General features: G+C 61.0%; 51 protein-coding genes, 1 tRNA gene and 1 riboswitch (2 of these 53 cut by a window edge). Of the genes, 29 read left to right on the top strand and 23 right to left on the bottom strand.

Annotation, left to right across the window (positions count from 1 at the left end; translation table 11 throughout):
* Positions 1-62, bottom strand: the beginning of a protein-coding gene (locus ACMGF7_RS10850) for a type II toxin-antitoxin system RelE/ParE family toxin (protein WP_048325546.1). 229 nt of this gene lie to the left of the window's left edge; the window shows 62 of its 291 coding nt (coding positions 1-62); its start codon is at positions 60-62; the stop codon falls past the left edge of the window.
* 230 nt (positions 63-292) lie between these two features.
* Between ACMGF7_RS10850 and rlmG the strand changes: the two genes are divergently transcribed.
* The gene (rlmG, locus tag ACMGF7_RS10855) at positions 293-1,432 is read left to right on the top strand and encodes a 23S rRNA (guanine(1835)-N(2))-methyltransferase RlmG (protein WP_015379148.1); all 1,140 of its coding nucleotides are present in this window, start codon (positions 293-295) and stop codon (positions 1,430-1,432) included.
* 194 nt (positions 1,433-1,626) lie between these two features.
* Here the strand turns inward: rlmG and ACMGF7_RS10860 are convergent, their stop codons facing one another.
* Positions 1,627-3,648, bottom strand: a complete 2,022-nt coding sequence (locus tag ACMGF7_RS10860) for an FAD-dependent oxidoreductase (RefSeq protein WP_049241483.1) — start codon at positions 3,646-3,648, stop codon at positions 1,627-1,629.
* A 307-nt stretch (positions 3,649-3,955) separates the two neighbouring features.
* On the opposite strand from ACMGF7_RS10860, the gene ACMGF7_RS10865 reads away from it, so the two are divergent.
* Positions 3,956-5,575, top strand: a complete 1,620-nt coding sequence (locus ACMGF7_RS10865; RefSeq protein WP_197763830.1) for an ABC-F family ATP-binding cassette domain-containing protein — start codon at positions 3,956-3,958, stop codon at positions 5,573-5,575.
* A 22-nt stretch (positions 5,576-5,597) separates the two neighbouring features.
* On the opposite strand, the gene ACMGF7_RS10870 is transcribed toward ACMGF7_RS10865, so the two are convergent.
* Positions 5,598-7,070, bottom strand: a complete 1,473-nt coding sequence (locus tag ACMGF7_RS10870) for a PLP-dependent aminotransferase family protein (RefSeq protein WP_197798902.1) — start codon at positions 7,068-7,070, stop codon at positions 5,598-5,600.
* A 121-nt stretch (positions 7,071-7,191) separates the two neighbouring features.
* Here ACMGF7_RS10870 and ACMGF7_RS10875 point away from each other — a divergent pair, with 121 nt between their 5' ends.
* From ACMGF7_RS10875 to ACMGF7_RS10885, 3 genes are read left to right on the top strand one after another with little or no spacing between them, the layout of a single operon-like run.
* Positions 7,192-8,457, top strand: coding sequence for a 4-aminobutyrate--2-oxoglutarate transaminase (locus tag ACMGF7_RS10875; RefSeq protein ID WP_004937164.1), 1,266 nt, complete (start codon positions 7,192-7,194; stop codon positions 8,455-8,457).
* Between the two features lie 12 nt (positions 8,458-8,469).
* Positions 8,470-9,924 carry an NAD-dependent succinate-semialdehyde dehydrogenase gene (locus tag ACMGF7_RS10880; protein WP_049241489.1) on the top strand — a complete coding sequence of 485 codons (1,455 nt, stop codon included), beginning with the start codon at positions 8,470-8,472 and terminating at the stop codon, positions 9,922-9,924.
* 58 nt (positions 9,925-9,982) lie between these two features.
* Complete coding sequence (locus ACMGF7_RS10885; RefSeq protein WP_164095397.1) at positions 9,983-11,224, top strand: aromatic amino acid transport family protein; 1,242 nt, start codon at positions 9,983-9,985, stop codon at positions 11,222-11,224.
* 73 nt (positions 11,225-11,297) lie between these two features.
* Here ACMGF7_RS10885 and yfcF read toward each other — a convergent pair whose 3' ends face one another.
* Entirely contained in the window at positions 11,298-11,933 is a 636-nt protein-coding gene (yfcF, locus tag ACMGF7_RS10890) for a glutathione transferase (RefSeq protein ID WP_004937171.1), read from the bottom strand.
* Between the two features lie 171 nt (positions 11,934-12,104).
* Between yfcF and ACMGF7_RS10895 the strand changes: the two genes are divergently transcribed.
* Positions 12,105-12,821 carry an HPP family protein gene (locus ACMGF7_RS10895; protein WP_016930165.1) on the top strand — a complete coding sequence of 239 codons (717 nt, stop codon included), beginning with the start codon at positions 12,105-12,107 and terminating at the stop codon, positions 12,819-12,821.
* Positions 12,822-12,834: 13 nt separating this feature from the next.
* On the opposite strand, the gene ACMGF7_RS10900 is transcribed toward ACMGF7_RS10895, so the two are convergent.
* From ACMGF7_RS10900 to aac(6'), 4 genes are all read right to left on the bottom strand, one after another.
* A complete protein-coding gene (locus tag ACMGF7_RS10900) occupies positions 12,835-13,251 on the bottom strand; it encodes a helix-turn-helix transcriptional regulator (protein WP_280597699.1) in 417 nt (138 codons plus the stop codon).
* Positions 13,248-13,583, bottom strand: coding sequence for a hypothetical protein (locus tag ACMGF7_RS10905; protein WP_420286434.1), 336 nt, complete (start codon positions 13,581-13,583; stop codon positions 13,248-13,250). The genes ACMGF7_RS10900 and ACMGF7_RS10905 overlap by 4 nt, the downstream gene beginning before the upstream one ends.
* A gap of 148 nt (positions 13,584-13,731) precedes the next feature.
* Positions 13,732-14,373, bottom strand: a complete 642-nt coding sequence (locus tag ACMGF7_RS10910; RefSeq protein ID WP_164095395.1) for a YbhB/YbcL family Raf kinase inhibitor-like protein — start codon at positions 14,371-14,373, stop codon at positions 13,732-13,734.
* Positions 14,374-14,672: 299 nt separating this feature from the next.
* A complete protein-coding gene (gene aac(6'), locus ACMGF7_RS10915; protein ID WP_049241494.1) occupies positions 14,673-15,113 on the bottom strand; it encodes an aminoglycoside 6'-N-acetyltransferase in 441 nt (146 codons plus the stop codon).
* A gap of 175 nt (positions 15,114-15,288) precedes the next feature.
* On the opposite strand from aac(6'), the gene ACMGF7_RS10920 reads away from it, so the two are divergent.
* Both ACMGF7_RS10920 and ACMGF7_RS10925 read left to right on the top strand, forming a co-directional pair.
* Entirely contained in the window at positions 15,289-15,924 is a 636-nt protein-coding gene (locus tag ACMGF7_RS10920; protein ID WP_049241496.1) for a hypothetical protein, read from the top strand.
* A 265-nt stretch (positions 15,925-16,189) separates the two neighbouring features.
* Positions 16,190-16,411 (top strand): hypothetical protein, encoded by a 222-nt coding sequence (locus ACMGF7_RS10925; protein WP_046687854.1) that lies wholly within the window; start codon positions 16,190-16,192, stop codon positions 16,409-16,411.
* Positions 16,412-16,517: 106 nt separating this feature from the next.
* Here ACMGF7_RS10925 and ACMGF7_RS10930 read toward each other — a convergent pair.
* Positions 16,518-16,593 (bottom strand) — tRNA-Ile (locus ACMGF7_RS10930).
* Between the two features lie 146 nt (positions 16,594-16,739).
* Between ACMGF7_RS10930 and mug the strand changes: the two genes are divergently transcribed.
* Together mug and ACMGF7_RS10940 are read left to right on the top strand one after the other, a co-directional pair.
* Entirely contained in the window at positions 16,740-17,228 is a 489-nt protein-coding gene (gene mug, locus ACMGF7_RS10935) for a G/U mismatch-specific DNA glycosylase (protein WP_164095348.1), read from the top strand.
* Positions 17,229-17,245: 17 nt separating this feature from the next.
* A complete protein-coding gene (locus ACMGF7_RS10940; RefSeq protein ID WP_164095347.1) occupies positions 17,246-17,698 on the top strand; it encodes an ester cyclase in 453 nt (150 codons plus the stop codon).
* A 55-nt stretch (positions 17,699-17,753) separates the two neighbouring features.
* Here ACMGF7_RS10940 and rpoD read toward each other — a convergent pair whose 3' ends face one another.
* The 3 genes from rpoD to rpsU form a co-directional block, all read right to left on the bottom strand.
* On the bottom strand, positions 17,754-19,595 hold the full coding sequence (rpoD, locus tag ACMGF7_RS10945) for an RNA polymerase sigma factor RpoD (protein ID WP_004937194.1): 1,842 nt from the start codon (positions 19,593-19,595) through the stop codon (positions 17,754-17,756).
* A 157-nt stretch (positions 19,596-19,752) separates the two neighbouring features.
* Complete coding sequence (gene dnaG, locus ACMGF7_RS10950; RefSeq protein ID WP_197763835.1) at positions 19,753-21,501, bottom strand: DNA primase; 1,749 nt, start codon at positions 21,499-21,501, stop codon at positions 19,753-19,755.
* Positions 21,502-21,637: 136 nt separating this feature from the next.
* The gene (rpsU, locus tag ACMGF7_RS10955; protein ID WP_001144069.1) at positions 21,638-21,853 is read right to left on the bottom strand and encodes a 30S ribosomal protein S21; all 216 of its coding nucleotides are present in this window, start codon (positions 21,851-21,853) and stop codon (positions 21,638-21,640) included.
* 325 nt (positions 21,854-22,178) lie between these two features.
* Here rpsU and tsaD point away from each other — a divergent pair, with 325 nt between their 5' ends.
* Positions 22,179-23,192: a tRNA (adenosine(37)-N6)-threonylcarbamoyltransferase complex transferase subunit TsaD gene (gene tsaD / locus ACMGF7_RS10960; RefSeq protein ID WP_004937199.1), complete on the top strand. Its 1,014-nt coding sequence runs from the start codon at positions 22,179-22,181 to the stop codon at positions 23,190-23,192.
* A 30-nt stretch (positions 23,193-23,222) separates the two neighbouring features.
* Here the strand turns inward: tsaD and plsY are convergent, their stop codons facing one another.
* A complete protein-coding gene (gene plsY / locus ACMGF7_RS10965; RefSeq protein WP_049241501.1) occupies positions 23,223-23,861 on the bottom strand; it encodes a glycerol-3-phosphate 1-O-acyltransferase PlsY in 639 nt (212 codons plus the stop codon).
* Positions 23,862-23,968: 107 nt separating this feature from the next.
* On the opposite strand from plsY, the gene folB reads away from it, so the two are divergent.
* Positions 23,969-24,328, top strand: a complete 360-nt coding sequence (gene folB / locus ACMGF7_RS10970; RefSeq protein WP_004937203.1) for a bifunctional dihydroneopterin aldolase/7,8-dihydroneopterin epimerase — start codon at positions 23,969-23,971, stop codon at positions 24,326-24,328.
* A gap of 133 nt (positions 24,329-24,461) precedes the next feature.
* Positions 24,462-25,286 carry an undecaprenyl-diphosphate phosphatase gene (bacA, locus tag ACMGF7_RS10975; protein WP_015379094.1) on the top strand — a complete coding sequence of 275 codons (825 nt, stop codon included), beginning with the start codon at positions 24,462-24,464 and terminating at the stop codon, positions 25,284-25,286.
* A 40-nt stretch (positions 25,287-25,326) separates the two neighbouring features.
* Here bacA and ACMGF7_RS10980 read toward each other — a convergent pair whose 3' ends face one another.
* Positions 25,327-26,571 (bottom strand): multifunctional CCA addition/repair protein, encoded by a 1,245-nt coding sequence (locus tag ACMGF7_RS10980; protein ID WP_004937206.1) that lies wholly within the window; start codon positions 26,569-26,571, stop codon positions 25,327-25,329.
* A gap of 122 nt (positions 26,572-26,693) precedes the next feature.
* Positions 26,694-27,314 carry a TIGR04211 family SH3 domain-containing protein gene (locus tag ACMGF7_RS10985; protein ID WP_004937209.1) on the bottom strand — a complete coding sequence of 207 codons (621 nt, stop codon included), beginning with the start codon at positions 27,312-27,314 and terminating at the stop codon, positions 26,694-26,696.
* 278 nt (positions 27,315-27,592) lie between these two features.
* Between ACMGF7_RS10985 and ACMGF7_RS10990 the strand changes: the two genes are divergently transcribed.
* From ACMGF7_RS10990 to hldE, 3 genes are all read left to right on the top strand, one after another.
* Complete coding sequence (locus tag ACMGF7_RS10990) at positions 27,593-28,900, top strand: inorganic triphosphatase (RefSeq protein WP_015379092.1); 1,308 nt, start codon at positions 27,593-27,595, stop codon at positions 28,898-28,900.
* 45 nt (positions 28,901-28,945) lie between these two features.
* On the top strand, positions 28,946-31,783 hold the full coding sequence (glnE, locus tag ACMGF7_RS10995; RefSeq protein ID WP_273874953.1) for a bifunctional [glutamate--ammonia ligase]-adenylyl-L-tyrosine phosphorylase/[glutamate--ammonia-ligase] adenylyltransferase: 2,838 nt from the start codon (positions 28,946-28,948) through the stop codon (positions 31,781-31,783).
* Positions 31,784-31,860: 77 nt separating this feature from the next.
* Positions 31,861-33,291 carry a bifunctional D-glycero-beta-D-manno-heptose-7-phosphate kinase/D-glycero-beta-D-manno-heptose 1-phosphate adenylyltransferase HldE gene (hldE, locus tag ACMGF7_RS11000; protein ID WP_004937214.1) on the top strand — a complete coding sequence of 477 codons (1,431 nt, stop codon included), beginning with the start codon at positions 31,861-31,863 and terminating at the stop codon, positions 33,289-33,291.
* A gap of 51 nt (positions 33,292-33,342) precedes the next feature.
* Here the strand turns inward: hldE and ubiK are convergent, their stop codons facing one another.
* Positions 33,343-33,618 (bottom strand): ubiquinone biosynthesis accessory factor UbiK, encoded by a 276-nt coding sequence (gene ubiK / locus ACMGF7_RS11005; protein ID WP_004937216.1) that lies wholly within the window; start codon positions 33,616-33,618, stop codon positions 33,343-33,345.
* A 145-nt stretch (positions 33,619-33,763) separates the two neighbouring features.
* A riboswitch (FMN riboswitch) is annotated at positions 33,764-33,924 on the top strand.
* 109 nt (positions 33,925-34,033) lie between these two features.
* On the opposite strand from ubiK, the gene ribB reads away from it, so the two are divergent.
* Positions 34,034-34,687, top strand: coding sequence for a 3,4-dihydroxy-2-butanone-4-phosphate synthase (gene ribB, locus ACMGF7_RS11010; protein WP_004937218.1), 654 nt, complete (start codon positions 34,034-34,036; stop codon positions 34,685-34,687).
* Between the two features lie 53 nt (positions 34,688-34,740).
* Here ribB and ACMGF7_RS11015 read toward each other — a convergent pair whose 3' ends face one another.
* Complete coding sequence (locus ACMGF7_RS11015) at positions 34,741-36,273, bottom strand: alkaline phosphatase (RefSeq protein ID WP_273874952.1); 1,533 nt, start codon at positions 36,271-36,273, stop codon at positions 34,741-34,743.
* 322 nt (positions 36,274-36,595) lie between these two features.
* On the opposite strand from ACMGF7_RS11015, the gene ygiD reads away from it, so the two are divergent.
* The gene (gene ygiD, locus ACMGF7_RS11020) at positions 36,596-37,378 is read left to right on the top strand and encodes a 4,5-DOPA dioxygenase extradiol (protein ID WP_049241506.1); all 783 of its coding nucleotides are present in this window, start codon (positions 36,596-36,598) and stop codon (positions 37,376-37,378) included.
* A gap of 48 nt (positions 37,379-37,426) precedes the next feature.
* On the opposite strand, the gene ACMGF7_RS11025 is transcribed toward ygiD, so the two are convergent.
* The gene (locus tag ACMGF7_RS11025) at positions 37,427-38,587 is read right to left on the bottom strand and encodes a glutathionylspermidine synthase family protein (protein ID WP_021505070.1); all 1,161 of its coding nucleotides are present in this window, start codon (positions 38,585-38,587) and stop codon (positions 37,427-37,429) included.
* Between the two features lie 3 nt (positions 38,588-38,590).
* Positions 38,591-39,253 (bottom strand): DUF1190 family protein, encoded by a 663-nt coding sequence (locus ACMGF7_RS11030; protein ID WP_015379087.1) that lies wholly within the window; start codon positions 39,251-39,253, stop codon positions 38,591-38,593.
* 353 nt (positions 39,254-39,606) lie between these two features.
* Between ACMGF7_RS11030 and ACMGF7_RS11035 the strand changes: the two genes are divergently transcribed.
* The 4 genes from ACMGF7_RS11035 to dhaM are packed head-to-tail and all read left to right on the top strand — an operon-like array spanning position 39,607 to position 43,913.
* The gene (locus ACMGF7_RS11035) at positions 39,607-40,707 is read left to right on the top strand and encodes a glycerol dehydrogenase (protein ID WP_004937227.1); all 1,101 of its coding nucleotides are present in this window, start codon (positions 39,607-39,609) and stop codon (positions 40,705-40,707) included.
* Positions 40,708-40,758: 51 nt separating this feature from the next.
* Positions 40,759-41,829, top strand: a complete 1,071-nt coding sequence (dhaK, locus tag ACMGF7_RS11040) for a dihydroxyacetone kinase subunit DhaK (RefSeq protein WP_015379086.1) — start codon at positions 40,759-40,761, stop codon at positions 41,827-41,829.
* A gap of 9 nt (positions 41,830-41,838) precedes the next feature.
* Entirely contained in the window at positions 41,839-42,471 is a 633-nt protein-coding gene (dhaL, locus tag ACMGF7_RS11045; protein ID WP_015379085.1) for a dihydroxyacetone kinase subunit DhaL, read from the top strand.
* Between the two features lie 11 nt (positions 42,472-42,482).
* Complete coding sequence (dhaM, locus tag ACMGF7_RS11050) at positions 42,483-43,913, top strand: dihydroxyacetone kinase phosphoryl donor subunit DhaM (RefSeq protein ID WP_164095344.1); 1,431 nt, start codon at positions 42,483-42,485, stop codon at positions 43,911-43,913.
* Here the strand turns inward: dhaM and dhaR are convergent.
* Positions 43,910-45,859, bottom strand: a complete 1,950-nt coding sequence (dhaR, locus tag ACMGF7_RS11055) for a dihydroxyacetone kinase operon transcriptional regulator DhaR (protein ID WP_049241511.1) — start codon at positions 45,857-45,859, stop codon at positions 43,910-43,912. The two genes, dhaM and dhaR, sit on opposite strands and share 4 nt — an antisense overlap.
* 150 nt (positions 45,860-46,009) lie before the next feature.
* A complete protein-coding gene (gene hasF, locus ACMGF7_RS11060) occupies positions 46,010-47,509 on the bottom strand; it encodes a multidrug efflux transporter outer membrane subunit HasF (protein ID WP_049241513.1) in 1,500 nt (499 codons plus the stop codon).
* 347 nt (positions 47,510-47,856) lie between these two features.
* Between hasF and nudF the strand changes: the two genes are divergently transcribed.
* The 6 genes from nudF to ACMGF7_RS11090 all read left to right on the top strand — a co-directional run bounded on the left by nudF (position 47,857) and on the right by ACMGF7_RS11090 (position 53,274).
* Positions 47,857-48,489 carry an ADP-ribose diphosphatase gene (gene nudF, locus ACMGF7_RS11065; RefSeq protein WP_004937242.1) on the top strand — a complete coding sequence of 211 codons (633 nt, stop codon included), beginning with the start codon at positions 47,857-47,859 and terminating at the stop codon, positions 48,487-48,489.
* Positions 48,489-48,914 (top strand): DUF1249 family protein, encoded by a 426-nt coding sequence (locus ACMGF7_RS11070; protein WP_004937244.1) that lies wholly within the window; start codon positions 48,489-48,491, stop codon positions 48,912-48,914. Before nudF ends, ACMGF7_RS11070 begins: the two co-directional genes overlap by 1 nt.
* Positions 48,915-48,941: 27 nt before the next feature.
* A complete protein-coding gene (gene cpdA / locus ACMGF7_RS11075; protein ID WP_004937250.1) occupies positions 48,942-49,769 on the top strand; it encodes a 3',5'-cyclic-AMP phosphodiesterase in 828 nt (275 codons plus the stop codon).
* Positions 49,769-50,353, top strand: a complete 585-nt coding sequence (yqiA, locus tag ACMGF7_RS11080) for an esterase YqiA (RefSeq protein WP_015379081.1) — start codon at positions 49,769-49,771, stop codon at positions 50,351-50,353. Before cpdA ends, yqiA begins: the two co-directional genes overlap by 1 nt.
* A 46-nt stretch (positions 50,354-50,399) precedes the next feature.
* Positions 50,400-52,295 carry a DNA topoisomerase IV subunit B gene (gene parE / locus ACMGF7_RS11085; RefSeq protein WP_004937254.1) on the top strand — a complete coding sequence of 632 codons (1,896 nt, stop codon included), beginning with the start codon at positions 50,400-50,402 and terminating at the stop codon, positions 52,293-52,295.
* Positions 52,296-52,377: 82 nt separating this feature from the next.
* Positions 52,378-53,274 carry a LysR substrate-binding domain-containing protein gene (locus ACMGF7_RS11090; protein ID WP_015379080.1) on the top strand — a complete coding sequence of 299 codons (897 nt, stop codon included), beginning with the start codon at positions 52,378-52,380 and terminating at the stop codon, positions 53,272-53,274.
* Positions 53,275-53,282: 8 nt separating this feature from the next.
* Here ACMGF7_RS11090 and ACMGF7_RS11095 read toward each other — a convergent pair whose 3' ends face one another.
* Both ACMGF7_RS11095 and ACMGF7_RS11100 read right to left on the bottom strand, forming a co-directional pair.
* Positions 53,283-53,591 (bottom strand): putative quinol monooxygenase, encoded by a 309-nt coding sequence (locus ACMGF7_RS11095; protein ID WP_420286435.1) that lies wholly within the window; start codon positions 53,589-53,591, stop codon positions 53,283-53,285.
* A gap of 33 nt (positions 53,592-53,624) precedes the next feature.
* Positions 53,625-54,206, bottom strand: a complete 582-nt coding sequence (locus ACMGF7_RS11100) for an NAD(P)H-dependent oxidoreductase (protein ID WP_049189070.1) — start codon at positions 54,204-54,206, stop codon at positions 53,625-53,627.
* Between the two features lie 325 nt (positions 54,207-54,531).
* Here ACMGF7_RS11100 and parC point away from each other — a divergent pair, with 325 nt between their 5' ends.
* Positions 54,532-56,500, top strand: the 5' portion of a protein-coding gene (parC, locus tag ACMGF7_RS11105; RefSeq protein WP_004937261.1) for a DNA topoisomerase IV subunit A. 305 nt of this gene lie beyond the right edge of the window; only the first 1,969 of its 2,274 coding nucleotides appear in the window; its start codon is at positions 54,532-54,534; its stop codon lies off the right edge, out of view.

Below are 56,500 nucleotides of genomic sequence, written 5' to 3' on the forward strand. Positions count from 1 at the left end.
CGGCTGCGTTTGCCTTCCAGATAGAACTGCTCCAGATAGCGATCGCGGAAAGATTTAATCATGCTTTCCCCCTTCCATAGGGACTGGCAGTGTAACATTTAAAGTTACACCTCGTCAGGTTAAAAAAACGTCGACATGGGTGCTTGGGAGGGAAAGGTTAATGTTGTTAAAGGAGAAAAGGGACGCGGGTTTTCAGATACGCGGCGCAATACGCAATTTATCCGAAAAAACATTTTACTGACGGGCGTTTTTAGGGGATAAACAGCCCAAATTTTATCAGTCAGGAGGGGCAATGAGCCAACTCGATCTGGGAACACAGCAACTTGAGCTGGAGCGTTATCCCCAACAGGAAGAATCCACCCAACTGCAGGCGTGGGAAGCGGCGGACGAATATCTGCTGCAACAGCTTGAAAACGTAGATATCGGCGGCCGCCCGGTGCTGATTTTCAACGATAACTTCGGCACCCTGGCCTGTGCGTTGCACGCGCATCGCCCTTACAGCGTCAGCGATTCGTACATGAGCCAGCTGGCGACGCGCCACAACCTCAAACTCAACGGTCTGGATCCTGAGCAGGTCACGCTGCTGGACAGCCTGGCCGAGCTGCCGGCGGCGCCGGCGGTGGTGCTGATTCGCGTGCCGAAAGCGCTGGCGCTGCTGGAACAGCAGCTGCGCGCGCTGCGCCACGTCGTGACCGAAGACACGCTGATCGTCGCCGGCGCCAAAGCGCGCGACGTGCACACTTCGACGATGCAGCTGTTTGAAAAAGTGCTGGGCCCGACGCGCACCAGCCTGGCGTGGAAGAAAGCGCGTCTGATCTTCTGCCAGGCGGCGGATATCGTCCCGCCGGCAGCGGCGGAAACCACCGACTGGACGCTGGACGGCACCGATTGGCTTATCCATAACCACGCCAACGTCTTCTCGCGCGGCAGCCTGGATATCGGCGCGCGCCTGTTTATGGAACATCTGCCGCGCGGCCTGAACGGCCACATCGTCGATCTGGGCTGCGGCAACGGCGTGATTGGCCTGACGGCGCTGGCGCAAAACCCGGAAGCGCAGGTGACCTTCGTCGATGAATCTTACATGGCGGTGGCTTCCAGCGAGCTGAACGTGGAGCACAACCTGCCGCAAGAGCTGGATCGCTGTCAGTTTGAGGTGAACAACGCGCTGGCGGGCATCGAGCGCGAAAGCGTGCAGGCGGTGCTGTGCAACCCGCCGTTCCACCAGCAACACGCCATTACCGATCACACCGCCTGGCAGATGTTCTGCGACGCCAAGCGCTGCCTGCAGGTGGGCGGTGAACTGCGCATCGTCGGCAACCGTCACCTCGACTACCATCAGAAGCTCAAGCGCCTGTTCGGCAACTGCACGCTGGTGGCCTCGAACAAGAAGTTCGTGATCTTGAGAGCGGTGAAATCCGGCGCGCGTCGCTGAGCGTGAATAACAAGGGGCGCCGGGCGCCCCTCAGGCTGTAGACAAAGGGGGAAAAAGCGTGGTTTTTCCCCCTTTGTGGATATCAGCCGAAAATCAATAAATTGATTTTCCTTGTTCTCTATTCGCTGCTCTCTGCCAACCCGGCATGGGGATGAGGTTTGTCATCAATATCAGGGGCGCCGGGCGCCCCTTTTTTACAGCGCCATCGCCAACCGCGTACCCTGATCGATCGCGCGGCGGGCGTCCAGCTCGGCGGCCACGTCGGCGCCGCCGATCAGGTGCACGGTTTTCCCCATCGCCAGCAGTGGTTGCTGCAGTTCGCGGCGCGGTTCCTGCCCGGCGCAAATGACCACCGTGTCCACCGGCAGGCAGCTGTCTTGCTCGGCGCGGGTGATGTGCAGCCCTTCGTCGTCGATCAGCCGATAGCTGACGCTATTGAGCATCTTCACGCCGCGCATCGCCAGGCTGGCGCGGTGGATCCAACCGGTGGTTTTGCCCAGGCCTTCGCCCACTTTGCTGGTTTTGCGTTGCAACAGATAGATTTGCCGGGCGGCGCGTGGCGCCTGAGGGCCTTGCTCAGCCAGACCGCCGCGCTGTTCAAGGCGCCCGTCGATGCCCCATTCGCGGTTGAATTCCGCCTGATCCAGGCTGCTGGACACGCCGTGCTGGCTGAGGTACTCGGCGGTATCGAAGCCGATGCCGCCGGCGCCGACGATCGCCACCCGCTGGCCGACCGGTTTTTTATCACGCAGCACGTCCAGATAGCTCAGCACCTTGGCGTGCCCGATGCCGGGGATGTCCGGGGTGCGCGGCACGATGCCGCAGGCGAGGATCACCTCATCGAATTCGCTTAAATCCGCCGCTTCGACCTTGACGCCCAGCCTGACCGTCACTTCACGCAGCGCCAGCTGGCGGCGGAAGTAACGCAGCGTTTCATGGAATTCTTCCTTGCCGGGGATCTGCTTGGCGATGTTGAACTGGCCGCCGATCTGCTCGGCGGCGTCGAACAGCGTCACCTGATGGCCACGGCTGGCGGCGGTGGTGGCGAAGGCCAGCCCGGCAGGGCCGGCGCCGACCACCGCCAGTTTTTTCGGTTTTTCCGCCATCGTCAGCGGCATTTCGGTTTCGCGGCAGGCGCGCGGGTTGACCAGACAGGAAGTCAGCTTGCCTTCAAAAATCTGGTCGAGACAGGCCTGGTTGCAACCGATGCAGGTATTGATCTCGTCGGCGCGCCCTTCGGCGGCTTTTTGCACAAAGGCGGCGTCGGCGAGGAACGGGCGCGCCATCGACACCATATCGGCGCAGCCGTCCGCCAGCACCTGCTCGGCCACCGCCGGATCGTTGATGCGGTTGGTGGTGATCAGCGGGATGCTGACCTTGCCCATCAGCTTGCGGGTCACCCAGCTGAATCCGGCGCGCGGCACCATGGTGGCGATGGTCGGAATACGCGCTTCGTGCCAGCCGATGCCGGTATTGATAATGGTGGCGCCCGCCTGTTCGACTGCCAGCGCCAGCTGTTCGATCTCTTGCCAGCTGGAGCCGTCTTCCACCAGGTCGAGCATCGATAGCCGGTAGATCAAAATGAATTCCGGGCCCACCGCCTGGCGCACCGCCCTGACGGTCTCGACGGCGAAGCGCATGCGATTGGTGAAGCTGCCGCCCCATTGGTCGTCGCGCTGGTTGGTGCGCGTCGTCAAGAATTGGTTGATCAGATAGCCTTCGGAACCCATCACCTCAACGCCGTCGTAGCCGGCCTGCTGCGCCAGCGCCGCACAGCGGGCGAAATCGGCGATGGTTTGCTCAATCTCCGCTTCGCTGAGCGCGCTCGGCGTAAACGGGTTGATCGGCGCCTGCAGCGCGGAAGGGGCCACCAGTTTGGGTTGATAGCTGTAGCGGCCGGTGTGCAGGATCTGCAGCGCAATTTTGCCGCCCGCCTGATGGACGGCCTCGGTCACCGGGCGGTGGTGAGGCAATTGCGCCTCGCTGTTGAGGAGCGAACCGCCGCGAAACACCACGCCCTGTTCGTTCGGGGCAATGCCGCCGGTGACGATCAGCGCCACGCCGGCGGCGGCGCGCTCGGCATAGAACGCGGCCAGGCGCTGCGGGCCGTCGGGCAGCTCTTCCAGGCCGGTATGCATCGATCCCATCAGCACCCGGTTTTTCAGGGTGGTGAAGCCGAGATCCAGCGGCGCCAGCAGGTGAGGGTAATTGCTCATTGCACTCTCCATCGGGTGAAATCGGGGCCCGTTGTTATAATTATGTGAACACAAGTGGTCGGATGAGATAAATCTAGCCGTTGTCGCGCCGCTTGGGAATCTGCGTTGCGCCGAATGTGATAGATGTCATGAATCTCAGACTCTGTTTGCATAACGAACAAAAGATCGGTTAGCCTTTACGCGTTGCAAATTCCTTCTCTCTGCGGAGCCATAACCGAAAATGAACAACCACGCCTGTTGATATCTGGTCCCACGCCGTGCGCTCTCGCGCCCTGTGGGGATGTTTTGATCTCATTCAGGAGTGCTTATGGCTCATTTAGCGCAGTCCCCTTATTTCGTTTTACATCAACTGACCTGCCAATTTGCTGACGGCGAAACGCTGTTCGGCCCGCTGGATCTCGTTTTTGATCGGTCGCGCTGCGGCCTGGTGGGGCGCAACGGCGTCGGCAAAACCCAGCTGCTGCGCCTGATCGCCGGGCTGGATCAACCGGGCAACGGGCACGTCGAATCTCATGCCGCATTGGCTTACGTTGCGCAGCAGCCGGAGATCGCGCCGCACACTACGCTGGCCCAGCTGTTGGGCTACGGCGAGGTGTTCGCCGCGCTGGCGCGTCTCGAGCAGGGGCGGCCGTTGGCGGACGATATCGATCGTCTGGAAGGGCGCTGGGATCTCAACGATCGTCTGCAAAACGCCTTTGCCGCCGCCGGGTTGCCGGCCTTCGATCCGTTGCGATCCGCCAGTTCGCTGAGCGGCGGCGAGCGGATGCGCGCGTCGCTGTGCGGCGCCTTGCTCGGCGAGGCGGATTTTCTGCTGCTGGACGAACCGACCAACCACCTCGACAGCGCCGGCCGCGCCTGGCTGTATCAGCAGCTGGATCAGTGGCGGGGCGGGCTGTTGATCGCCAGCCATGACCGGCAGCTGCTGGGGCGCATGGAGCGCATCGTCGAACTGACGCCCGGCGCGCTGCGCAGCTACGGCGGCAACTATGAGGACTACCGGCGCCAGCGCGATACGGAGCAGCAGGCGGCGCGCGCCGATCTGGAGCATGCGCGCGAGGAGCGCCGCCGCACCCGCGCTCGCCAACAGAAAGAGCACGACATGAGCCAGCGGCGCTCGGCGCAAACGCTGCGCGTCGTCGATACGCTGAATATCGCCTCTTTCGAACGGGTGGCCTACAAGTCGGCGGCGAAGGAGAGCCTCGGCACGCTGCGCAAACAACATCAGGATCGGCGCGACAGCCTCGATGCGGCGGTGCGTGAAGCCTATCAGCGGGTGGAGGAGGAACCGCCGGTGTTGCTGGCGCTGCCGGGCAGTGAAGTGAACGCGAACAAGCAGGTGCTGGTGCTCGAGCGGCTGCAGCTGCCGTTCGTCAGCGCGCCGCCGCTGGATTTGCGGATCGACGGCCCGATGCGCGTGGCGTTGACCGGCCCCAACGGCTGCGGAAAATCCACCTTGCTGAAGACCCTTCTCGGGCAGCTGGCGGCGCTTTCCGGCCATTGTCATTGCCCGCTGTCGACGGCCTACCTCGATCAAACCCTGTCGCAGCTCGATCCGGGCCTGTCGGTGATGGAGCATCTGGGGCTACAGGATTCGCCGCTGGCGGAAGGGGCGTTGCGCACCCGGCTGGCGCAGCTGCAGCTTGGCGCGGATCGCATCGCGTTGCCGCTGGGCTCGCTGAGCGGCGGTGAACGCTTGAAGGCGGCGCTGGCCTGCGCGCTGTGGCGGCGACAACCGGCGCAGCTTCTGTTGCTCGACGAGCCGACCAACCACCTGGATCTGGCGTCGTCGCTGGCGATCGAAACCGCGCTGGCGGATTTCCCCGGCGCGATGCTGGTGGTGTCGCACGACGAAGACTTCCTGCAGGCGCTGAGGCCGACGCACCGCCTGAACAGGCAAGCGGACGGCTGGCGGCTTCAGGCCTGGTGAGGCAGGCGGGCGGCGATCTGACCTAGTGCGGGGCGTTGATGCACGCCAGCAGCTGGGTGAAGGCGGCGGCCATTTGCTCTTCCGGCACGCAGGCAAAGCCCATCAGCAGGCCGCGCCGGCGGTTGGGCTGCATATAGTAGCGCGACAGCGGCCGCACCAGCACCCCGCGCGCGCCGGCGGCGGCGGCGATCGCCACGTCGTCGGCCTCGTCCGGCAGGTTGAGGATCAGGTGCAAACCGGCGTTGCTGTTGAATTCGCTGAGCGCCTGCTTGCCGAGATGTTGTTCGATCAACCCGGTCAGGAAGGCGCGCCGCCGGGCATACAGCAACCGCATGCGGCGGATATGCGCCGTGTAGTGCCCCGCCTGAATAAACTCCGCCAGCGCGCTCTGGATCAGCAGGTGCCCGCCGCGGTACAGCTCGGCATGGGCGGTTTTCAGCGCCTGCACCAGCGGCGGCGGCAACACCACATAGCCGAGGCGCAGCGCCGGGTAGAGCGTTTTGCTGAAGGTGCCGATATAGATCACCGGCGCGTCGGCTTCCAGCCCTTGCAACGCCGGGATCGGCTGGCCGGAAAAGCGGAATTCACTGTCGTAGTCGTCCTCGACGATCCAACCGCCGGCGTTGCGCGCCAGCGCCAGCAGCCGTTGGCGGCGCGCCAGGCTCATCACCGAGCCGAGCGGATACTGGTGCGACGGGGTGACGAAGATCAGCCGCGGTGGGTTGGTCGGCTGCTCCGGCGGCACCAGCCCGGCCTCGTCTACCGCCAGCGGGCAGATGTTCAGCGCATTGATGCGCAGGATATTGCGGATCCCCCAATAGCCCGGCTCTTCGATCCAGGCGTCATCCCCCGGATTGCACAACATGCGCGTCACCAGATCGATCGCCTGATGGATGCCCTCGGTGATCAGGATCTGTTCCGGCGAGCAGCGTACCGAGCGCGCCACCCGCAAATACTCCACCAACGCATGCTGCAGCTCCGGGCTGCCGCCCTGATTGCTGTAGGTCAGCCGCTGCGGCGCCGGGCGGCGGCTGAGGCGCGCCTGGATCTTGCTGAACAGCTGATGAGGAAAGGCGTTGACGTCGGGCACGCCGGGAATGAATGCCCCCCATTGTTTGGGGCTGGCGCTGGCGTGGTGCAGCAGCGTGGCGCCGCGCTCCGACAGTTCGACGCGCCGCGGTTGCCCGCTGCCGTCCGCCGGGGCGCCGCCGGTGGACAGGCAGCTGTCCGGCACCGTGTCAGCGACGAAGGTGCCGCTGCCGGCGCGCGCCGACACGTAGCCTTCTGCCAACAGTTGTTCATAAACGGTTAACACGGTGTTGCGTGACAGGCTGAGCTCCTGCGCCAGGTCGCGCGAGGCGGGCAGGCGGCTGGAGGGCGGCAGACTGCCGTCGAGAATGCTGGTGCGGATCGCGTTGTAAAGCCGCTTGTGCAGTTTGTCATCAGGCTGTTCGCCGAGGCGCTGCAGCAACAGATCACCACTCAATGAGCGCAATTGGATCCCTCAATTATTCGTAACTGGCACTCGATTATAGGGCCACATCCTGTGTAAATAAACGGCATTGTTTCACGAATGTGAACGAAACGTGTAACTGGCACCGACCGGAGAGAACAGCATGAAAAACGCAGAATTGAACCAACGCCGTCAGGACGCCACCCCGCGCGGAGTGGGCGTGATGTGTGGTTTTTACGCCGAGCGCGCAGAGAACGCCACGCTGTGGGATGTGGAAGGCAAAGAAGTGATCGACTTTGCTTCGGGGATCGCCGTGCTGAACACCGGGCACCGTCACCCGAAAGTGATCGCCGCAATTGAAAAGCAGCTGCAGGCCTTCACTCACACCGCCTATCAGATCGTTCCTTACGAAAGCTATGTCTCTCTGGCGGAGCGCATCAACCAACGCGCGCCGATCGCCGGTCCGTGTAAAACCGCCTTCTTCACCACCGGCGCGGAAGCGGTGGAAAACGCGGTGAAGATCGCCCGCGCTTACACCGGCCGCCCGGGGTTGATCACCTTCGGCGGCGGTTTCCACGGCCGCACCTACATGACCATGGCGCTGACCGGCAAAGTGGCGCCTTACAAACTGGGCTTTGGCCCATTCCCCGGCTCGGTGTTCCACGGCCAGTACCCGAACGCGCTGTACGGCGTGACCACCGAAGACGCGATGAACAGCCTGGACCGCCTGTTTAAAGCGGATATCGATCCCAAGCAGGTGGCGGCGATCGTGCTGGAGCCGGTGCAGGGCGAGGGCGGCTTCAACGTGGCGCCGGCCGATTTCATGCAGGCGCTGCGCGCGCTGTGCGACCAGCACGGCATTCTGCTGATCGCCGACGAAGTGCAGACCGGCTTCGCCCGCACCGGCAAGCTGTTCGCCATGGAACACTACAGCGTTAAGCCCGATTTGATCACCATGGCGAAAAGCCTGGCGGGCGGCATGCCGCTGTCGGCGGTGGCGGGCCGCGCCGAGGTGATGGACGCGCCGGCGCCGGGTGGGCTGGGCGGCACCTACGCCGGTAACCCGCTGGCGGTGGCCGCCGCGCACGCGGTGCTGGACGTGATTGAAGAGGAGCAACTGTGCCAGCGCGCTCAGCGCTTGGGTCAGCACCTGGTGGAAGTGCTCCAGCAGGCGCGCAAAACCAGCCCGGCGATCGCCGATGTGCGCGCGCAGGGATCGATGGTGGCGGTGGAGTTCAACGATCCGGCTACCGGTAAACCTTCAGCCGATATCACCCGTCAGGTGCAGCAGAAGGCGATGGAGGAAGGGCTGCTGCTGCTGAGCTGCGGCGTGAACGGCAACGTGATCCGCTTCCTCTACCCGCTGACTATCCCGGACGATCAGTTCACCAAGGCGATGGGCATCCTGTCCCGCGCGCTGGCCCACTAAGGAGCGAACGGCATGAAATTGAACAATCCCGAGCTGTTGCGCAGCCAGTGTCTGATCAACGGCGAATGGTGCGACGCCCTGAGCGGCAAGCGCGAAGCGGTGATCAACCCGGCCACCGGCGCCGAACTGGCCAGCATTCCGCTGGTCAGCGAAGAGGAAACCCAACAGGCGATCGCGGCGGCGCAGCGGGCGCAAAACGACTGGAAACAGCTGACCGCCAAGCAGCGTTCCGCGCTGCTGTTGGCCTGGGCTGATAAGGTGCTGGCCGCGCAGGAAGATCTGGCGCAGCTGATGACCGCCGAGCAGGGCAAATCGCTGGCGGAAGCGCGCGGCGAAGTGACCTACGCCGCGTCGTTCATCACCTGGTTCGCCGAAGAGGCCAAGCGGGTGGACGGCGCGGTATTGCAGGCGCCGCAGGCTTCGCAGCGCCTGGTGGTGGTGAAGCAGCCGATCGGCGTGTGCGCGGCCATCACCCCGTGGAACTTCCCGGCGGCGATGATCACCCGCAAGGTGGCGCCGGCGCTGGCGGCCGGTTGCGCCATCATCGTCAAACCGGCCGAGCAAACGCCGCTGACCGCGCTGGCGCTGGCCAAGCTGGCGCAGGACGCCGGCATTCCCGCCGGCGTGTTGCAGGTGGTGACCGGCGAAGCGGCGCAGGTGGGCAAGGTGTTGTGCGACAGCTCGGTGGTGCGCAAGCTGAGCTTTACCGGCTCGACCGAGGTCGGCCGCATCCTGATGGCGCAGTGCGCGCCGAGCATCAAGAAACTGTCGCTGGAGCTGGGCGGCAATGCGCCGGTCATCGTGTTCGACGACGCCAATCTGGACGCGGCGGTGGCGGGCATCATGGCCTCCAAATTCCGCAACAGCGGCCAGACCTGCGTGTGCGCCAACCGCATCTACGTGCAGGATGGCATCTACGAGCGGCTGGCGGAGAAGCTGGTGGCGGCGGTCGAGCAGTTGAAAGTCGGCGACGGCAGCCAGGAAGGCACCACTCAGGGGCCGCTGATCGACAGCGATGCGGTGGCGAAGGTGCAGAGCCACATCGACGACGCGCTGATCAAAGGGGCGCAGATCGCCACCGGCGGCCAGCCGCACGCGCTGGGCGGCACCTTCTTCCAGCCGACGGTGGTGACCGGCGTGACGCAGAAGATGCGCTTCGCCAAAGAAGAGACCTTCGGGCCGGTGGCGCCGCTGTTCCGTTTCCATGACGAGGCGGAAGCCATCGCCATGGCCAACGACACCGAATTCGGTCTGGCCGCCTATCTGTTCACGCAGAACGCCGCGCGCCAGTGGCGGGTGCCGGAAGCGCTGGAGTACGGCATGGTCGGCATCAACACCGGGCTGATTTCCAACGAAGTGGCGCCGTTCGGCGGCGTGAAACAGTCAGGGCTCGGGCGTGAAGGATCGCGCTACGGGATAGAAGAATATCTGGAGCTGAAATACCTGTGTATCGATGTAAGCCGTTGAGCGTCAGGACGTTAACCCATCCCGGCGGCCAGCGTCGCCGGGCGATAAAGGATGATGCATGTCTGATAATATCTCTGTTTCTCCGGCGCTTGCCGCCGGGGTGCGAGCACCTGCACCCGCCAAATCGTTAAGTTTCCTCGAAGGGGTGGCGATGATCGTCGGCACCAACATCGGCGCCGGCGTGCTCTCCATCGCCTACGCCTCCAGCAAGGCCGGCTTTCTGCCGCTGCTGTTTTGGCTGGTGCTGGTGGGGAGCCTGACCACCATCACCATGCTGTACGTTGCCGAATCTACGCTGCGCACCCGCGCGCATCTGCAGCTGAGCGGACTGGCGAAGCGCTACGTCGGCGGCCTGGGCGCCTGGCTGATGTTCGCTTCGGTGTGCGTCAACAGCGTCGGGGCGCTTACCGCCTACATGACCGGCAGCGGCAAGCTGCTGCAATCGCTGTTCGGCATCTCGCCGGCGCTGGGCAGCCTGCTGTTTTTCGTGCCCGCCGCCGGTGTGCTGTACCTCGGTTTGAAAGCGATCGGCCGCGGCGAGAAGTTCATCAGCATCGGCATGGTGGTAATGTTGACCGCGCTGGTGGCGGCGACGCTGCTGAAAGACACCACCCAGATGCGCAACCTGCTGGACGGCGACTGGCGCTATATGGTGCCGGTGTTCAACGTGGTGGTGTTCTGCTTCTCGGCGCAGTACATCGTGCCGGAGATGGCGCGCGGCTTCGCCGACAAGCCCGAGCAACTGCCGAAGGCGATCATCGTCGGCATGGTCGTGACCTTCATTTTGCTGGCGGCGGTGCCGATGTCGGTGATCGCGCTCAGCGGGCTGGATGACATCTCCGATGTGGCCACCATTTCCTGGGGCCAGGCGCTGGGGCAGTGGGCGTTCTTCTCCGCCAACATCTTCGCGCTGTGCGCGATGCTGACCTCGTACTGGGGATTGGGCGGCAGCTTCCTGACCAATATCTTCGACAAGTTCCGGCTGGGCAACGACGAGCTGCCGCTGCGCCGCTTCGGTGTGCTGCTGCTGGTGGTGGTGCCGCCGTTCGCGCTGGCCTACAGCGGGCTGGTGTCGTTCGTCAACGCGCTCTACTTCGCCGGGGTGTTCAGCGGGGTGATCCTGTCGATCATGCCGATGCTGATCCTGCGCGGCGCCCGCAAACACGGCGATCAGATCCCACGCTGGCAGTGCAACTGGATCACGCACCCGCTGCTGCAGATCAGCATTGTGTTGCTGTACCTGGCCAGCGCGGTGTACGCCATCGCTTCATTGTTAGGCTATCTGCCCTCTGGATGGTGATTTGCCTTCCCTCAAGCAGTGATGTTGTTTCTCGGCATTGAGAACGGCGGCGTCGTGGCCGCCGATTTTTTCCTCAGGCGCGTCGTTTTTCCGACAGCGCCAGCCAGGCCTGCACCGACGGGCGCTGCCACTGCTTGTGCGCATAGTGGCGCACGCGCTCCGGCACCGGATCGCCGTGCATTACCAGCCGGTTGAGCATCAGCGCCAGATCGGTGTCGGCGATGCACCACTCCCTGAACAAATTATCCTGCCCGTGGCTCAACAGCTTTTCCACGGCGGCGATCAGCTTGCGCGCGGCCTCCTGCGCGGCTTCGGACAGCGGCGGGAACTTGCCGTTGTTGAACACCACTTCGGTCGAGCGCTCGGCGCGGATCGGCAGCAGATCGCTGCGCAACCAGGCCTGGATCTCGCGCGCCTTGGCGCGCAGCTTCACGTCGCGCGGGTACACGGCGTGGGCCGGGTGGATGTCTTCCAGGTATTCGGCGATCGCCGAAGACTCCGAGAGCTGGAACTCGCCGATCGCCAACGTCGGCACCCGGCGGGTGAGCGACAGCGCCGCGTAGGCTGCCTCTTTGTTCTCTTCTTTCGCCAGATCCACCGGCTTCACGGTGAACGGAATGCCTTTTTCCGTCAGCACGACAAAGGCGGACATGGCGTACGGGCTGAAAAATTCACTGTCGGTATAAAGCTCGGTGATCGGTTGAGACATCGGCGGTTCCTCGGGGTTAAGGGGGGAACATTCATCATTGTCGAGGGGAGGCTAAAAATCAATCTGTTAGCCTAAAAGTTCTTGGGCGGCGCGGTTTACGGCGCCGTGAGCTCCTTCAGGATGATGTGATATATTTGTTGCCAACACGTGAATTGAGCCGTATTGGGTAACATGAAGACGCAGTGGATAGAACGAGTGAAAGTGGGATGCGCGCGCCTGTGGCCGCACCCGCTGGCGGTGGGCAAACGAGAGATGCTGATTTCCAGCGTTGGTGCCGGTTTGGGGCTGATGCTCGCCGGCTGGATCAGCCACTTTATTTTGGGCGAGGTAAACCTGTGGTTTATCGCGCCGATGGGCGCTTCGGCGGTGCTGCTGTTCGGCGTGCCCAACAGCCCGCTGGCGCAGCCCTGGTCGATCGTTGGCGGCAATGCGCTGGCGGCGACGGTGGGCGTGAGCGCCGGTCTGCTGATCCCCGATCCGGGCCTGGCCTGCGGCGCTGCGGCGGCGGTGGCCATCGGCCTGATGTTCAAGCTGCGCTGCCTGCATCCACCCGGCGGCGCGGTGGCGCTGACCGCCATCCTCGGCGGCCCCGGCATTCATCAGATGGGCTACCACTTCGTGTTGTACCCGGTGCTGCTGAACTCGGTGCTGCTGGCGGCGCTGGCCATTCTGTTCAATAACCTGGCCGGGCGGCGCTACCCGCACGCGCTGGCGCCGGCGGAGGCCAAGCCGGCCAATCTGCCGATCGATGCCGTTTCCATCACCCGCGCCGATCTGCACGAGGCGCTGATGGAGGGGGATCTGTTCGATATCGATGAGGACGATCTGCAGGAGATCCTGCTGCGCGCCGAGCAGTTGGCGCATCAGCGGCAAAGCAAGATCGCCTGATCAGCCCAGCGTTTTATCGGATGGCGGAAGGCGCGTAACCAAAACGCTTTTGAAAGCGTTCGCTAAAACGCGATCTGGATTTGTAACCGCAGGCCTCTGCAATGCGGGTCATATCCCATCGGGTGGTTTGAAGCAACATCATGGCGTGATGCATGCGGACGTCTATCAGCAAATCTTCGAAGCGTGTCTGTTCGGCAGCAAGGCGCCGCCGCAACGTTGCCGGGCTCATCGCTAACGTTTTTCCTGCTGTTTCTGCCGTCCAGTTTTGTTCCGGAGCCTCAAGAATCAAGGTGCGCAGGCGCTGTGATGGGCTATCCAACGGCAAATGCGTAAAAACATGCCCCCGTTCGGCCAGCGCGGTCAAAAAGTCCAGAAGGCGGTATTGCAGGCGAATATCGCTGATTTCCTGTTTTTCCACGCTTTCAATCACGTGATAAAACGTTGCCGACAGGTCTTCGTCCAGAGGCAGCGTTTTCCACGCGTCATTTTTAGGGGGGATAGGGGGGAAGCCTGCCGGGTTCGGTGAAAGACATCCAGCAGTTCTGCCGACAGCGTCAGGAATATCGAGCGAAAAGGCCGATCGATGTCGCCCGGCGTTTTGACTAAATCTGCGCGGGTATTGGGGGGGACCAGGAGCAGTTCGTCGGGGGTCTCCAGAGACAAATGTTGTGAAGCCGATGTGATACCAAGTTGGCCCGTCGCGATCAGCAAGACCGTCGCTTCATGGAAGACGAACTGCGGCGTGTGCAGCTGGCGTTTCAATGTCGGCTGGCACACTCCGCACAAGCGGTGCCTCGATACCGGAGCTCCCGACGGAGAGTGCCAATGCAAAAGCTTCGCATCCGGCTTGCGTCTGGTTCGCACTGATCCGAAGGAACCGGTCCGGCTCATATTCGACTCCTTCATGCGATTATTTCGCCGTTGATGCTACGTTAGGGTTCAGGCTGTAAAGGCCTGTCAGGCTCGCTTGGGCTAACACTGGCGCTTCCGCCAGGGCGGCATTTACATTAGCCCCTGTCAAAGGCCCTTGTACATCCAAACCGGGGGTAGCAAGCGCATAAACCGTGAAAATATAATGATGAACTAACGTATCGTTCCACGGTGGGCATGGGCCATCGTAACCGTAGTATTCCCCCTTCATCTGCTCGTCGGCGGCAAACCAACCGGTATAGTCATTGGTGCCGTGGCGATAGGCCGAAGGGGCGTTTGGCCCGGCTTTGCCACGCGGCGTTACGCCGTCCGATTGAGAGCCCGCCGCAATTTCCACGGTACTAGCCGGAATATCCAGCAGCAGCCAGTGAAAGAAATCAACGCGCGGCAACGAGGCGGGCACAACCCGACGCTCTTGATTCACATCATCACCACGGCTTGGCACGTCGGGATCATGGCAGACGATCACGAAAGACTGCGTGCCTGCAGGCACTTCACTCCAGGCCAGATGGGGGTTGCGATTTCCCGATAAAGCGACATGCTTGGCGGCATCGGGGATAGCGAAGGCGAATTCACCGGGAATGAATTCCCCTTCTTTAAAGCTTTGGCTGGTCAGTTTCATAAATGCCGATCTCCTGTTCTATTGAGCGGTCTCTGCGGGTATGCGAGGTCCTCATTATAAGTTTTTCAAAATGAATTAAGGCGACAAATCCAATCAAAATAGAACCAATTACGCTCATTGTGATTGTATTTGATTGATTTGTGTCGATGAACGGCCGTATTTGGCTGCTGTTTCGGCGCTAGCGCGATGGCGAACACTCTGGATGAGGGGGTAAGGTCAATATTGGCGAGGGCGAACTGGAGAAGAGGCTGCTGCGCGCCGAGCAGCTGGCGCATCAGCGGCAAAGCAAGGCCGCCTGATCAGCCCAGCGTTTTACGGTAAAACACCACCCGTTCCGTTTCGGCAAAGCCCAGCGCCGCATGCAGGCGCTGGGAGTCCAGATTGGCGATGTCGGTATCCGACGCCAGCTCGCTGCAGCCTTGCTGCTTGGCCCATTCCTGCACCTGTGCGATCAATCGCGCGGCCCAGCCCTGGCGGCGGGCGTGTTCGACGGTATAGATCCCTTCCAGAAACGCCACCGGCGACGACTCGCAGCCGTTGACGTAATCGTGGCGCAGCGCGACCTCGGCAAAGCCAACGAAAACGCCGTCCAGCCCCCGCGCCATAAACGCGGTGTGGTGCGGCGAAGCCAATATTTCGCGCATCTCCGCGCGGTGCTCTTCCAACGGACAAGTGGGCCACAGCGCCGAGCGCAGCGCCAGCCAGGCGTCGAGGTTGTCGTGGTCGCAGTTGACGATCATGCGGGATCCTTATGGGGCGAAATAAATCAGGAATGCCGAAATGGCAGTGTGGCACGGTGGTGGGAAACAAAAAAGCCATTATGCCGAGGGGCGCCCTTCATTAGGATGAAAGGGGTGTTGATATTTTAAGCGAAGTTAGTATAGGGTACGGCCAGGGCGCTGATAAGGGATTGTTATGGATGCGAAAGCCGTAGCTCAAGGAATTCTTGAGGGAATAGAGTCTTTACCAAGGGGCATTGTCTATAGTGCTCGTAGGACATGGCAGGGAGCAGGGCTCGGCGGTCGAGAGCTTAAGCGCCGCAATGAAATCGAAACGGAACGGTTCATCAAGGTCGTTCGTGCCGGCTATGGTATCGAAGCCCCGCTACGTGAGCTGATAGCGGTGATTATCCGTGACTGCTATCAGCGGATGGATCTGCAAACACAAACCGCGCTAAGCCAAAAATTAAACCATGTAGAGGGTTATCTTACAGGACGTATGGGGACGCAGTTCATTCTGGTTCAGCAAATCACACACCATATTTTGAAAAAGGTTATCGGCAGCACACTTTTCAAATGGGTATTCAAAGGTGTCACCATTGCTGGGCTAAACATCATTCTTTTACAAGGAATTATTGAACAGGCCGCCGTTTCTTCGCGTCGTTTGCGGGAACAATATCCCTCAACGTACCATAAGCTCACGCCACGAAATTTGGACATGATCTACTTTCTGGCGGAGGAGTATCTTGAACCCTTTGTTGCCTATACCAGCAAATCGAAAATGTTCTGTGAAGGTGTGAATCATGAGCTATCTAAAGTCTTGGGGCAGTAAGCTCGGTAAAGGATTGTCGCACCTTGTGGAAGCGATTTTGGGCGGGATATTTTCTGTCGCTGCGTTTGGCTCACTGTTCTGGTTCGACGAATGGTGGCAACGAATTCTGAGCGCGGCAATATTCCTGTTGCTGGTGTTTGTCACTATTGCTTTGTGTAGCCTTGTGAGAGGCGAGCGATAGCGGATAGATCAATCAAAAGCCAGCGGTTGGATTTTAACTAATGGTTAAGTGATGATGACTTCCTATCGTTAAGTAATAAAATCAATGAACTGGCTAAAATCCTTTCTTGTGAAGTTCGTTAAATTTGTTGGCCGACAAACTGCTGACTTGGCTGAGTCCATAGTCATTGGCCTGTTCTCTATAGCGGCATTTGTTGCCTTGTTCTGGTTTGATGAGTGGTGGAAATCTATCGCTGCGGCTGTCGCGATCTTCTTTGCCGGCTTCCTGGTAAGTCTGTCTATAGGCTGGTTAAGAGGGGAAAGATAGCTGAGAGTGTTGGCATACTGCCGCCATTTTGCCGCCACTGTGAGCAAGAAATAAAAAAGCCACTTCGAGAAAAGTGGCTTTTTTATATGATTTTAAAGCTAAAATTTGGTGGCCCCTGTTGGGTTTGAACCAACGACCAAGCGATTATGAGTCGCCTGCTCTAACCACTGAGCTAAGGGGCCAAGCCGCGAGATTATAGGGAATCCTTAAGCATCGGTCTACTGTTACCCGCCCGTATGTTGCTTTTCTGCGCAGTTCTAGCCTGTTGTAATTGCTGGCGGATTTTGCGATAACCGCAGTAAATCCCTGCAATGGACTCACGATACTCATGGAACTTCTGGCGCCCAACCTGCGGGTGGTGTTTTGCGGCATCAATCCCGGCCTTTCTTCCGCCCATCAGGGCTATCCTTTCGCCAACGGCAGCAACCGCTTCTGGAAGGTGATCCATCAGGCCGGCTTTACCGCGAGCCAGCTGGCGCCGGAGCAGTGGCAGCAGCTGAAGGACAACGGCTGCGGCATTACCGCGCTGGTGGCGCGCCCGACGGTGGCGGCCAGCGAGCTGTCGCGCGACGAGTTGCGCAGCGGCGGTGAGGCGCTGCAAGAGAAAATCCTGCGCTATCAGCCGCGCGCGCTGGCGATCTTGGGCAAGCAGGCGTTCACCACCGCCTTCGGGGTGAAAAACGCGCCCTGGGGCAAGCAGACGATGATGCTGGGAAAAACCGAGGTCTGGGTATTGCCCAACCCCAGCGGATTGAATCGCGCCACGCTGGAGCAGCTGACCGCCAGCTATCGCGAGCTGTTCCTGGTGCTGCAATGAGATAAGGGGAGTGTGCGATGACATCGATGATGAAAGGCTGTTTGATGGCGCTGTTATTGGTGACCGGCGCCGCACAGGCGGGGCATTCGCCGCAGGAAGCGCGCAACAAGCAGAACGTGCTGGAGTTTTATCGGCAGGGGCTGAACAACAAGGATTTTGCGGCGGCGCGGCCGTTTTTGGGCGAACAATACAAACAGCATAACCCCAATGCCAAAGACGGCGTGGCGGGTTTTCGTCAATTTGTCGAGCTGCTGAAAACGCGTTACCCCAACTCGCACAGCGAGATTAAACAGGCGTTCGTCGACGGCGACTACGTGATCCTGCATGTGGAGGTCAGCGGGCGCGAGGCCGGCAAGACCGCGGCGATCGTCGATATCTTCCGTCTGGACAGCGCCGGAAAGATCGTTGAACACTGGGACGTGACGCAGCCGGTGCCGGAGAAGACCGCCAGCGGCAACAGCATGTTCTGATGCATAAAAAAACCCCGGCAGGCCGGGGTTTTTGTTTTAGGTGCGGTAGCCGGACTTAGTCGTCCAGGAAGCTGCGCAGCACTTCGGAGCGGCTTGGGTGACGCAGCTTGCGCAGCGCCTTGGCTTCGATCTGACGAATACGCTCACGGGTAACGTCAAACTGCTTGCCAACCTCTTCCAGCGTGTGGTCGGTGTTCATGTCGATGCCGAAACGCATGCGCAGCACTTTCGCTTCGCGCGCGGTCAGGCCGGCCAGCACGTCGTGAGTGGCGGAACGCAGGCTTTCCGAGGTCGCGGAATCCAGCGGCAGTTCGAGGGTGGTATCCTCGATGAAGTCGCCCAGATGCGAATCTTCGTCGTCGCCGATCGGCGTTTCCATCGAGATTGGCTCTTTGGCGATCTTCAGCACCTTGCGGATCTTGTCTTCCGGCATCAGCATGCGCTCGGCCAGCTCTTCCGGCGTCGGCTCGCGGCCCATCTCTTGCAGCATCTGGCGCGAAATACGGTTGAGCTTGTTGATGGTCTCAATCATATGCACCGGAATACGGATGGTGCGCGCCTGGTCGGCGATGGAGCGGGTGATAGCCTGACGGATCCACCAGGTGGCGTACGTCGAGAACTTGTAGCCGCGGCGGTATTCGAACTTGTCTACCGCTTTCATCAGGCCAATGTTGCCTTCCTGGATCAGATCCAGGAACTGCAGGCCGCGGTTGGTGTATTTCTTGGCGATGGAAATAACCAGACGCAGGTTGGCCTCAACCATCTCTTTCTTCGCGCGGCGAGCTTTCGCTTCACCGATCGACATGCGACGGTTGATGTCTTTGACCTGCTCGATGGTCAGACCGGTTTCTTCTTCGATCTGACGCAGTTTCTGCAGGCTGCGCTGCACGTCTTCAGCAACGTCTTTCAGCTTTTCCGACCATGGCTTGGCCATCGCCAGAGCGGCTTCAAACCAGGAATCGCTGGTTTCGTTGCCGGCGAACAGGGTGACGAAGTTTTTCTTCGGCATTTTGCACTGTTCAACGCACAGCTTCATGATGATGCGTTCCTGGGTGCGAACGCGGTCCATCATGGTGCGCATGCTGTTGACCAGGAAGTCGAACTGTTTCGGCACCAGGCGGAACTGCTTGAACACTTCAGACAGCTTCAGGATCTCGTCCGCGGCGCTGGCGTGGCTGCGGCCGTTTTTCTTGATCACCAGGCGGGTCGCTTCATACTGATCGCGCAACTCGGCGAACTTCTGACGCGCCAGCTCAGGATCGATGCTGTTGTCGTCTTCGGTGTCGTCGTCTTCGTCGTCTTCATCTTCTTCGTCGTCGTCTTGCTCTTCGCTCGACAGTTCAGAACCGATGTGAGTGGCGGTTGGGGCGATGTCCTCTTCCGCGTTAGGATCGACGAAGCCGGTGATCAGATCGGACAGGCGCGCTTCACCCGCTTCGACGCGATCGTACTGCTCAAGCAGGTAGGTGATGGCTTCCGGGTATTCGGCAACCGAGCACTGTACCTGGTTGATGCCGTCTTCGATGCGCTTGGCGATGTCGATTTCGCCTTCGCGCGTCAGCAGTTCGACGGTACCCATTTCGCGCATGTACATGCGCACCGGGTCGGTGGTGCGGCCGATTTCGGATTCCACGCTGGACAGAACCTGTGCGGCGGCTTCTTCCGCATCTTCGTCCGTGCTGTTCGAGTTTTCGGCGAGCAGCAGGTCATCGGCGTCCGGTGCTTCTTCCATCACCTGGATGCCCATGTCGTTAATCATCTGGATGATGTCTTCGATCTGATCGGAGTCGACGATATCTTCCGGCAGATGGTCATTGACCTCAGCATAGGTCAGATAGCCTTGCTCCTTACCACGGGTGACAAGTAGCTTCAGCTGTGACTGCGGGTTTTGCTCCATAAGACGGTATCCACACTTCAGAGTATTTAGGTTGGTGTCGGTCGGCGAAACCGCCAACAATAGCATTTGGGGCGTTTTCGTTATCGCCGCGGCCCACTATGGCGGCACTGTGCAGGGCTCTGCCCTCGCAATTATCGGCACTTAAGCCGTTTGGTATTCAGTTTTTCTTCGCTAAAACCTGGTTGAGAGAACGGACTTCTTCACGTTCCTCCGCGCTCAGACCGCGCGTTCTGGCCTGGGCGATCAGCGTTTCCAGCCGTTGCTCGAGCACCGAGTCGTACAGGCTGGCCAATGTATCCAAAAAGGTCTGCTCGACCATGTCCTCAACGATCATATGGTTCCAGGTCGCCAAGGTTTCAAGCTGCTGGCTGAATTTGTTGTCGCGATACAGCTCCAGCAATTGCCCGGTCGTCAGGCCCGGCTGCGCCAAACAGGTCTGCACCAGTTCGACGAACAGCGGCAATCCCGCCTGTTTGGTCTGCTCCAACCCTTCCAGCGAAGGGATAAGTGTAGCCAACTGCGGATTTTGCACCAGTAACCCTATCAGTATACGCATGGTTGTGCGTTTTAGCTGGGGCGCCTGATAAGGATTCGCATTTTCAGCCTGCTTGGGCATCAGCTTGTCGAGCTGGCTGTCGTCCAGCAGCCCCAGCTTGTTGCCGAGCTCCTGGCGCAGGTACAAGCGCAACGTTTCGCCCGGCACCTGAGTAATCAGCGGCAGCGCCAGCGTGCTCAGCTTGGCGCGCCCGTCCGGGCTGCTTAAATCCACCTGCGGCAGCAGGCTTTCGAACAGGAACGTGGACAGCGGCTGCGCCTGCTCCATTCGCTGTTCGAAGGCTTCTTTGCCTTCCTTGCGCACCAGCGTGTCCGGATCTTCGCCGTCGGGCAAAAACATGAACCGCAGCTGGCGCCCGTCATTCAGGTACGGCAGCGCGGTTTCCAGCGCCCGCCAGGCCGCTTCGCTGCCGGCGCGGTCGCCGTCGTAACAGCAGACGACGTTGTCGGTGGCGCGGAACAACAGCTGAATGTGTTCCGCCGTCGTCGAGGTGCCGAGCGAGGCGACGGCATAATCGATGCCGAATTGCGCCAACGCCACTACGTCCATATACCCTTCCACCACCAGCAGCCGCTGCAGGTTAGGGTGGTTCTGCTGTGCTTCATACAGGCCGTACAGCTGGCGGCCCTTATGGAAAACTTCGGTTTCCGGCGAGTTCAGGTACTTCGGCATACCGTCGCCCAATACGCGGCCGCCGAAGGCGATCACGCGCCCGCGCTTGTCGCGGATGGGGAACATCACCCGTTCGCGGAAACGGTCGTACGAACGCCCCTGATCGTTAGTCACCAGCATGCCGGCATCGTTCAATGCGCGGCGCGAGTCGGCGTCGCGGCCGAAACGCTTCAGGGCGTTGTCCCATCCCGCCGGCGCGAAGCCGATGGCGAAATGGCGAATAACGTCGTCACTTAACCCGCGCTGCTGCAAATAGTTGCGCGCCGGCGCCCCGGAGGACTGCTGCAGTGACTGTTGATAGAACGCGCTGAGCTGTTCCATCAGTTGGTACAGGCTCTGGCGCTGATGGCGTTCGATCTGGGTTGGCCCGGTGCCCGCTTCGTAAGGCACTTCCAGCCCGTGCATGGTCGCCAGTTCTTCGATGGTTTCGACAAACTCGAGTCGGTCGTAATTCATCAAAAAGTCGACGGCGTTGCCGTGCGCACCACACCCAAAACAGTGATAAAACTGCTTTTCGCCATTAACGGTAAAGGAAGGCGTCTTTTCGTGGTGGAACGGACAGCACGCGTGATAGTTCTTGCCTTGCTTCTTGAGCTTCACGCGGGCGTCGATCAAATCGACGATGTCGGTGCGAGCCAGCAAGTCATTGATAAATACGCGCGGAATTCGTCCAGCCATAAGCCCTTACTTCATTAGCCTATAAACGAGAACAAGCCGCGCATTCCTTTCGGAAAGCACGGCCTTCGTATGCAACTACTCGGTCTGCGCGATTTTGAAAATCAGAAATTCACGCGGTGGGGTTGCCCCCGAAGAATTAATACAGACGAGTGCGGCGTGCGTTTTCGCGAGCCAGTTTCTTCGCGTGACGTTTCACAGCAGAAGCTTTAGCGCGTTTACGTTCGGTAGTTGGTTTTTCATAAAACTCACGACGACGAACTTCAGCTAAAACACCCGCTTTTTCGCAAGAGCGTTTGAAACGACGCAGAGCAACGTCAAATGGCTCGTTTTCACGTACTTTAATTACCGGCATGTGCCTCTCACCTCAATAAAATTCGGTTTGCTGCTGGCCAAGCGCCAGCCTTTTCAAAATGGTGCGGAATTTTACTCCAATGGATGCTGCTTTGTAAAGCATCACAGCAAATTGAAACCCGCGTCGCTCTGCCGCAACGTGCGCAATTTTGCACCGGGCGCTGATTATAGACTAATCAGAAAAAAATGCTCGTGTTTAATCGCTCAGGCATTTTCTGGATGAATCATCGACATAGGCGCAAGCCGGTGACAAGATGCGCCGCACCGGCGGTAAATGCGGCGGAATGTGGTAGACTGGCGGCCGCACGTGAATGATGGGAAATGTAATGCGAGTACTGGGTATAGAAACGTCCTGCGATGAAACCGGAATTGCAGTGTATGACGATCAAACCGGTTTGTTGGCCAACCAATTATACAGCCAGGTGAAGCTGCACGCCGACTACGGCGGCGTAGTGCCGGAACTGGCCTCCCGCGATCACGTGCGCAAAACCGTGCCGCTGATTCAGGCGGCGCTGAAAGAGGCCAACCTGACCCCGGCCGATATCGACGGCGTGGCTTACACCGCCGGGCCGGGCCTGGTGGGGGCGCTGCTGGTCGGCGCAACCGTGGGGCGCGCGCTGGCGTTCGCCTGGAACGTGCCGGCAGTGCCGGTGCACCATATGGAAGGCCACCTGCTGGCGCCGATGCTGGAAGACAACCCGCCGGCGTTTCCGTTCGTCGCGCTGTTGGTCTCCGGCGGCCACACCCAGCTTATCAGCGTCACCGGCATCGGTGAGTATGAGTTGCTGGGCGAGTCGATCGACGACGCGGCCGGCGAAGCGTTCGACAAAACCGCCAAGCTGCTCGGCCTGGATTATCCTGGCGGGCCGATGCTGTCGAAGATGGCGCAGCAGGGCACGGCGGGGCGTTTCACCTTCCCGCGGCCGATGACCGATCGTCCGGGGCTGGACTTCAGTTTCTCCGGGCTGAAAACCTTTGCCGCCAACACCATTCGCTCCAACGGCAACGACGATCAGACGCGTGCCGACATCGCCCGCGCCTTCGAGGATGCGGTGGTGGATACGCTGGCGATCAAATGCAAACGCGCGCTGGAGCAGACCGGCTTCAAACGCCTGGTGATGGCCGGCGGCGTGAGCGCCAACCGCACGCTGCGCGCCAAACTGGCGGAGATGATGCAGAAACGCGGCGGGGAGGTGTTCTATGCCCGCCCGGAATTTTGCACCGACAACGGCGCGATGATCGCCTATGCCGGCATGGTGCGCCTGAAGAGCGGTGCCAACCCGGAGCTGAGCGTTTCCGTGCGGCCGCGCTGGCCGCTGGCGGAACTGCCTGCGGTATAAAGCAAAGGGCCGGATTATCCGGTCCTTCCGTTATTCCTCTCTCGGTTGGTCGCCGTTATCCGCGTCGTTTTTCTTCTTGCGGAACTTGCCCCAGATCTTGCTTTCCTGGCCGCGCCACAGGCGCTGAATATTGTCGTGATGCCGCATCAGGATCAGGCAGGAGAGCATCGCTACCGGGAAGGTGAACTGCGGTTTGAACCACCAGACGTAGAACGGGGCGATCAACGCGCTGACGATGGCGCCGAGCGAAGAGTAGCCGCTGAGCAGCACCGTCAACAGCCAGGTGCCGGTCATCAGGCCGGTCAGATCCCAGCCGATAGGTGCGATGGCGCCAAACGCCGTCGCCACGCCTTTACCGCCGCGGAAGTGGAAGAACACCGGATAGATGTGCCCCAGGCAGGCGGCGATCGCCGTCAGGCCCAGATACAGCGGCGGCACATCGAGTTTGTAGGCCAGCCAGACCGGCAGCATCCCTTTCAGAATATCGAACACCAGCACCGCCGCCGCCGCCAGCCGGCCGCCGATGCGCAGGACGTTGGTCGCCCCGGGGTTTCCTGAGCCATGTTCACGCGGATCCGGCAGCCTGGCGATCCGGCAAACCAGGATCGCGCTGGAAATCGAGCCGCACAGATACGCGAAGATAATCATGCCAAGCGCGGTAGCACTCATAACGCGGTTCCGTTTAATAATGGTCGTTTTACTCGCAACATCTATGGATAATACGCACATTCCGCTGGAAGTGGTATCCGGCAAGGCCAAAAACAGAGAATGACGTGATGGATATCGTATTTATTGAAGAGCTTACCGTAATTACCACCATTGGCGTTTATGAGTGGGAACAGGGCATTCGTCAGAAGCTGGTGTTCGATATCGAAATGGGCTGGGATAACCGGCCGGCCGCCGCCAGCGACGATGTAACTGACTGTCTGAGCTATGCCGATGTCAGCGACGCCGTGATCCAGCATGTTGAATCGAACCGGTTCGCGCTGGTGGAGCGCGTGGCGGAGGAAATATCCGAAATTTTGCTTCAACGCTTCAATTCCCCGTGGGTCCGTATTAAGGTCAGCAAACCGGGCGCTGTAGCACATGCCAATCGGGTCGGCGTGATCATTGAGCGCGGCACTCGTCCCGCATGATTTTATGTCATCTGCTTGCAACGAAAGACCGTTAAGCTGGTCTTAATCCTGAGAATTGTTTTAGCGGCATTGTCTTTTAAGCACTGCCGCTTTTTTATGTGATGGCCGTTATTTTATGGGGTGAGCGAAGCACATGGCTGACATGCATTCACTGTTTATTGCGTTTGTTCTTGGGGTTGTCGAAGGGTTAACCGAATTTCTGCCGGTGTCTTCCACCGGGCATATGATTATCGTTGGCGAGTGGCTGGGTTTTACCGGCGACAAAGCCAAAACCTTTGAAGTCATCATCCAACTGGGGTCTATCCTGGCCGTGGTGGTGATGTTCTGGCGCCGGTTGTTCGGCCTGATCGGCATCCATTTCGGCGGCAAGCCGGTGGAGCACGAGGGCAAAACCAGCGGTCAACTGAAGCTGGGGCATATCCTGCTGGCGATGATCCCGGCGGTGGTGCTGGGTCTGGTATTCCACGATGTGATTAAATCGCTGTTCGCGCCGAAAAACGTGATGTACGCGTTGGTTGTCGGCGGCCTGCTGTTGCTGGCGGCGGAATGGCTGAAGCCGAAGACACCGAGAGCGGAAGGGCTGGATGACATCACCTACCGCCAGGCGTTCATGATCGGCTGCTTCCAGTGCCTGGCGCTGTGGCCGGGTTTCTCCCGTTCGGGGTCCACTATCGCCGGCGGTATGCTGGTGGGCGTAAACCGCTATGCGGCGTCCGAGTTCTCCTTCATCCTGGCGGTGCCGATGATGATTGGCGCCAGCGGCCTGGATCTGTACAAGAGCCTGCACTTCCTGACCTGGGGCGATCTGCCGATGTTCGCCGTCGGTTTCGTTACTGCCTTCGTGGTGGCGCTGATTGCGATCAAGACCTTCCTGTCGCTGATCAAACGCATCTCGTTCGTGCCGTTTGCCATCTACCGCTTTATCGTGGCGGCCGTGGTTTACATGGTATTCCTGTAAGCCCGATGGCAAGAAAAAACCCCGCTCTGCGGGGTTTTTTTTATGCCTGATCGTTGAGGATGGTTTGGTTGAGCTTCCAGTCGGCCAGCGCCTGCTGGCGACGGCGTTTGAGCTCATCGCGGATCGCGGTGCCCTGCAGCCCGCTGGCTACCACCTCTTTAATAGATACCGCGTTCGCCACCTGATACGCCTGGCGCAGATAGTCGCCCTGCGGATAAGGATTCTCCTCAAAGCCGGTGCGGCCGCGCGCGTCCGCTTCGCTGGTCAGGATCATCTGCTCCAGCCTTTGGGGCTTGCGCCAGACGTCGATGGCGTCGAACAGCTTCAGCAGGGTCTCCGGCCGCAGCTTGTTCACGGTGTGGATCAAATCATGGTACTCGGCCACCAGCTTGCTCAGATCGCGCACCGGATTGGGCACCCGCAGCCGTTGGCATAGCGCTTCGACCAGCCGCACGCCCGCCGGGCCGTGGCCGTGGTGATGCGGCCAGAACTCTTTTGGCGTCAACCCTTTGCCGAGGTCATGACACAGGGTGGCGAAGCGTACGTCCACCTCGGGAGTGAGGCGGGCGGCCATCGCCAGCGCCATCAGCGTATGCACGCCGGTGTCGATCTCCGGGTGCCATTTGGCGGGAGCAGGCACGCCGAACAGCGCGTCGATTTCCGGGAACAGCACCGCTAGCGCATCGCAGTCGCGCAGCACCTGAAAATAGACCTGCGGGCTCTGGCTTTGCAGCGCCTTTTCGGTTTCCTTCCAGACGCGTTCGGCGGTCAGCGCGGCCAGTTCACCGCTGTGCGCCATCCGGCGCATCAAGGCCAGCGTTTCGTCGGCGATGCGAAAACCCAGATGGGCGAAGCGAGCATTGAATCGCGCCACGCGCAGCACGCGCAGCGGATCTTCGCCGAACGCGTCGGAAACGTGGCGCAGCACGCGCGCCTGCAGATCGGCCACGCCGCCGTAGGGGTCAATCAGTTCCCCTTCGGCGGAACGAGCGATGGCGTTGAGGGTCAGATCGCGCCGCAGCAGATCTTCTTCCAGCGTGACGTCCGGCGCGGCATAGCAGGTAAAACCGGTGTACCCCTGGCCGGATTTGCGCTCGGTGCGCGCCAGCGCGTACTCCTCGTGGGTATCGGGATTGAGGAACACCGGAAAATCTTTGCCGACCTGCTGGTAGCCCAACGCCAGCAGCTCCGCCGGCGTGGCGCCCACCACCACCCAATCATGATCGACCACCGGAATGTTGAGCAGGCTGTCGCGAACGGCGCCGCCGACCAGATAAATCTGCACTGTTGACTCCTGAATATCGTGTAAGGCTCTGTCTATCAGATTACATGAATTGGCCGCGGGATGTCGGCGCCAATGAAAAAGGCGCCCGCAGGCGCCCAAACTCAAACTGAACGATACTGAGATCAGTTCATCCAGCGATTGTTGTTCTTGCGACGCGGGATCAGGTGCGGCAACAGCAGGCCCAGCAGCAAACCGACGCCGGCGACGCCGCCGCCGTACATGAACCATTGCAGGATAATGGTGCGCTGCTTGTCGTCGAGCTGCAGGTTAACGGCGTTGACCTTCTTCTGCGCGACCACCAGCTGGTTTTTCAGATCCTGGTTTTCCTTCTGCAGGCTGCTGATGGTGCTGTCGCTGCCTGCGACTTTTTCCTGCATTTCCGCCGTGCGCTGGTTCCAGGTGTTGTCGATGTTGGCGAGCTTGTCGGTCAGGGTTTTCACCTGCTGTTCCAGCTCCGGCACGCGGGTGCGCAGGCTTGGCGTCTGGCTGAGTTGGTCGAGCGGGATCCAGGTGGTGCGGCCTTTCGGATCGCGGATCTGGCCGTAGTTGGTGCTGTCGTTGACGCTCAGCAGGGTCACTTCTTCACCGGCGTTCAGAGTGCCGACAATACGGTACTGATTACCTGGACCGCTATGGACGTAAGTGCTTAACTCATCGGAGATATAGCGTTTATCTTCGGCATGTGCGGCCCAAGTGATGCTGAAGCTCAGCGCGGCAAGGAAAATCAGGCGTAATTTCTGCATTAGTTCATCGTTTCTGGGTGAATTTATGGAACGATAGTAGAGGGTTCAGTCTGACGACGCAACGCCAAAACCGGAATGAGAACTATCTTACTGTGGCTGATTCTGTGAGTTGCGCAGCGTTTTATAACGTAACAGGTTTTTTCTACAGTTAGCAGGGTTAAGGCGCCGGGAATCGCGGTAAGATAACGGCAACTGTGCGTCAGTGGGCAGCATACGGCGGGCCGAGCGCGCCGCGCTGAAACCGACGCGAATGCGTAACTTATTGGTGTTAAAGAATTATGACCGTTGAAATTGAACTGAAATTCATCGCCGCGCCGCAAGCGGTGGCCGCTCTGCCACACTGGCTCGCCGCCTGGCCGCATCAGCATTCCGCGCCGCAAAAGCTGACCAACATTTACTTCGAAACGGCCGACAACTTCCTGCGCAGTCACGACATGGGGCTGCGCATTCGCGGTTTCGACGATCGCTATGAGATGACCATCAAAACCGCCGGTAAAGTGGTGGGCGGCCTGCACCAGCGCCCGGAATACAATGTCGCTATCGCCGAGCCGCAGCTGGCGTTGGCGCAGTTTCCTGCCGACATCTGGCCGCAGGATTGCGATATCGCGGCGCTGCAGCAGGCGTTGCAACCGCTGTTCCGTACGGATTTCGTGCGTGAGAAGTGGGTGGTTACTTACGGCCAAAGCGAGATAGAGATTGGCCTGGATCAGGGAGAAGTGCGTGCTGGTGGCCTCAGCGAAGCCCTGAGCGAGATAGAACTGGAGCTGCTGAAAGGCAATACCGCCGATCTGCTGGCGTTGGCCGGTGAGCTGGCGGCGCACGACGGGCTGCGTCAGGGCAGCCTGAGCAAGGCGGCGCGCGGTTACCACCTGGCGCAGGGCAATCCGCCGCGTGAGGTGCGCCCGCTGCGGGTGCTGAAGCCGGCGGCGAAGGCGACCGTGGAGCAGGGGATGATCGCCGCCTTCGAGCTGGCGCTCAACCACTGGCAGTACCATGAAGAGCTGTGGCTGCGCGGCGACGCGCAGGCGCGCGCTTCGGTGATTGAGGCGGTTGGCACGATCCGCCAGGCGCTGGTGATCTTCGGCGGCCTGGTGCCGCGCAAGGCCAGTGCCGATCTGCGCGCCCGCCTGACCGAGCTCGAACCGCTGTTGGCGGACAAAACCGCGCAACCGGAGACCCTGTGTTACAGCGCGGTCTACCTGCAATGTAAGTTGGCGCTCACATCATGGCTGGTGCGCGGCGCCTGGCGGCCGTTTATCGACGCCAAAGCGCAGGCCAAGCTGGACGGTTCTTTCAAACGCTTCAGCGACATCATGCTGGGGCGCAGCGGCGCGGAGCTGAAAGAGGCCTTCAGCCGTACGCTGAACGAAGATGAATATCAGGAACAATTGCCGCGCCTGACGCGTCAGATTTCGGCGCTGGTCCTGCTGTCGGGCGCTTATCCCGACGAGCAGACCGGGCCTTATATCGACGCCTGGCGCGAGCTGCAGGCGGCGCTGAGCGAGCGCCGTCAGGGCTGGTATGAAGCCAGCCGCAAACAGGCCTTATCGCATGCGCCATTCTGGTTAAACGGCGCGCTTCGTTAATCAAGCCGGCCCGTCAGCCGCGGGCCGCAGAACGGGTCATACACTATGTCGCCACTTTCAGCCGCGTTACAGGCTCAGGCACAGCAGATTGTGCAGCGTTTTCAGGAAGTTCACGGCGTGGACTGCGCCTTTAGCGAGCAGGAACAGTGGGTGCTGGCGTCGAGCGATTTCGTCAGCGACGTGCTGCTCGCCCAGCCGGCCTGGCTGGCGACGCTGCGCGAACAGCCGCCAGCGCCCGGCGAGTGGCAACACTATGCCGCCTGGCTCCAGGACGAGCTGGAAGAGGTGCGCGATGAGGCGCAGCTGATGCGTACGCTGCGTCTGTTTCGCCGCGAAACGCTGGTGCGCATCGCCTGGGCGCAGGCGCAGGGGCTGTGTTCGACCGAAGAAACGTTGCTGCAGCTGAGCGGGCTGGCGGAGACGCTGATCGTCAGCGCGCGCGACTGGCTGTACCAAACCTGCTGCCGCGAATGGGGCACGCCGTGCAACGCCGCCGGCGAACCGCAGCCGCTGCTGGTCCTCGGCATGGGTAAGCTGGGCGGCGGCGAACTGAACTTCTCGTCGGACATCGATCTGATCTTCGCTTACCCGGAAAATGGTCAAACCCAGGGCGGGCGGCGCGAGCTGGATAACGCCCAGTTCTTCACCCGCCTCGGCCAGCGGCTGATCAAGGCGTTGGATCAACAGACCATCGATGGCTTCGTCTATCGCGTCGACATGCGGCTGCGGCCGTTCGGCGACAGCGGCCCGTTGGTGATGAGCTTTGCGGCGCTGGAGGATTACTACCAGGAACAGGGGCGCGACTGGGAGCGCTATGCGATGGTAAAGGCGCGCCTGATGGGCGGGGCGGAAGACGCCTACAGCCAGGAGCTGCGCAAAACGCTGCGCCCGTTCGTGTTCCGCCGCTACATCGATTTCAGCGTCATCCAATCTTTGCGCAACATGAAGGGCATGATCGCCCGCGAAGTGCGGCGGCGCGGTCTGAAGGACAACATCAAGCTGGGCGCCGGCGGCATTCGCGAAATCGAATTCATCACTCAGGTATTCCAGCTGATCCGCGGCGGCCGTGAACCGGCGTTGCAGGGGCGTTCGCTGTTGCCGACGCTGCAGGCGGTGGGTGAGCTGGGGCTGCTGGAAAGTGAGCAGGTGCGGGCGCTGAGCGCCGCCTACCTGTTCCTGCGGCGGCTGGAGAACCTGCTGCAGGCGATCGGCGATCAGCAAACCCAGACGCTGCCGCAGGAGGCGCTCGATCAGGCGCGGTTGGCCTACGGCATGGGGTTGGCGGATTGGCCGGCGCTGATGGCGGCGCTGGAGGTGCATATGCAGGCGGTGCGCGCGGTGTTCGACGACCTGATCGGCGACGATAGCCCGGATGTCGGTGAAGATCCCGACTACCAGCACTACCACAGCCTGTGGCAGGACGCGCTGGAGGAGAACGAGCTGGCACCGCTGACGCCGCACCTCGACGAAGAGGGGCGCCGACAGATGCTGCGCACCATCGCCGATTTCCGCCACGACGTCGACAAGCGCACCATCGGCCCGCGCGGCCGCGACGTGCTCGATCAGCTGATGCCGCGCCTGCTGGCGGAGGTATGCCCGCGCCAGGACGCCCCGACCGCGCTGGTGCGGCTGGCGCAGCTGCTCCTCAGCATTGTCACCCGCACTACCTACCTCGAGCTGCTGGTGGAGTACCATGCGGCGCTCAGCCATCTGATCCGCCTGTGCGCCGCGTCGCCGATGGTCGCCAACCAGCTGTCGCGTTACCCGCTGCTGCTGGATGAGCTGCTGGATCCGGCCACGCTGTATCAGCCGGTGGCGCTGGACGCCTACCGCAGCGAGCTGCGGCAGTATCTGCTGCGGGTGCCGGAAGACGATGAAGAGCAAAAGCTGGAGGCGCTGCGCCAGTTCAAACAGGCGCAACAGCTGCGCATCGCGGCTGCGGATATCGCCGGCGCGCTGCCGGTGATGAAAGTGAGCGATCACCTGACTTATCTGGCGGAGGCGATCATCGACGCGGTGGTGCAGCAGGCCTGGAGCGATATGGTGGCGCGCTACGGCCAACCGACCCATCTGCAGGAGCGCGAAGGGCGCGGCTTTGCGGTGATCGGCTACGGCAAGCTGGGCGGCTGGGAGCTGGGTTACAGTTCCGATCTCGATCTGGTGTTCCTGCTGGATTGCCCGCCGGAGGTGATGACCGATGGCGATCGCTGCATCGACGGCCGCCAGTTCTACCTGCGGCTGGCGCAGCGGGTGATGCATCTGTTCAGCACCCGCACGTCCTCGGGCATTCTGTATGAGGTGGACGCGCGCCTGCGGCCTTCCGGCGCTGCGGGGATGCTGGTCAGCACCGTTGAGGCGTTCGCCGACTACCAGCAAAACGAAGCCTGGACCTGGGAGCATCAGGCCCTGGTGCGTGCGCGCATCGTGCACGGCGACCCGGCGCTGCATCAGCAGTTCGACGCGATCCGGCGCGAGATCCTGTGCAAAACGCGCGATGCGCAGACCCTGAAGCGCGAAGTGCGCGAGATGCGCGAAAAGATGCGCAACCATCTCGGCAACAAGCAGCGCGATCTGTTTGATATCAAGGCCGATGAGGGCGGCATTACCGACATCGAATTTATTGCCCAATATCTGGTCTTACGCTATGCGCCGGGTGAACCGCGCTTGACGCGTTGGTCGGACAACGTGCGCATCTTTGAGCTGATGGCCAATTACGACATCATGCCGGATGAAGAGGCGCGCGCGCTGACCCAGGCCTATGTCACGATGCGCGACGAGATCCACCATCTGGCGCTGCAGGAACATTCCGGCAAGGTCGGCAGCGAGCTGTTTGCCGCCGAGCGCGAGCAGGTGCGCGCCAGCTGGGCCAAATGGCTGGATTAATACCTTTTTGCGGGTATTCCGGCGGTCTGTGGTAATATCTGCGCCACTAAAATTTTGTTCTTTTTTGGAGTTATCGGATGAAAGTTACGCTGCCTGATTTTCGCCGCGCCGGTGTGCTGGTGGTCGGTGACGTCATGTTGGATCGCTATTGGTATGGGCCGACCAGCCGCATTTCACCGGAAGCCCCGGTGCCGGTGGTCAAGGTCGATACCATCGAAGAGCGTCCCGGCGGCGCGGCTAACGTGGCGATGAACATCGCTTCGCTGGGCGCCACTTCCCGTCTGGTGGGCCTGACCGGCATCGACGATGCGGCGCGGGCGCTGAGCGCCAAGCTGAATGAAGTCAACGTGCGCTGCGACTTCGTCTCGGTGCCGACCCATCCGACCATTACCAAGCTGCGCGTACTGTCGCGCAACCAGCAACTGATCCGTCTCGACTTCGAAGAAGGCTTCTCCAACGTTGATCCGCAGCCGATGCTGGAGCGCATTCAGCAGGCGCTGCCGCAGATCGGCGCGCTGGTGCTGTCCGATTACGCCAAGGGCGCGCTCAGCCAGGTGCAGGGCATGATCCAACTGGCGCGCGCCGCCAAGGTGCCGGTGCTGATCGATCCGAAAGGATCCGATTTCGAGCGCTATCGCGGCGCGACGCTGCTGACGCCGAACCTGTCCGAGTTCGAAGCGGTGGTGGGCCACTGTAAGGATGAAGCGGAACTGGTGGAACGCGGCATGAAGCTGGTAGCGGATTTCGAGCTGTCGGCGCTGCTGGTTACCCGTTCCGAACACGGCATGACGCTGCTGCAGCCGGGCGTTGAGCCGCTGCACTTGCCGACCCAGGCGCAGGAAGTGTTCGATGTGACCGGCGCCGGCGACACCGTGATCGGCGTATTGGCCGCCTCGCTGGCCGCCGGCAACTCGCTGGAAGAGTCCTGTTTCCTGGCCAATGCCGCCGCCGGCGTGGTGGTGGGCAAGCTCGGCACGTCCACTGTGTCGCCGATCGAGCTGGAAAACGCGGTGCGCGGCCGCGCCGAAACCGGCTTTGGCGTGATGACCGAAGCGCAGTTGAAAAACGCCGTGGCGCAGGCGCGTCAGCGCGGCGAGAAAGTGGTGATGACCAACGGCATCTTCGACATTCTGCATGCCGGCCACGTCTCCTATCTGGCCAACGCCCGCAAGCTGGGCGATCGCCTGATCGTGGCGGTGAACAGCGACGCCTCGACCAAGCGTCTGAAAGGGGAGAAACGCCCGGTCAACGCGCTGGAGAACCGCATGATCGTGCTGGGCGCGCTGGAAGCGGTGGATTGGGTGGTGCCGTTCGAGGAGGACACGCCGCAGCGCTTGATCGCCGACATCTTGCCGGATCTGCTGGTGAAAGGCGGCGATTACAAGCCGGAAGAGATTGCCGGCAGTGCGGAAGTGTGGGCCAACGGCGGCGATGTCAAAGTGCTGAACTTTGAAGACGGCCTGTCGACCACCAACATCATCAAAGCGATCAAAGACGGGCGCGGCTAACGCCGGGCAACCTAAAGATCAAGGGCGCGCGGTGCGCGCCCTTGGCGGGAATTATTCGTCTTCCTGCTTGGCGGCCGGCGCCGCGCTCAGCTTGCTTTCCAGCTCGGCCATGCGCTGCTCCAACAGCGCCAGCTTCTCGCGGGTGCGCAACAGCACCTGAGTCTGCACGTCGAACTCTTCGCGGTTAACCAAATCCAGACGGGTCAGCTGCGACTGCAGCACCTGACGGATTTTTTTCTCAACGTCTTCCCCGAATTCACGAACGCCTTTAGGCATGGACTCATGAACCTGGCGTGCGATTTGTTCGATTTTTTTCGGGTCAATCATGGCGTATCCCTTTCAGAGTTTAATAGCTGCCGCTTAGTGTAATGCGAGTTGCCCGCCGGATAAACCATTAAGCGCATTCGCCGTACGTGGCCGAATTGTGCTTTTGCCAATTGCCCTGTCTACCCATTAGCGTTATAGTCATCTTGCTTATTCTCAGGGCGGGGTGAAAGTCCCCACCGGCGGTAAATCACCTTCTACGGTGAAAGCCCGCGAGCGCTCAGCCAGCCTGTAAAGGCCGGTTAGAGGTCAGCAGATCCGGTGTAATTCCGGGGCCGACGGTTATAGTCCGGATGGGAGAGAGTAACGGTATCTGCCGGGCATGCGCCCGCTTGCGTTATTTTTTTAGCTATTGCTAGCTACTCCTCAAGATCGCCCTGGTTCTGGTAATCCATAATTTTTAATGAGGTTTTTTACCATGAATCAGACGCTACTTTCAGACTTCGGCACGCCAACAGAACGCGTTGAACGCGCGATCGACGCACTGCGCAACGGGCGCGGCGTAATGGTGCTCGATGATGAAAACCGTGAAAACGAAGGTGACATGATCTTCGCCGCGGAAACCATGACCGTTGAGCAGATGGCGCTGACCATTCGCCACGGCAGCGGCATCGTGTGCCTGTGCATCACCGAAGAACGCCGTCAGCAGCTTGAGCTGCCGATGATGGTGACCAACAACTCCAGCCAGTTCCAGACCGCCTTCACCGTGACCATCGAAGCGGCGCAGGGCGTGACCACCGGGGTTTCCGCTTCCGATCGCCTGACCACCATCCGTGCGGCGGTGGCAGACAGCGCCAAGCCGAGCGACCTGAACCGTCCGGGCCACGTGTTCCCGCTGCGCGCGCAGCCGGGCGGCGTGCTGAGCCGCCGCGGCCACACCGAAGCGACCATCGATCTGGTTTCCATGGCCGGTTTCAAACCAGCCGGCGTGCTGTGTGAACTGACCAACGACGATGGCAGCATGGCGCATGCGCCGGAAGTGATTACCTTCGCCAAACAGCACGACATGGTGGTGCTGACCATCGAAGATCTGGTGGCCTACCGCCAGGCGCACGAGAAAAAAGCCAGCTGATCGCCGGCCGCTTTCAACGATAAAAAAGCCGCGTAAAGCGGCTTTTTTTGTGGCTAGTGTTTTGACAGGCGTTCGCCGATGCGGCTGGCGTAATTCATCACATGGAAGGTGTAGTTCTCCTCCACCGTGCCCTGGAACAGGTGCGCCCAGGGGCCGATGGCGTAGATGCCGAGATCTTCCCCGCCGTGCGTCTCGCTGTTCAGCGGCACCAGCGCCGGCTGAATAAAGTCGGGCGCGGTGGCCTGTTCCATGGTTAATGCCGGGCGCTCGGTCAGCGGGATTATGCCGCCGGGGCCGTTGGCGAAGCCGACGGTGGTGTAGGGCTTGCCGTCGCTGCCCAGCCGCGGTTTGCCGTCGACGCCGACGGAAATGCCGAGGATAGGATTGCCGCGCTTGGCATAGCCGGCGATGGTCAGCGTGTGGCTGTGATCGCCGGTCACGATCACCAGCGTGTCGTCCAGATTGACCTTATCGATGATGGTTTTCACCGCTTCGTTCAGGGCGACCGCGTCGCTCAACGTGCGGTAGGCGTTGCCGTTATGGCTGCCGTGATCGATGCGTCCACCCTCGACCAACAGCAGGTAACCTTCGGGATTCCTGGCCAGAATATCGATGGCCTTGCCGGTCATTTCCGCCAGTGAGGGTTCTCCCGCCGCGTCTTGCCGCCGATCGTGCTCGAAGTTCATGTGCGACGGTTCGAACAGGGCCAACAGGTGGTCGACTTTGGTCGGATCGATTTTGTCGAACTGCGCCTGATTCCAGACGTATTGCCCACGCTCGCCGTAGCGTTGCATCCAGACCTGCGTCAGGTCGCGGCCGTCCTTTCTGGCGCCTTTCTTGCCGGGATATTCCGGATCGCTCACGCTGTCGGGCAGAAAGTTGGCGCGCCCGCCGCCCATCGCCACGTTCAGGCCGTTGCCGTACTTCATTTCCACCAGCTGGCGCGCGATGTCGCGGCAGCCTGCGGCCAGAGCATCCGCCGGCATTTTGGCGTCAGACTCCCAGCCGCGATTGGCGATATGGGCATAGGTGGCGCCCGGCGTGGCGTGGGTAATGGTGGCGGTCGTCACGGCGCCGGTGGACAGGCCGAGCGTTGCGGCCATCTCCCACAGCGTGGTGACGGCCTTGGTTTGCTGATCCTCGCAGTTGTTGAGGGTAGCCGTATGGTTGAGGCCCATCAGATCGTTGATGGTTTTGACGCCGGTGGTCATCGCTACCGCGCTGGGCGCAGAGTCGGTGATTTGGGCGTCGGCGGAGTAGGTTTTGGCCGCCGCCAGATAGGGGAAGGCCTCCCAGGCCAGCACGTTGGATTCGCCATCCACGCCGCGCTGCTGCCCTTCAAAAATGCGGGCGGCGGTCACGGTGGAAAACCCCATGCCGTCACCGACCACCAGAATGACGTTTTTGGCGCGGTTGGTGTTTGGCGTTTGCTTCAGCCGCTGTTGCAGCTGAGTTTGCGCCTGAATGAAGTAAGGATCTTCGCGCTGCGTCAGCTGCGCGTTGTCCGCCGCGCCGGTGGTTGCCGTCCAGCCGGCGAGTAAGAACATGGAAAGCGCCAGGCGGGTTGCCAGTGTGAGTCTGAACATGAATTCCTCCTTGGTGAGACGTAATTCCCATCGCGCGACGGCGTTGCCTGCTCCCGTCGGCAGAGGAGGAGTGTATAGATCTTGTTAACAAAAAATACATAAATTGTTCACAAATTGGATCTGTGTGGCAGTAATGTCATGCTATTCACTGATATTATTAATTTATTGAAATATATGATTTTTTTATCTTTCTGCGGATCGGCGTATTTCTCTACTTTTAATTCAAATTTATTGAATATCTTCATCACGGTTATCCGGCTGTGTTGCTGCGGCAAAGCGCGTAATGTAGCGGCATAGCACAATTTGAACTAAGGATCCCTCTATGAACACCTCTCGTATGCCGGCACTGTTTCTTGGCCACGGTAGCCCGATGAACGTGCTGGAAGACAACCGTTACACCCGGGCATGGCGTGCGTTGGGTGAGTCATTGCCGCGCCCGAAGGCGATCGTGGCGGTTTCCGCGCATTGGTATACCCGCGGCACAGCGGTCACCGCGATGGAAAAACCCAAAACCATTCACGACTTTGGCGGGTTCCCGCAGGCGCTGTTTGATACCCGCTATCCGGCGCCGGGCTCTCCCGCACTGGCCGCGCAGCTGCAGCACATTCTGGCGCCGGTGCCGGTAACGGCGGATCTCGGCGAGTGGGGATTAGATCACGGCACCTGGGGTGTCCTGATCAAGATGTATCCCGATGCTGACATTCCGGTGGTGCAGCTCAGCGTCGACGGCACGCAGCCGGCGGCCTATCACTATGAGCTGGGCCGCAAACTCGCCGCGCTGCGGGACGAGGGCGTGATGATCGTCGCCAGCGGCAACGTGGTGCACAACCTGCGCATGGTGAAATGGCAGGGCGATACCAGCGCCTACCCATGGGCGGAATCATTCAATAACTTTGTCCGGGATAACCTGCGTTATCGGGGCGATAACCATCCGCTGGTGGATTTCATGCGCCATGAGGGGGCGGCGCTGTCGAATCCGACGCCGGAACACTATCTGCCGTTGCTGTATGTGCTCGGCGGCTGGGATGGAAAAGAGGCCATCAGCGTGCCGATCGACGGTATCGAAATGGGGGCGCTTAGCATGCTGTCGGTGCAGGTGGGCTAAAGAAAAAACGCCAGTCAGCGACTGGCGTTTTTACCTTCAGCGGGGCGATCAGCCGAGGATGGTGTGCGGATAGAAGCGCGACAGATCCTGCGTGATCAGTTCGCGATCTTCGCGCAGGCCGATGCCGCAAGGTTGATCGTTCACCAGCCAGCTGCCGATCAGCGTGTAGCTGTCTTCGAACTTCGGCAGCGGATGGAACTGCTGCACGATCATGCCTTCTTCGCCGTACGGCCCATCGACGCGCGCCACTTCCTGACCGTTTTCGACGATCTGGATATTGGCGCCTTCGCGCGAGAACAGCGGTTTGGTGACGTAATGATCCATCGGCGGATGATCGTCTTGCGCGAAATAAGCCGGCAGCAGGTTAGGGTGGTTCGGGAACATTTCCCACAGCAGCGGCAGCAGCGCCTTGTTGGAGATGATGCTTTTCCAGGCCGGCTCCAGCCAACGCACGCCGGCGTCTTCCAGCTTGGTGGAGAACATCTCGCGCAGCATGAATTCCCACGGATAGAGCTTGAACAGGTTACCGATCACCTGATCCTGCAGATCGGTGAATTGACCTTTCTCGCCAAGGCCAATCTCTTCCATGAACAGGAACTCGGTCGGCAGACCGGCTTCCTGCGCGCAGTCCTGCAGATATTGCACCGTGCCGCGATCTTCTTCGCTGTCCTGGCAGCACGCCAGGTGCAGCAGGCCGAAGCCGTGATGCGCTTTCAGCTCGGCGAAACGCTCGATCAGCTTCTCCTGCAGGCTGTTGTACTGATCCGATTGCGGATCCAGCTTGCCGGCATTGATCTGATCTTCCAGCCACAGCCACTGGAAGAAGGCCGCTTCATACAGCGAGGTCGGCGTATCGGCGTTGTTCTCCAGCAGCTTCGGCGGGTTGACGCCGTCGTAGGCCAGATCGAGACGCGAATACAGCGACGGCTGGTTGGTGCGCCAGGAGCTGCGCACGAACTCCCAGGTGTGTTTCGGGATGCAGAACTTGGCCATCAGCTCGTCGCTGCCGACCACTTTCTCCACCACCTGCAGGCACATCTGATGCAGCTCGGCGGTGGCGCTTTCGATCTCTTCAATCTGCGCCAGCGTGAACTGGTAATAGGCGTCTTCACACCAGTACGGCTCGCCGTACATGGTGTGGAAACGAAAACCGAACTCGGTCGCTTTTTCACGCCAGTCCGGGCGCTCGGTAATAGCAATACGTTTCATGCATCAACCGCCCATGCTGCGAGAGCCGGAGTTGGAGGTGGCGCTGCTGCGCTGCATGCTGGTCTGCTTGGCCACGGTCTCGCCGAAACCGCCGCGGGTAACGGTATTGGTGACCGCAGGCTTCGGCGCCATGGCGGTTTTCGGCACCGTCATGGTGCGGCCGCCGGCGGTGGCCGGGCCGTAGCTCTTGCCGCTGGCGTCGACAAACTTGCCGTTCGCCGGGCTGGCGGCATTCTTGGAGGTGAACAGCGGCTGCTGCGCGAAGCCGGAACCGCCCATCAGGCGGCCCATCATGTAACCCGCCATCAGCGGCATCCAGAAGCTGCCGCTGCTTTGTGATTCCGCCGCCATGCCGGCCTGTGCCGGAGCCTGGGTACACTGCGCTTCGCCGAACTCGGCGACGCAGTCTTCGCGAGTGGCGTATTTCGGCGCGGTTTTCGCCGCTTCTTTCAGGGCATTGTTGTAGGAGGTGGTGCACTGCTCGCTCATCGAAGGATTGGCGCGCGAACAGTCATCGGCATTCTGATACAGGGAGACCGTTTCATCGCTCTTCTCGCAGCCGGCCAGCATAAAGACGGCGCTGATCGCCAAAGCCACGGGCGCGACACGGTAGCTGCGCCAGGATTTGCGGAACGTCTCTTGGTTGATGTTTTTTGTCCGTTTCATCGTTATCAATCCCATCATGCGGGCTGTTTTCGCCCTTTCCCAGTAGTGGCGCTAAGGATAGGGGAAACATGGTCAAAATTAAAGCTGAAACGCCCGCAGAATCCACTCTTTACGCAGTTATACGTTGGGGTGTGCGCCAGTTCGCTTTCGCGGCGAAAAAACGCGCGTTAGCGTTTCATCATGAAACGTTGTCGCTATGATGATGTTCCATAATGGAACAAAAATCGCGTGGCTCGCCAGGCGGGCGGCAGGCGCTCATAGTCGAAGCACAACAACAAGCCGGCGGCGAAGCCGGCGCGTCATCACCTGATATCTGAACGTTACCATCGCCAACTCCCTACAAGGATCCGGTTATGTTGAGAATCATCCAGTCACCAGGCAAATACATTCAGGGCGCCAATGCGCTGTCCGCCGTCGGCGAATACGCCAAATCCCTCGCCGACCATTATTTCGTGATCGCCGACGACTTTGTGATGCAGCTGGCGGGCGACACCCTGATGGGCAGCCTGCAGCAGCACGGCGTGAAACATCATGCGGCCCGCTTCAACGGCGAGTGCTGCCGTAAAGAGATAGACCGCCTTGGCCGCGAGCTGCAGACCCACGGCTGCCGCGGGGTGATCGGCGTCGGCGGCGGCAAGACGCTCGACACCGCCAAGGCCGTCGCCCACTACCAACGGCTGCCGGTGGTGCTCATTCCCACCATCGCCTCCACCGATGCGCCGACCAGCGCGCTGTCGGTTATCTACACCGAACAGGGCGAATTCGCTGAATACCTGATCTACCCGCGCAACCCGGACATGGTAGTGATGGACAGCGCCATCATCGCCAAAGCGCCGGTGCGCCTGCTGGTAGCCGGCATGGGCGACGCGCTCTCCACCTATTTCGAAGCGCAGGCCTGCTTCGACGCGCAGGCCACCAGCATGGCCGGCGGCAAATCGACGCTGGCGGCGCTCAGTCTGGCGCGGCTGTGCTACGACACCCTACTGGCCGAAGGGGTAAAAGCCAAACTGGCGGTCGAGGCCGGCGTGGTGACGGAAGCGGTGGAACGCATCATTGAGGCCAATACGTATCTGAGCGGCATCGGCTTCGAGAGCAGCGGGCTGGCGGCGGCGCATGCCATTCACAACGGTTTCACCGTGCTGGAGGAGTGTCACCACCTGTATCACGGCGAGAAAGTGGCGTTCGGCACCCTGGCGCAACTGGTGCTGCAGAACAGCCCGATGGCGCAGATTGAAACCGTGCTGGCGTTTTGTCATGACATCGGCTTGCCGATCACGCTGGCGCAGATGGGCGTCACCGGCGATGCGACGGCGAAGATGATGGCGGTGGCCGAGGCCAGCTGCGCCGCGGGTGAAACCATTCACAACATGCCGTTCAAGGTCACTCCTGCGGGCGTGCAGGCGGCGATCCTGACGGCGGATAGGCTGGGCGCCGCCTGGTTGCAGCGTCATTGATACCGTTGGGGCGCGGTGCGCCGCGCCCCTGTTCTTACAGAGGAAACCATCGTGAAAAAACTGATTAATCAGGTCGAGTCGGTGTTGGAAGAGCAGTTGCAGGGGCTGGCGGAGGCTCATCCCGAGCTGCTGGTGCACGCGGATCCGGTGTTCGTGACCCGCGCCGACGCGCCGGTGGCGGGCAAAGTGGCGATCCTGTCCGGCGGCGGCAGCGGCCATGAGCCGATGCACTGCGGCTTCGTCGGTGAAGGGATGCTCGACGGCGCCTGTCCGGGCGAGATTTTCACCTCGCCGACGCCGGATAAAATGTACGAGTGCGGTCAGGCGATCGACGGCGGCGCCGGGGTGCTGCTGCTGATCAAGAACTACACCGGCGACGTGCTCAACTTCGAAACCGCCACCGAGCTGCTGCACGACAGCGGCGTCGCGGTGGCGACGGTGCTGGTGGATGACGACGTGGCGGTCAAAGACAGCCTGTTTACCGCCGGGCGGCGCGGGGTGGCCAACACCGTGCTGATGGAGAAACTGTTGGGCGCCGCCGCGGCGCGCGGCGACGATCTGGACAGCGTGGTGACGCTGGGGCATCGCATCAACAACCACGGGCATTCAATCGGCATTGCGCTGGGCGCCTGTACCGTGCCGGCCGCCGGCAAGCCGTCGTTCACCCTGGCGGAGAACGAAATGGAGTTCGGCGTCGGCATTCACGGCGAGCCAGGCATTGCGCGCCGCCCGTTCACCACGCTCAACGCGGCGGTGGACGACATGTTCCATACGTTGATCGACCACGGCCACTATCAGCGCGCGATCCGCGTCTGGGATCGTCAGCAGGGCGAGTGGCGCGACGAGATGCAGACCAAGCAGCCGCTGACGCGCGGCGATCGGGTGATCGCGCTGGTCAACAATCTGGGCGCCACGCCATTGTCTGAGTTGTATGGCGTGTACCATCGGCTGGCGGAGCGCTGCGCCGAGGCGGGCATCATCATTGAACGCAACCTGGTGGGTTCTTATTGCACCTCGCTGGATATGCAGGGGGTATCCATCACGTTGTTGAACGTGGACGACGAGCTGTTGTCCTTGTGGGATGCGCCGGTGAAAACGCCTGCGCTGCGTTGGGGTTGCTGAGGAGGAATCATGGCGTTGACCAAACAACAGGTTGTCGATTGGCTGATGCGTTGCGGCGAGGTGTTCAGCCGGGAGCGCGATTTTCTGACCCAGTTGGACACCGAGATCGGTGATGCCGACCACGGTTTGAACATGAATCGCGGTTTCAACAAGGTGGTGGAAAAGCTGCCGTCGGTGGCGGACAAGGATATCGGCTTTATCCTGAAAAACACCGGTATGACGCTGCTGTCGAGCGTGGGGGGCGCCAGCGGTCCGCTGTTCGGCACCTTCTTCATCCGCGCGGCGCAGGCGGCGAACGCCAAGCAAAGCCTGGATCTGACGGAACTGCATCAGGTGATGCAAGAAGGGGTGGAAGGCGTGGTGATGCGCGGCAAAGCGGAGCCGGGCGACAAGACCATGTGCGACGTCTGGTGGCCGGTGGTGGAAAGCCTCGGCCAGTCCGCGCAGCAGAACCTGAGCGTGGCGGAGGCGCTGCAGCGCGCCGCCGACAGCGCCGAGCGGGCGGTGGAGAGCACCATCACCATGCAGGCGCGCAAGGGGCGGGCCAGTTACCTGGGCGAGCGCAGCATCGGCCACCAGGATCCCGGCGCCACTTCGGTGATGTTGATGATGAAAACGCTGGCCGAGGTCGCCGGCAGTTAGCAGGAGGCGAGATGATTAATATCGTGGTGGTTTCGCACAGCGCGTTGCTGGCGCGCGGCGTTGAGCAGTTGGCGCGGCAGATGATGCGCGGCGACGGCTGCAAACTGGCGCTGGCGGCGGGCGTGGATGACGAGCAGCACCCGATCGGCACCGACGCGGTCAAAGTGATGGAGGCGATCGAAGCGGTCGCCGACGGCGATGGCGTTCTGGTGCTGATGGATCTGGGCAGCGCGCTGCTCAGTGCCGAAACCGCGCTCGATCTGCTGGACCCGGATCTGGCCGCCAAAGTGCGGCTGTGTGCGGCGCCGCTGGTTGAAGGCACGCTGGCGGCGGTGGTTGCCGCCAACTCCGGCGCCTCACTGGAGCAGGTGGTAGCGGAGGCGCAGGGGGCGCTGCAGGGCAAACAGGCACAGCTGGGCGAGGTTTCACCTACGGCGAAAACCGTGGCCTTGCCGCTGGCGCAGGGCAAAAGCGCAACCTGGACGGTGCAGAACCCGCACGGGTTGCATGCGCGCCCGGCGGCGCGGCTGGTCGAGACGCTGGCGCCGTTCAAGGCCGAGCTGGTGCTGGAAAAGCAGGGGCAGTGCGTCGATCCGCGCAGCCTCAATCAGCTGGCGCTGCTGCAGGTGCGTCACGGCGACACCATCCGTTTGATCGCCGACGGCGCGCAGGCGGACGAGGCGCTGGCGGCGTTCAAAGCGTTGGCGGAGCAGCATTTTGGCGAGACGGTCTCCGAGCGGCAGCAGCCTTCGCTGCACGGTATTCCGGTGGCGGAAAGCGTCACCAGCGGGCCGGTGTTCCAGGCTTACAGCTTCTGGCCACCCACGTCCGATCGGCGCATCGGCGCGGACGAGGTATTGGGCGAACAGCAACGCCTGCGGGAGGCGCTACAGCATACGCTGAGCGATCTGAACCGGCTGGCGGAACGCACCGGCACGCTGATCGGCAAGCCGCAGGCGGCGATCTTCGGCGCCCACAGCATGCTGCTGGACGATCCGGATCTGCAGCAGGCGGCTTACACCCGCATCGCGCAACAGCTGTGCAGCGCCGAGCAGGCCTGGCGACAGGTGCTGGAGGCGATCGCCGAAGAGTACCGCGAGCTGGATGACGACTACATGCGGGCGCGCGAACTGGACGTGCGCGACATGCTGCGCCGCACGCTGTGCCATCTGCAGGGGCTGCCGCTGCCGGTTATTGCGCTGACAGAACCGTCAATATTGGTGATGGACGAACTGATGCCTTCGGAGGTGGTGATGCTCGACAGGCGGCTGGTGCTCGGCATCTGTCTGAGTGGCGGCAATGCCCTGTCGCACAGCGCCATTCTGGCGAAGGCGATGGGCATTCCGATGGTGGTCGGCATGCAGGATTGCCTGAGTAAAACCCGCAGCGGGCAGAAGGCGATGCTGGATGCCGCGCGCGGGGTGTTGCAGCTCAGCCACTAAGCGCGCAGCTTGAACTGGCGGATGTCGATCCCGTGCTGTTTGATCTTCCGCCACAGCGTGGTGCGGCCGATGCCCAGCAGCTGCGCCATCTCCGTCAGCTGGCCGCGGCTGACGGTCGCCGCGCGCAGGATCGCCTGGCGCTCCATGTCCGTCAGCGTCAACAGCGGCGCGCCGGGCTGCGGATCGCTTTCCAGCAGCGACGGCTGGCCGAGCAGGTGCGCCGGCAGATCCGCCAGCTGGATGTGGTGGCCGTGGCAAATCATCGCCGCGCGCTCCACCACTCCTTTCAGCTCCAAGTCGTTGCCCGGCCACAGGTAGAGCGCCAGCTGGGCCATCACTTCGTCATCCACCCGAAAGCGGCACTGAAAATGCTGCTCCAGCGTGCGCAAATGGTGTTTGACCAGCAGCGGAATATCGCTCAGCCGCTGGCGCAGCGGCGGGATCTGGATCTCGAATGCCTGCAGGCTGTAAAACAGCTGGCGGCGGAAGCGGTTTTGCTGCACCAGCAGCGGCAGATCGGCGGCGCTGCCGGCGATCACCCGCACATCGACCGGGATCACCCGGCTGGAATTGAGGCGGATCACCACGCCGGTTTTCAGCACCTGCAGCAGCGCCGATTGCATCTCCGCCGGCAGGTATTCGATCTGTTCGAGGTACAGCGTGCCGCCGTTGGCCAATTCGAATTTGCTGAGCTGGCCCGCCTCTTCTTCGCTGGCGTCGCTGCCCAGCAGCTCACGCAGCCCCTGCGCCTGCGGCAGCAGTTGACAGTTGAGGGCGATATACGGCCCGGCGGCGCGTTCACCGGCGTTGTGGATGGCCTGGCTGAGTAGCTCTTTGCCGACGCCTTCCTCCCCGCGCAGCAGGATCGGATGCTGGCCTTTGGCCGCCTGCTGGCCATAACGGATCAGCCGCCGCATCTCCAACGAGGCGGAGGGCATTTGCTCGAAGCTGTGGCTGACGCGCCCCAACTGGCTGCTGACATACTGGCGCAGCCGCTCGAGCGGGTGCAGCAGGGCGATGAAACTGCAGCGTTCGCCGTCGAAAATCGGCTTTAGCGTCAGCAAGGCGGCAATAAACTGCCGCTGGCTTTCGAAGGTGACTTCGACGTGTTGCAGCGGCTGCCGGTCGGCGATGGCGCGCTTGAGCAGAGCGGGCAGCGTCAGCAACTGCGCCAGCGGTTTGCCCTGGCTCTGCTGCTCGTCCAGCTTTAGCAGGGCGGCGGCGCGCTGGTTGATGTATTGCAGGTAGCCGCGATGATCCCAGGCCATAACGCCGTCGTCCACGCCGTCCAGCAGGCCGTAAAGCTGGTTCAGATGGCGGTTGGATTCCGCCAGCAGGCCGTCGGCGTTCAGCGAATTGCCTATTTCGCGGGCGATGGCCAGCGTCAGCGACAGATCGCCGGCGGCGCAGTCGGCCAGCAGGCAGCCCAGTGCGATCGAGCCGCGCTGGCGGCCGCTGTTGTCGTAGACCGGCGTCGCGCAGAATGACCAACCGTGCAGCGCCCGGCGCACGTGCTCTTCACCGCTCACTCGTACCGGGTGGCCTTCCGCCGCCGCCAGCGCCGGGGCGTTGGTGCCGATCTGCCCCTCGGCCCAATAAGCGCCGGGGGCGAACCCCAATTGCTGCAGATGCTCCCAGGTTTGGGCGTCGCCGCAGCGCCACAGCATGCAGCCGCTCTCGTCGAGGATCATCAACAGACAGCGACGCGGCTCCATGTATTCGCAGGCGTCTTCCAGCGCCGCCTGGCCGAGCGTCAGCAGATCGTTCTTGCGGCGGCAAATCGATTCGAAGGTGGCGCCCTGCGCGCGGTGCGGCGCTTGCCAGACATCGGGCTGCATCAGGCTGCGGCAGCGCAGCCAGGAGGCGTAAACCGCCTGTGCCGGGCGCAGCGGCGGCGGCAATTCGCCGTCGTTAATCAGACGCTGCCAGCGTGAATCGTTGTCCATCGAACCTCATCCATACTGCGAAAACGAGAGTGACGATGATACCACCTGACGCGGCGGCGGCTGTGAGGCGGCGGGCAGAAGTGGTGAAATCGAGGCAAAAAAAACGGGGCGCGGCGCAGGCCGAACCCCGTGTTTATCCGCGTGCGCGCATCAGTTGCGGAATGGGTTGCCGCTGTTGCGAGCCGGTTGGCTGGTGGTAACGGCCGGCGCGGATGCGCGAGTGGCCGCCGGTACCGGCGCCGCGGTCTGTTGCATCGGCGCATTGTCCTGATAGCCGTCTGCATAGGCGTCCTGCGCGCGATTCTGCGGTGCGACGGCGTCAGGCGCGGTCGATACCGGTTTGCCCAACGCGCCGTTCAACAGCAGCAGATCGTTCTGGTTCAGCGTGCCGAGCGCCGACTTGATGTTCAGTTGGTTGATCAGATAGGTATAACGCGCGTCGGACAGCTGACGTTTGGCGTTATACAGCGTGGTGGTGGCGTCCAGCACGTCGACGATGGTGCGGGTACCGACCTGATAACCGGCTTCCATCGCGTCCAGGGAGCTTTGCGCGGAGATCACCGCCTGTTTGTAGGCGTTGATGCTGCTGATCGAGGCGTTAACGTTGTTGAACGACGAACGCACGGTCTGCACCACGCTGCGGTGGGAGCTTTCCAACTGCTCGCTGGCGCCGACGAAGCCGTACTGCGCTTGTTTCACCTGCGAATTGGTCGCGCCGCCGCTGTACAGCGGCAGGTTGAAGCTCAGACCCACTTTGTTTTCACCGAGGTCTGCGTCGCGCGTGGTGTTGCGTGAGCCGCCGTAATTATTGTTGGAGATCGCCGTTGAGGCGCTGAAGTCCACTGTCGGCATATAGCCGGTCTGCGCGGCGCGGATCTGTTCGCGCGCCAGATCCTGGCTCAGGCGGGCAGACAGCAGGCTCAGGTTGCGCGCTTCCGCTTCTTTCAGCAGGTTGTTCACCGCTTCCGGGCGCTGGGTGCTGAAGCGATCGGTGTTCAGCGAGGCCAGTTCGGGGTAGAAGGTGCCGGTGACCTGACGCAGCGTTTCCAGCGCGTTGTCCAGATCGTTGCGGGCGGAGACTTCCGCCGCCAGCACGGTGTCGTAGTTCGAGCGGGCGTTCTGTACGTCGGTGATCGCCACCAGGCCCACGTTGAAGCGCTGGGTGGTTTGATCCAGCGTGCGATACACCGCGTCTTTCTGCGCCTGGGTATAGGACAGCGTATCGATCGCTTTCAGCACGTTGAAGTAAGCGGTCGCCGTGTTGAGAATAAGCTGTTGCTCAGCGGTCTGGAAGGTGACGTCGGAGATGCCGGCGGTCTTTTCCTGCAGCGTCAGCTGGCGCCATTTCGACATGTCGAAGATGGTTTGCGTCAGCGCCAGCGAGCCGCTTGTGCTATCGCTATGGGTATCGCGGCTGTCTCGATATCCGCTGGTGTAGTTGTAACCGGCGGTCAGGCCGAGCTGCGGCAGCAACGGGCTGCGCGCTTCATTGATCTTTTCGAATGCGGCGTCGCGGTCAGCTGCACTTTTGCGCAGATCCGGGTTACTTTCCCTAGCCTGTTTGTAGACCTGCAGCAGGTTCTCTGCCTGGCTCATTGCACTGAAGCCGCCCAGGCTCAGTCCGATAAGAAGGGGGAGCAGTTTCTTCATTTGCATTCCTTGTTGTGCAGCAATATTGCTATGTTAGCGCTGACGATAGACGAAATAGTTGCCGATTCTAGCAGAGTCTGAGGTACGCATCAGGTGGCTGAATGTGCCATCTCACGTAACTTTTACCTTTCAGACCGCCCATTTACCTTGGCGTACTGCCCGGGCCGACTGCAGCTGATATTATGGCTGACAATCCGGATTGTTTCCCGCTATTACCTGCGAGCGCACAAACGTGCCGCATCCGGCGGCGAAAAACAGCCTAACATAAAGTCGCGGCGGAGAGTCCCGCTGTTTCTGTCATCAAAACCGTTTATTTTATCGGCATACTCAAGCAGGAGAATTCGTGCATGAACCGTTCGCAGCCGTCGCCCGTTACTTTCGATAAAAAAGATGTAGAAATTATTGCACGCGAGACGCTGTACCGTGGTTTTTTTTCACTCAATTTATACCGGTTTCGCCATCGGTTGTTCAATGGCGAAATGAGCCCTGAAATCACGCGTGAAATTTTCGAACGCGGCCATGCGGCGGTGCTGCTGCCCTACGATCCGGTGCGCGACGAGGTTGTGCTGATTGAACAACTGCGCATCGCCGCGGTCGATACCAGTAATTCGCCCTGGCTGCTGGAAATGGTGGCGGGTATGATCGAAACCGGTGAAAGCGTCGAGGACGTGTGCCGCCGCGAAGCGCAGGAAGAGGCCGGCGTGGTGGTCGGGCGTTGCAAACCGGTGCTGAGCTATCTGGCCAGCCCCGGCGGCACCAGCGAACGTTTGTCGATCATGGTCGGAGAAGTGGACGCCGGCACCGCCGAGGGCATCCACGGCCTGGCGGAAGAACATGAAGATATCCGCGTTCATGTGGTCAGCCGCGAACAGGCTTACCGCTGGGTTGAGGAAGGCGCGATCGATAACGCCGCATCAGTGATTGCATTGCAATGGCTGGCGTTGCACCATGAATCGTTGAGAAAAGAGTGGGCCAACTAATGAAACAGCGCTATACCCCTGATTTCCCCGAAATGATGAGATTGTGCGAAACCAACTTCGCGCAATTGCGCCGCTTGCTGCCGCGCAACGATGAAGCGGGCGAAACGGTGACTTATCAGGTGAACGGCGCCGGCTATCGTTTGACCATCGTTGAGTCCACGCGTTACACGTCGCTGGTGGAGATCGAGCAGATCTTTCCGGCGGTCAGCTACTGGAGCCTGCCCGCGATGACGGTGCGGTTATACCATGACGCCATGGTTGCGGAAGTGTGTTCCAGTCAGCAGATCTACCGCTTTAAAGCGCGTTATGATTATCCTAATAAAAAGTTGCATCAACGCGACGAAAAGCATCAAATTAACCAGTTTCTTGCTGATTGGCTGCGCTACTGTTTGGCGCATGGAGCGATGGCGGTTCCGGTTTGTTAGACAGACTGAAATAACAAAGGACACCATTTGGAAAGCCTGTTTAAACTGCCCGTGGCGAGTGGGGCCGCGGTCAGGATTCTACAAATAACAGATACCCACCTTTTTGCCGGCGAACACGAGACGTTGCTCGGCATCAATACCTATCGCAGCTATCACGCGGTGCTGGACGCCATCCAGGCGCAGCGCCGCGACGTCGATTTGATCGTCGCCACGGGAGATTTGGCGCAGGATCATTCGCAAGAGGCGTACCGCCACTTCGCCGCCGGCATCGCGCAACTGCCGGCCCCCTGCGTGTGGCTGCCGGGCAACCACGATTTTCAACCGGCGATGGTCGACGCATTGGCCGCCGCGGGCATCGCGCCTTCCAAACAGGTGCTGCTGGGCGATAACTGGCAAGTGCTGATGCTGGACAGCCAGGTGTTCGGCGTGCCGCACGGCGAATTGAGCGAATATCAGCTGGAGTGGATGGAGCGCTGCCTGCAGGCTCACCCCGAGCGCTATACGCTGTTGCTGTTGCACCATCATCCGCTGCCTTCCGGCTGTACCTGGCTCGATCAGCACAGCCTGCGCAACCCGCATATGCTGGGCGCGATCCTGCTGCGTTATCCGAAAGTGAATACCGTGGTGTGCGGGCACATTCACCAGGATCTGGATCTGGAATGGCAGGGGCGGCGCCTGTTGGCGACGCCGTCTACCTGCGTGCAATTCAAGCCGCACTGCACGAACTTCACCATCGACGACGTTTCCCCCGGCTGGCGCTACCTCGATCTGCTGCCGGACGGTCGCGTCGAGACGCAGGTGTTCCGCCTGGAAAACGACGACTTCCGCCCCGATATGGACTCGGATGGATACTGATGCCTTCGACACTGCTCTACCTGCACGGTTTCAACAGCTCGCCGCAGTCTGCCAAGGCGGTGGCCTTCAAGGCCTGGCTGGCCGAACACCATCCCGATATCGAGATGTTGGTGCCGCAGCTGCCGGCCTTTCCGGCGGAGGCCGCCGAGATGCTGGAAAATCTGGTGCTGGAACGCGCCGGGCAAACGCTCGGGCTGGTCGGCTCATCGCTGGGCGGCTATTACGCCACCTGGCTGTCGCAGTGTTTTTCCCTGCCGGCGGTGGTGGTCAACCCGGCGGTCAAGCCGTTTGAGCTGCTGGTCGACTACCTCGGCGCCAACGAGAACCCCTACACCGGCCAGCAATATGTGTTAGAGTCTCGGCACGTTTACGATCTGAAAGTGATGCAGATCGATCCTTTGGAGTCGCCGGATTTAATCTGGCTGCTGCAGCAAACGGGCGATGAAATTCTCGATTACGGCCAGGCAGTGGCGTATTACACCGCGTGTCGGCAAACGGTGGAGTCGGGTGGAAACCACGCCTTCGTCGGTTTCGAGCACTACTTCCCCCAGATTGTGGATTTTTTAGGGCTAAACGCGGTCTGACGGGCCGTTCCGGCACCTCCCTTTAACCACGAAAAAATAATCAACGATGACTCAATCCAGCTATAACGCTGATGCCATTGAAGTACTCAGCGGTCTAGAACCAGTGCGCCGTCGTCCCGGCATGTATACCGACACGACGCGCCCAAACCACCTCGGCCAAGAGGTGATCGATAACAGCGTCGACGAAGCGTTGGCCGGCCACGCCAAGCGCATCGACGTGATCCTGCACGCCGATCAGTCGCTGGAAGTGATCGACGACGGCCGCGGCATGCCGGTGGACATCCACCCGGAAGAGGGCGTGCCGGCGGTTGAGTTGATCCTGTGTCGGCTGCACGCCGGCGGTAAATTCTCGAATAAAAACTACCAGTTCTCCGGCGGCCTGCACGGCGTGGGCATCTCGGTGGTCAACGCCCTGTCGAAGCGGGTGGAAGTCAACGTGCGCCGCGACGGCAACGTTTACAGCATCGCCTTCGAAAACGGCGACAAAGTGCAAGATCTGACGGTGACCGGCACCTGCGGCAAACGCAACACCGGCACCAGCGTGCACTTCTGGCCCGACGAACAGTTCTTCGACAGCCCGCGTTTCTCGGTATCGCGCCTGACTCACCTGCTGAAAGCCAAAGCAGTGCTGTGCCCCGGCGTCGAGATCTATTTCATCGATAAGGTGAACAACACCGAGCAGCGCTGGTGTTACCAGGACGGCCTGACCGACTACCTGATGGAAGCGGTTAACGGCCTGATCACCCTGCCGGAAGCGCCGTTCGTCGGCAACTTCGCCGGTGACACCGAAGCGGTGGACTGGGCGCTGCTGTGGCTGCCGGAAGGCGGCGAGCTGCTGACCGAAAGCTACGTCAACCTGATCCCGACCATGCAGGGCGGCACCCACGTCAACGGCCTGCGTCAGGGGCTGCTGGACGCGATGCGTGAGTTCTGCGAATTCCGCAATATTCTGCCGCGCGGCGTGAAACTGTCGGCGGAGGATATCTGGGATCGCTGCGCCTACGTGCTGTCGGTGAAGATGCAGGATCCGCAGTTCGCCGGGCAGACCAAAGAGCGTCTCTCCTCGCGTCAGTGCGCGGCCTTCGTTTCCGGCGTGGTGAAAGACGCCTTCAGCCTGTGGCTGAACCAGAACGTTCAGGCGGCGGAACAGCTGGCCGAGCTGGCGATCTCCAGCGCCCAGCGCCGCCTGCGCGCCGCCAAGAAAGTGGTGCGCAAGAAGCTGACCAGCGGTCCGGCGCTGCCGGGCAAGCTGGCGGACTGCACCTCGCAGGATCTGGCCATGACCGAATTGTTCCTGGTGGAAGGGGATTCGGCGGGCGGATCGGCCAAGCAGGCACGCGATCGTGAATATCAGGCGATCATGCCGCTGAAGGGCAAGATCCTGAATACCTGGGAAGTGTCCTCGGACGAAGTGCTGGCCTCGCAGGAAGTGCACGACATTTCCGTGGCGATCGGCATCGATCCGGACAGCGAAGATCTCAGCCAATTGCGCTACGGCAAAATCTGCATCCTTGCGGATGCGGACTCCGATGGCCTGCATATCGCCACGCTGCTGTGCGCGCTGTTCGTGCGCCACTTCCGTTCGCTGGTGAAAGGTGGCCACGTCTATGTCGCTATGCCGCCGCTGTATCGCATCGATCTCGGTAAAGAAGTGTTCTACGCGCTGGATGAAGAAGAGAAAGCCGGCGTGCTGGAACAGCTGAAGCGCAAGAAGGGCAAGCCGAACGTGCAGCGCTTTAAAGGGCTGGGCGAGATGAACCCGCTGCAGCTGCGCGAAACCACCCTCGATCCGAACACCCGCCGTCTGGTGCAACTGACGGTGGCGGAGGATGACGTCGATCAGACGCTGGCGGTGATGGACATGCTGTTGGCCAAGAAGCGTTCGGAAGATCGCCGCAACTGGCTGCAAGACAAGGGCGACATGGCCGAATTGGCGGTCTGAGCCTGACCCTGGCCCGGCGAAACGCCGGGCCGGCTTTCCCGCAGGGCGTTCATGCGGCGCCCGATAACCTGGGCCGGAATGCATGAAGATCACGCTCGAAGAATTGCTGGCTTTCACCTCGGTGGTCGACAGCGGTTCTATCACCGCCGCCGCCGATCGGCTCGGCCAGACAACATCCGGCATCAGCCGCGCGCTCAGCCGCCTGGAGAATAAGCTCGATACCACCCTGATGCGCCGCACGACGCGTCGTTTGGAGCTGACCGAAGAGGGGCTGAGCTTCCTGAACCATGCGCGTACGATCATCAGCTCGGTGGAAAATGCCGAAGAGCAAATGGCGGTGCGCCGGCAAATGCCCGCCGGGCGGCTGCGGATCAATGCGGCCGCACCTTTTATGGAGCACGTCATCGTGCCGCTGGTGGCGGGATTCAGAGAACGTTATCCGCAAATTTCGCTCGAGCTGAACACCGACAACCTGATTATCGATCTGCTGGAAAAACGCACGGATATCGCCATTCGCATCGGGGCGTTGCGTGATTCGACCATTCATGCGCGCGCGCTGGGAGCCAGCCGGCTGCGCATCCTCGCCAGCCCGGCTTATCTGCAGCAGCACGGCACGCCACAGAGCGTGGAGGAGTTGCATCGGCATTGTCTGCTCGGTTTTACCCAGCCGGAGTCGCTGAACCAGTGGCCGTTGCGCTATCGCCAGGCGCCGCATTTCGCCATCACGCCGACGATCTCTGCGTCCAGCGGTGAAACGCTGCGGCAATTGGCGCTGCAGGGCGAGGGGATCGTACAGCTGGCAGACTTTATGACCCGTCGCGATCGGGAAGCCGGCAAGTTGGTGACGTTGCTGGAGCAGGAGACGCTGGACGTGCGCCAGCCGATCAACGCGGTGTATTACCGCAATACGCAATTGGCGGCGCGCATCACCTGTTTTCTTGACTACGTCAGCGCGCACATCGACGCGCAGACGTTATAAGGCGGAGCTTACAGGGCGTTTTCCAGGATGTAGATCTCGGTGTCCAGCACGCTGTCCTTGATGGTCTCGCGGTGTTTGAGCATGTGCTCAATGGCCAGGTGTTTTTCCAGATGCTCCATGCTTTCCCATTTCTCCAGCATGAACACCGAATCCGGCGACCGTTTCTGCCAGGGGGCCTGGGTATTGCTGTCGACCATCGGCGTATATTCGCCGCAGCCGTCTTCCGCCAGCACCAGCGGCACCAGTTTTTCAATGGCTTGCAGTACGGTGGCGCGGTGGCCGGGTTTCACTTTGATTTCTGCGATTACGGTGATCATGTCTGCCTCGTTGATGAGAATGTTCCGCGTCAGTTAAGCAAAAATTTTCGCCAAATGCTCGCGATAACGTGCGATGTCCGCTTCGATATCCGGTTGTTTTATCACGTTATTGCAGATAAAGGTCGGCAGCGCTTCCATTCCCAGGAACTGGTTGGCCTTGTGGAAGTGCAGGTAAACGCCGTCGACGCCGACGCCGTGGAAGAACTGATCGGGATCGGTGAAGGCCTCCATCGGGGCGTTCCAGGTCAGGCTCAGCAGGTATTTTTTGCCCTGGATCAGGCCGCCGGAGCCATATTTTTTGCTTTCGTCAGAACGAGAGCGACCGTCGTTGGCATACAGGCTGCCGTGACCGGCGGTGAACACTTCATCGATGTATTTTTTCAGGATCCAAGGTTCGCCCATCCACCAGCCCGGCATCTGATAGATGACCGCGTCGGCCCACAGGTATTTCTGTACTTCGGCTTCGATGTCATAGCCGTCGTCGACCACGGTGACCTGCACATCGTGCTGCAGATCGCGCAGGAAGCTTTCCGCCACGTCGCTCAGGGTTTGGTTGAGTTCGCCGTTGGAATGGCCGAATTGTTTTTTAGCGTTGATAATCAGGATATTGCTCATCTTTCGCGGCTCCCGTCAGTGTTAAGATATGGCATGCTTCCCGCGGAAAAGGCGGAAACCATCTCGCTGGTGACGAGTGTAATCGTGAGTCAGGCAAGTAAAAATGCGATCCAGCGCACAACAGTGTTGACTGCCAGTCAATAAAGAGGCCGCCAGGTAGCGAAATTTTGCATAAACCGCATCGCGCAATCGGCCGTCGCCGGCGATCCTTGCGCCAACTGTGACAGCTACCCCGCAGATGGGTTACTATCGCGGGCAGAATCGACAAGCGATGCCTTTTGTCGTCCAAGGGATTGCCAAGCCACGGTCTGAGGATAATTGAGTAATGAGTGATCTGACTCATGACGGTGTAGAGCGTTTACCGCTGCACACATTCACTGAAAACGCCTATCTGAACTATTCCATGTACGTCATCATGGATCGGGCGTTGCCGTACATTGGCGACGGTTTGAAGCCGGTACAACGCCGCATCATCTACGCCATGTCTGAGCTGGGGCTGACCAACAGCGCCAAATTCAAGAAATCCGCCCGCACCGTGGGCGACGTGCTGGGTAAGTATCACCCGCACGGCGACAGCGCGTGTTATGAAGCCATGGTGCTGATGGCGCAGCCGTTCTCGTATCGCTATCCGCTGGTGGACGGCCAGGGGAACTGGGGTGCGCCGGACGATCCCAAGTCGTTCGCGGCGATGCGTTATACCGAATCGCGCCTGTCCAAATACGCCGAGGTCTTGCTGGCCGAACTGGGCCAGGGCACGGTCGACTGGATCCCGAACTTTGACGGCACGCTGCAAGAGCCGAAGATGCTGCCGGCGCGTCTGCCGAACATCCTGCTGAACGGCACCACCGGCATCGCGGTCGGCATGGCGACCGACATTCCGCCGCACAACGTGCGCGAGGTCGCCGCTGCGGCGGTGGCGCTGCTCGACAAGCCGGGCGCCTCGCTCGATGACCTGCTCGAGTTCGTGCAGGGGCCGGACTTCCCGACCGAAGCCGAGATCATTACCCCGCGCGATGAAATTCGCAAAATTTACCAGAGCGGCCGCGGCTCGGTGCGCATGCGCGCCGTGTGGAAGAAAGAGGACGGCAGCGCGGTGATTACCGCCTTGCCGCATCAGGTCTCCGGCGCCAAGGTGCTGGAGCAGATCGCCAGCCAGATGCGCGCCAAGAAGCTGCCGATGGTCGAGGATCTGCGCGATGAATCCGACCACGAAAACCCGACGCGTCTGGTGATCGTGCCGCGTTCCAACCGCATCGATCTGGAGCAGGTGATGAATCACCTGTTCGCCACCACCGATCTGGAACGCAGCTACCGCATCAACATGAACATGATCGGTCTGGACAACCGCCCGCAGGTGAAAGGGCTGGTGGAGATCCTCACCGAGTGGCTGGCCTATCGTCGCGATACGGTGCGCCGCCGCCTGAACTACCGCCTCGAGAAGGTGCTCAAGCGTTTGCATATCCTCGAAGGTTTGCTGGTGGCGTTCCTCAATATCGACGAGGTGATCCACATCATCCGCAGCGAGGATGAGCCGAAGCCGGTGCTGATGCAGCGTTTCGGCATCTCCGATACCCAGGCGGAAGCGATCCTCGAGCTGAAACTGCGTCATCTGGCCAAGCTGGAAGAGGTCAAGATCCGCGGTGAGCAGGACGAGCTGGCGAAAGAACGCGATCAACTGCAGGCGCTGCTGGCGTCCGAGCGCAAGCTGAATACGCTGATTAAGAAAGAGATCCAGGCCGACGCGCAAACCTACGGCGACGATCGCCGTTCGCCGCTGACCGAGCGTGCGGAAGCCAAGGCGATGAGCGAGCACGACTTCGTGCCGTCCGAGCCGGTGACCATCGTGCTGTCGGAAATGGGCTGGGTGCGCAGCGCCAAGGGCCACGACATCGATCCGACAGGGTTGAGCTACAAGGCCGGCGACAGCTTCCGCGGCGCGGCGCGCGGCAAGAGCAACCAGCCGGTGGTGTTCATCGACTCTACCGGGCGCAGCTATGCGCTCGATCCGATGACGCTGCCTTCGGCGCGCGGGCAGGGCGAGCCGCTGACCGGCAAGCTGACGCCGCCGCCGGGCGCCACCATCGAGCAGGTGCTGATGGCGGCCGACGATCAGAAACTGCTGATGGCTTCCGACGCCGGTTACGGTTTCGTTTGCACCTTCAACGATCTGGTGGCGCGCAACCGCGCCGGCAAGGTGATGATCACGCTGCCGGACAACGCCAGAGCGCTGCCGCCGATGGAGATCCACGGCGCAGACGATATGCTGCTGTCGATTACCGCCGCCGGGCGCATGC

Origin of the sequence: Serratia sp. BNK-17 (assembly GCF_048684935.1) — a bacterium.
Classification (GTDB): Bacteria; Pseudomonadota; Gammaproteobacteria; order Enterobacterales; family Enterobacteriaceae; genus Serratia; species Serratia nematodiphila.

Excerpts from the sequence above, each read along its gene's own strand:
- rpsU (WP_001144069.1), bottom strand. The coding sequence starts at position 21,853 with ATGCCGGTAATTAAAGTACGTGAAAACGAGCCATTTGACGTTGCTCTG.
- dhaL (WP_015379085.1), top strand. The coding sequence starts at position 41,839 with ATGGCGTTGACCAAACAACAGGTTGTCGATTGGCTGATGCGTTGCGGC.
- ACMGF7_RS11090 (WP_015379080.1), top strand. The coding sequence starts at position 52,378 with ATGAAGATCACGCTCGAAGAATTGCTGGCTTTCACCTCGGTGGTCGAC.
- parE (WP_004937254.1), top strand. The coding sequence starts at position 50,400 with ATGACTCAATCCAGCTATAACGCTGATGCCATTGAAGTACTCAGCGGT.
- nudF (WP_004937242.1), top strand. The coding sequence starts at position 47,857 with ATGAACCGTTCGCAGCCGTCGCCCGTTACTTTCGATAAAAAAGATGTA.
- dnaG (WP_197763835.1), bottom strand. The coding sequence starts at position 21,501 with ATGGCTGGACGAATTCCGCGCGTATTTATCAATGACTTGCTGGCTCGC.
- plsY (WP_049241501.1), bottom strand. The coding sequence starts at position 23,861 with ATGAGTGCTACCGCGCTTGGCATGATTATCTTCGCGTATCTGTGCGGC.
- ACMGF7_RS10990 (WP_015379092.1), top strand. The coding sequence starts at position 27,593 with ATGACCGTTGAAATTGAACTGAAATTCATCGCCGCGCCGCAAGCGGTG.
- ACMGF7_RS10910 (WP_164095395.1), bottom strand. The coding sequence starts at position 14,373 with ATGAAACTGACCAGCCAAAGCTTTAAAGAAGGGGAATTCATTCCCGGT.
- dhaR (WP_049241511.1), bottom strand. The coding sequence starts at position 45,859 with ATGGACAACGATTCACGCTGGCAGCGTCTGATTAACGACGGCGAATTG.
- ACMGF7_RS10875 (WP_004937164.1), top strand. The coding sequence starts at position 7,192 with ATGAAAAACGCAGAATTGAACCAACGCCGTCAGGACGCCACCCCGCGC.
- ACMGF7_RS11035 (WP_004937227.1), top strand. The coding sequence starts at position 39,607 with ATGTTGAGAATCATCCAGTCACCAGGCAAATACATTCAGGGCGCCAAT.
- hldE (WP_004937214.1), top strand. The coding sequence starts at position 31,861 with ATGAAAGTTACGCTGCCTGATTTTCGCCGCGCCGGTGTGCTGGTGGTC.
- ACMGF7_RS11015 (WP_273874952.1), bottom strand. The coding sequence starts at position 36,273 with ATGTTCAGACTCACACTGGCAACCCGCCTGGCGCTTTCCATGTTCTTA.
- ACMGF7_RS10885 (WP_164095397.1), top strand. The coding sequence starts at position 9,983 with ATGTCTGATAATATCTCTGTTTCTCCGGCGCTTGCCGCCGGGGTGCGA.
- yfcF (WP_004937171.1), bottom strand. The coding sequence starts at position 11,933 with ATGTCTCAACCGATCACCGAGCTTTATACCGACAGTGAATTTTTCAGC.
- ACMGF7_RS11095 (WP_420286435.1), bottom strand. The coding sequence starts at position 53,591 with ATGATCACCGTAATCGCAGAAATCAAAGTGAAACCCGGCCACCGCGCC.
- ACMGF7_RS10895 (WP_016930165.1), top strand. The coding sequence starts at position 12,105 with ATGAAGACGCAGTGGATAGAACGAGTGAAAGTGGGATGCGCGCGCCTG.
- ACMGF7_RS11030 (WP_015379087.1), bottom strand. The coding sequence starts at position 39,253 with ATGAAACGGACAAAAAACATCAACCAAGAGACGTTCCGCAAATCCTGG.
- mug (WP_164095348.1), top strand. The coding sequence starts at position 16,740 with ATGGAACTTCTGGCGCCCAACCTGCGGGTGGTGTTTTGCGGCATCAAT.
- ACMGF7_RS11025 (WP_021505070.1), bottom strand. The coding sequence starts at position 38,587 with ATGAAACGTATTGCTATTACCGAGCGCCCGGACTGGCGTGAAAAAGCG.
- bacA (WP_015379094.1), top strand. The coding sequence starts at position 24,462 with ATGGCTGACATGCATTCACTGTTTATTGCGTTTGTTCTTGGGGTTGTC.
- ACMGF7_RS10985 (WP_004937209.1), bottom strand. The coding sequence starts at position 27,314 with ATGCAGAAATTACGCCTGATTTTCCTTGCCGCGCTGAGCTTCAGCATC.
- ubiK (WP_004937216.1), bottom strand. The coding sequence starts at position 33,618 with ATGATTGACCCGAAAAAAATCGAACAAATCGCACGCCAGGTTCATGAG.
- ACMGF7_RS10880 (WP_049241489.1), top strand. The coding sequence starts at position 8,470 with ATGAAATTGAACAATCCCGAGCTGTTGCGCAGCCAGTGTCTGATCAAC.
- ACMGF7_RS10925 (WP_046687854.1), top strand. The coding sequence starts at position 16,190 with ATGAACTGGCTAAAATCCTTTCTTGTGAAGTTCGTTAAATTTGTTGGC.
- ACMGF7_RS11070 (WP_004937244.1), top strand. The coding sequence starts at position 48,489 with ATGAAACAGCGCTATACCCCTGATTTCCCCGAAATGATGAGATTGTGC.
- glnE (WP_273874953.1), top strand. The coding sequence starts at position 28,946 with ATGTCGCCACTTTCAGCCGCGTTACAGGCTCAGGCACAGCAGATTGTG.
- ribB (WP_004937218.1), top strand. The coding sequence starts at position 34,034 with ATGAATCAGACGCTACTTTCAGACTTCGGCACGCCAACAGAACGCGTT.
- yqiA (WP_015379081.1), top strand. The coding sequence starts at position 49,769 with ATGCCTTCGACACTGCTCTACCTGCACGGTTTCAACAGCTCGCCGCAG.
- ygiD (WP_049241506.1), top strand. The coding sequence starts at position 36,596 with ATGAACACCTCTCGTATGCCGGCACTGTTTCTTGGCCACGGTAGCCCG.
- hasF (WP_049241513.1), bottom strand. The coding sequence starts at position 47,509 with ATGAAGAAACTGCTCCCCCTTCTTATCGGACTGAGCCTGGGCGGCTTC.
- rlmG (WP_015379148.1), top strand. The coding sequence starts at position 293 with ATGAGCCAACTCGATCTGGGAACACAGCAACTTGAGCTGGAGCGTTAT.
- rpoD (WP_004937194.1), bottom strand. The coding sequence starts at position 19,595 with ATGGAGCAAAACCCGCAGTCACAGCTGAAGCTACTTGTCACCCGTGGT.
- ACMGF7_RS10860 (WP_049241483.1), bottom strand. The coding sequence starts at position 3,648 with ATGAGCAATTACCCTCACCTGCTGGCGCCGCTGGATCTCGGCTTCACC.
- ACMGF7_RS10920 (WP_049241496.1), top strand. The coding sequence starts at position 15,289 with ATGGATGCGAAAGCCGTAGCTCAAGGAATTCTTGAGGGAATAGAGTCT.
- tsaD (WP_004937199.1), top strand. The coding sequence starts at position 22,179 with ATGCGAGTACTGGGTATAGAAACGTCCTGCGATGAAACCGGAATTGCA.
- ACMGF7_RS10940 (WP_164095347.1), top strand. The coding sequence starts at position 17,246 with ATGACATCGATGATGAAAGGCTGTTTGATGGCGCTGTTATTGGTGACC.
- folB (WP_004937203.1), top strand. The coding sequence starts at position 23,969 with ATGGATATCGTATTTATTGAAGAGCTTACCGTAATTACCACCATTGGC.
- ACMGF7_RS10865 (WP_197763830.1), top strand. The coding sequence starts at position 3,956 with ATGGCTCATTTAGCGCAGTCCCCTTATTTCGTTTTACATCAACTGACC.
- ACMGF7_RS11100 (WP_049189070.1), bottom strand. The coding sequence starts at position 54,206 with ATGAGCAATATCCTGATTATCAACGCTAAAAAACAATTCGGCCATTCC.
- dhaM (WP_164095344.1), top strand. The coding sequence starts at position 42,483 with ATGATTAATATCGTGGTGGTTTCGCACAGCGCGTTGCTGGCGCGCGGC.